This is a genomic window from Caulobacter sp. P4_E5, assembly GCF_056401555.1.
This window is the reverse complement of the sequence record NZ_JBFUJD010000025.1, coordinates 1-52,793: the sequence shown is the minus strand read 5'-3', so window position 1 is coordinate 52,793 and position 52,793 is coordinate 1. Positions and strand designations below refer to the sequence as shown.

Annotated in this window: 58 protein-coding genes, 1 tRNA gene and 3 pseudogenes (1 of these 62 running past the window's edge); 19 read left to right on the top strand and 43 right to left on the bottom strand. The window is 68.1% G+C overall.

Annotated elements, in window-relative coordinates; all coding sequences use genetic code 11:
* On the bottom strand, window positions 1-142 hold the start of the coding sequence (locus AC1DSO_RS10335) for an autorepressor SdpR family transcription factor (protein ID WP_477068740.1). The gene continues 164 nt to the left of window position 1, outside the view; 142 of the gene's 306 nt are visible here — the first part of the coding sequence; the start codon lies at window positions 140-142; its stop codon lies beyond the left edge, outside the window.
* Window positions 143-214: 72 nt separating this feature from the next.
* On the opposite strand from AC1DSO_RS10335, the gene AC1DSO_RS10330 reads away from it, so the two are divergent.
* On the top strand, window positions 215-835 hold the full coding sequence (locus tag AC1DSO_RS10330; protein WP_477068739.1) for a hypothetical protein: 621 nt from the start codon (window positions 215-217) through the stop codon (window positions 833-835).
* Here the strand turns inward: AC1DSO_RS10330 and AC1DSO_RS10325 are convergent.
* The 8 genes from AC1DSO_RS10325 to AC1DSO_RS10290 all read right to left on the bottom strand — a co-directional run bounded on the left by AC1DSO_RS10325 (window position 832) and on the right by AC1DSO_RS10290 (window position 9,152).
* Window positions 832-1,152, bottom strand: coding sequence for a PepSY domain-containing protein (locus tag AC1DSO_RS10325; protein ID WP_477068738.1), 321 nt, complete (start codon window positions 1,150-1,152; stop codon window positions 832-834). The two genes, AC1DSO_RS10330 and AC1DSO_RS10325, sit on opposite strands and share 4 nt — an antisense overlap.
* Before the next feature lie 78 nt (window positions 1,153-1,230).
* Window positions 1,231-1,788, bottom strand: a complete 558-nt coding sequence (locus AC1DSO_RS10320) for a hypothetical protein (RefSeq protein WP_477068737.1) — start codon at window positions 1,786-1,788, stop codon at window positions 1,231-1,233.
* Complete coding sequence (locus AC1DSO_RS10315; RefSeq protein WP_477068736.1) at window positions 1,785-2,303, bottom strand: RNA polymerase sigma factor; 519 nt, start codon at window positions 2,301-2,303, stop codon at window positions 1,785-1,787. The genes AC1DSO_RS10320 and AC1DSO_RS10315 overlap by 4 nt, the downstream gene beginning before the upstream one ends.
* A gap of 802 nt (window positions 2,304-3,105) precedes the next feature.
* Window positions 3,106-5,259 (bottom strand): peptidase domain-containing ABC transporter, encoded by a 2,154-nt coding sequence (locus AC1DSO_RS10310; protein ID WP_477068735.1) that lies wholly within the window; start codon window positions 5,257-5,259, stop codon window positions 3,106-3,108.
* Between the two features lie 13 nt (window positions 5,260-5,272).
* Window positions 5,273-5,515, bottom strand: coding sequence for a hypothetical protein (locus AC1DSO_RS10305; RefSeq protein WP_477068734.1), 243 nt, complete (start codon window positions 5,513-5,515; stop codon window positions 5,273-5,275).
* A gap of 10 nt (window positions 5,516-5,525) precedes the next feature.
* Window positions 5,526-5,777 (bottom strand): hypothetical protein, encoded by a 252-nt coding sequence (locus AC1DSO_RS10300; protein WP_477068733.1) that lies wholly within the window; start codon window positions 5,775-5,777, stop codon window positions 5,526-5,528.
* A complete protein-coding gene (locus AC1DSO_RS10295; RefSeq protein WP_477068732.1) occupies window positions 5,774-6,949 on the bottom strand; it encodes a radical SAM protein in 1,176 nt (391 codons plus the stop codon). The genes AC1DSO_RS10300 and AC1DSO_RS10295 overlap by 4 nt, the downstream gene beginning before the upstream one ends.
* A gap of 130 nt (window positions 6,950-7,079) precedes the next feature.
* Complete coding sequence (locus AC1DSO_RS10290) at window positions 7,080-9,152, bottom strand: TonB-dependent receptor (protein WP_477068731.1); 2,073 nt, start codon at window positions 9,150-9,152, stop codon at window positions 7,080-7,082.
* A 307-nt stretch (window positions 9,153-9,459) separates the two neighbouring features.
* Between AC1DSO_RS10290 and AC1DSO_RS10285 the strand changes: the two are divergent.
* Window positions 9,460-9,861: pseudogene (locus AC1DSO_RS10285) on the top strand (site-specific integrase); the annotation flags it as partial.
* Window positions 9,862-9,992: 131 nt separating this feature from the next.
* Here AC1DSO_RS10285 and AC1DSO_RS10280 read toward each other — a convergent pair.
* Window positions 9,993-10,069 (bottom strand) — tRNA-Arg (locus AC1DSO_RS10280).
* Window positions 10,070-10,345: 276 nt separating this feature from the next.
* On the opposite strand from AC1DSO_RS10280, the gene ggt reads away from it, so the two are divergent.
* Window positions 10,346-12,100, top strand: coding sequence for a gamma-glutamyltransferase (ggt, locus tag AC1DSO_RS10275; RefSeq protein WP_477068730.1), 1,755 nt, complete (start codon window positions 10,346-10,348; stop codon window positions 12,098-12,100).
* Between the two features lie 3 nt (window positions 12,101-12,103).
* On the opposite strand, the gene AC1DSO_RS10270 is transcribed toward ggt, so the two are convergent.
* The 6 genes from AC1DSO_RS10270 to AC1DSO_RS10245 are packed head-to-tail and all read right to left on the bottom strand — an operon-like array spanning window position 12,104 to window position 16,485.
* Window positions 12,104-12,331, bottom strand: coding sequence for a hypothetical protein (locus AC1DSO_RS10270; RefSeq protein ID WP_477068729.1), 228 nt, complete (start codon window positions 12,329-12,331; stop codon window positions 12,104-12,106).
* Window positions 12,332-12,342: 11 nt separating this feature from the next.
* Window positions 12,343-13,833: an ATP-binding protein gene (locus AC1DSO_RS10265; protein ID WP_477068728.1), complete on the bottom strand. Its 1,491-nt coding sequence runs from the start codon at window positions 13,831-13,833 to the stop codon at window positions 12,343-12,345.
* A 9-nt stretch (window positions 13,834-13,842) separates the two neighbouring features.
* A complete protein-coding gene (locus AC1DSO_RS10260; protein WP_477068727.1) occupies window positions 13,843-14,580 on the bottom strand; it encodes a TVP38/TMEM64 family protein in 738 nt (245 codons plus the stop codon).
* The gene (locus AC1DSO_RS10255) at window positions 14,577-15,635 is read right to left on the bottom strand and encodes a quinone-dependent dihydroorotate dehydrogenase (RefSeq protein WP_477068726.1); all 1,059 of its coding nucleotides are present in this window, start codon (window positions 15,633-15,635) and stop codon (window positions 14,577-14,579) included. The genes AC1DSO_RS10260 and AC1DSO_RS10255 overlap by 4 nt, the downstream gene beginning before the upstream one ends.
* Window positions 15,632-15,976, bottom strand: a complete 345-nt coding sequence (locus tag AC1DSO_RS10250) for a DUF952 domain-containing protein (RefSeq protein ID WP_477068725.1) — start codon at window positions 15,974-15,976, stop codon at window positions 15,632-15,634. The genes AC1DSO_RS10255 and AC1DSO_RS10250 overlap by 4 nt, the downstream gene beginning before the upstream one ends.
* Window positions 15,973-16,485, bottom strand: a complete 513-nt coding sequence (locus tag AC1DSO_RS10245; protein ID WP_477068724.1) for a SixA phosphatase family protein — start codon at window positions 16,483-16,485, stop codon at window positions 15,973-15,975. The genes AC1DSO_RS10250 and AC1DSO_RS10245 overlap by 4 nt, the downstream gene beginning before the upstream one ends.
* 78 nt (window positions 16,486-16,563) lie before the next feature.
* Between AC1DSO_RS10245 and metX the strand changes: the two genes are divergently transcribed.
* From metX to AC1DSO_RS10230, 3 genes are read left to right on the top strand one after another with little or no spacing between them, the layout of a single operon-like run.
* Complete coding sequence (metX, locus tag AC1DSO_RS10240; protein ID WP_477068723.1) at window positions 16,564-17,724, top strand: homoserine O-acetyltransferase MetX; 1,161 nt, start codon at window positions 16,564-16,566, stop codon at window positions 17,722-17,724.
* Complete coding sequence (metW, locus tag AC1DSO_RS10235; RefSeq protein ID WP_477068722.1) at window positions 17,721-18,404, top strand: methionine biosynthesis protein MetW; 684 nt, start codon at window positions 17,721-17,723, stop codon at window positions 18,402-18,404. The genes metX and metW overlap by 4 nt, the downstream gene beginning before the upstream one ends.
* Window positions 18,401-19,180 carry an endonuclease/exonuclease/phosphatase family protein gene (locus AC1DSO_RS10230; RefSeq protein ID WP_477068721.1) on the top strand — a complete coding sequence of 260 codons (780 nt, stop codon included), beginning with the start codon at window positions 18,401-18,403 and terminating at the stop codon, window positions 19,178-19,180. The genes metW and AC1DSO_RS10230 overlap by 4 nt, the downstream gene beginning before the upstream one ends.
* On the opposite strand, the gene AC1DSO_RS10225 is transcribed toward AC1DSO_RS10230, so the two are convergent.
* Window positions 19,137-20,648, bottom strand: coding sequence for a phospholipase D-like domain-containing protein (locus tag AC1DSO_RS10225; protein ID WP_477068720.1), 1,512 nt, complete (start codon window positions 20,646-20,648; stop codon window positions 19,137-19,139). The two genes, AC1DSO_RS10230 and AC1DSO_RS10225, sit on opposite strands and share 44 nt — an antisense overlap.
* Before the next feature lie 92 nt (window positions 20,649-20,740).
* Between AC1DSO_RS10225 and AC1DSO_RS10220 the strand changes: the two genes are divergently transcribed.
* Window positions 20,741-22,315: an MFS transporter gene (locus AC1DSO_RS10220; protein ID WP_477068719.1), complete on the top strand. Its 1,575-nt coding sequence runs from the start codon at window positions 20,741-20,743 to the stop codon at window positions 22,313-22,315.
* A gap of 116 nt (window positions 22,316-22,431) precedes the next feature.
* Here the strand turns inward: AC1DSO_RS10220 and AC1DSO_RS10215 are convergent, their stop codons facing one another.
* Complete coding sequence (locus AC1DSO_RS10215) at window positions 22,432-22,776, bottom strand: P-II family nitrogen regulator (RefSeq protein WP_047411696.1); 345 nt, start codon at window positions 22,774-22,776, stop codon at window positions 22,432-22,434.
* A gap of 72 nt (window positions 22,777-22,848) precedes the next feature.
* The gene (locus AC1DSO_RS10210) at window positions 22,849-23,655 is read right to left on the bottom strand and encodes a class I SAM-dependent methyltransferase (protein WP_477068718.1); all 807 of its coding nucleotides are present in this window, start codon (window positions 23,653-23,655) and stop codon (window positions 22,849-22,851) included.
* Between the two features lie 65 nt (window positions 23,656-23,720).
* Here AC1DSO_RS10210 and gloB point away from each other — a divergent pair, with 65 nt between their 5' ends.
* From gloB to AC1DSO_RS10195, 3 genes are all read left to right on the top strand, one after another.
* On the top strand, window positions 23,721-24,470 hold the full coding sequence (gene gloB / locus AC1DSO_RS10205) for a hydroxyacylglutathione hydrolase (RefSeq protein WP_477068717.1): 750 nt from the start codon (window positions 23,721-23,723) through the stop codon (window positions 24,468-24,470).
* Window positions 24,467-24,925: a cupin domain-containing protein gene (locus AC1DSO_RS10200; protein WP_477068716.1), complete on the top strand. Its 459-nt coding sequence runs from the start codon at window positions 24,467-24,469 to the stop codon at window positions 24,923-24,925. Before gloB ends, AC1DSO_RS10200 begins: the two co-directional genes overlap by 4 nt.
* A 139-nt stretch (window positions 24,926-25,064) precedes the next feature.
* On the top strand, window positions 25,065-25,508 hold the full coding sequence (locus tag AC1DSO_RS10195; RefSeq protein ID WP_477068715.1) for a hypothetical protein: 444 nt from the start codon (window positions 25,065-25,067) through the stop codon (window positions 25,506-25,508).
* Window positions 25,509-25,524: 16 nt separating this feature from the next.
* On the opposite strand, the gene AC1DSO_RS10190 is transcribed toward AC1DSO_RS10195, so the two are convergent.
* From AC1DSO_RS10190 to AC1DSO_RS10175, 4 genes are all read right to left on the bottom strand, one after another.
* Window positions 25,525-26,514, bottom strand: coding sequence for a LacI family DNA-binding transcriptional regulator (locus AC1DSO_RS10190; protein ID WP_477068714.1), 990 nt, complete (start codon window positions 26,512-26,514; stop codon window positions 25,525-25,527).
* 224 nt (window positions 26,515-26,738) lie between these two features.
* On the bottom strand, window positions 26,739-27,521 hold the full coding sequence (locus AC1DSO_RS10185; RefSeq protein WP_477068713.1) for a DUF4908 domain-containing protein: 783 nt from the start codon (window positions 27,519-27,521) through the stop codon (window positions 26,739-26,741).
* Between the two features lie 132 nt (window positions 27,522-27,653).
* Window positions 27,654-28,376: an acetoacetyl-CoA reductase gene (gene phbB, locus AC1DSO_RS10180; protein WP_477068712.1), complete on the bottom strand. Its 723-nt coding sequence runs from the start codon at window positions 28,374-28,376 to the stop codon at window positions 27,654-27,656.
* Between the two features lie 114 nt (window positions 28,377-28,490).
* A complete protein-coding gene (locus tag AC1DSO_RS10175) occupies window positions 28,491-29,666 on the bottom strand; it encodes an acetyl-CoA C-acetyltransferase (protein ID WP_477068711.1) in 1,176 nt (391 codons plus the stop codon).
* A gap of 218 nt (window positions 29,667-29,884) precedes the next feature.
* Here AC1DSO_RS10175 and phaR point away from each other — a divergent pair, with 218 nt between their 5' ends.
* A complete protein-coding gene (gene phaR, locus AC1DSO_RS10170) occupies window positions 29,885-30,538 on the top strand; it encodes a polyhydroxyalkanoate synthesis repressor PhaR (protein ID WP_056054798.1) in 654 nt (217 codons plus the stop codon).
* 50 nt (window positions 30,539-30,588) lie between these two features.
* On the top strand, window positions 30,589-30,912 hold the full coding sequence (locus AC1DSO_RS10165) for a hypothetical protein (protein ID WP_477068710.1): 324 nt from the start codon (window positions 30,589-30,591) through the stop codon (window positions 30,910-30,912).
* Between the two features lie 4 nt (window positions 30,913-30,916).
* Here the strand turns inward: AC1DSO_RS10165 and AC1DSO_RS10160 are convergent, their stop codons facing one another.
* Window positions 30,917-31,222: a helix-turn-helix domain-containing protein gene (locus tag AC1DSO_RS10160; protein ID WP_477068709.1), complete on the bottom strand. Its 306-nt coding sequence runs from the start codon at window positions 31,220-31,222 to the stop codon at window positions 30,917-30,919.
* 148 nt (window positions 31,223-31,370) lie between these two features.
* Window positions 31,371-32,663 (bottom strand): acetyl-CoA C-acyltransferase, encoded by a 1,293-nt coding sequence (locus tag AC1DSO_RS10155; protein ID WP_477068708.1) that lies wholly within the window; start codon window positions 32,661-32,663, stop codon window positions 31,371-31,373.
* A gap of 160 nt (window positions 32,664-32,823) precedes the next feature.
* Here AC1DSO_RS10155 and hemF point away from each other — a divergent pair, with 160 nt between their 5' ends.
* Entirely contained in the window at window positions 32,824-33,696 is an 873-nt protein-coding gene (gene hemF, locus AC1DSO_RS10150; RefSeq protein WP_477068707.1) for an oxygen-dependent coproporphyrinogen oxidase, read from the top strand.
* 4 nt (window positions 33,697-33,700) lie between these two features.
* Here the strand turns inward: hemF and AC1DSO_RS10145 are convergent, their stop codons facing one another.
* Window positions 33,701-34,345 (bottom strand): O-methyltransferase, encoded by a 645-nt coding sequence (locus AC1DSO_RS10145; RefSeq protein WP_477068706.1) that lies wholly within the window; start codon window positions 34,343-34,345, stop codon window positions 33,701-33,703.
* An 86-nt stretch (window positions 34,346-34,431) separates the two neighbouring features.
* On the opposite strand from AC1DSO_RS10145, the gene AC1DSO_RS10140 reads away from it, so the two are divergent.
* The gene (locus tag AC1DSO_RS10140; protein ID WP_477068705.1) at window positions 34,432-35,070 is read left to right on the top strand and encodes a TetR/AcrR family transcriptional regulator; all 639 of its coding nucleotides are present in this window, start codon (window positions 34,432-34,434) and stop codon (window positions 35,068-35,070) included.
* Here AC1DSO_RS10140 and AC1DSO_RS10135 read toward each other — a convergent pair.
* From AC1DSO_RS10135 to AC1DSO_RS10105, 7 genes are all read right to left on the bottom strand, one after another.
* The gene (locus AC1DSO_RS10135) at window positions 35,051-35,695 is read right to left on the bottom strand and encodes an Isoquinoline 1-oxidoreductase subunit (protein ID WP_477068704.1); all 645 of its coding nucleotides are present in this window, start codon (window positions 35,693-35,695) and stop codon (window positions 35,051-35,053) included. The two genes, AC1DSO_RS10140 and AC1DSO_RS10135, sit on opposite strands and share 20 nt — an antisense overlap.
* 38 nt (window positions 35,696-35,733) lie before the next feature.
* Complete coding sequence (locus tag AC1DSO_RS10130) at window positions 35,734-36,450, bottom strand: glutamine amidotransferase-related protein (RefSeq protein ID WP_477068703.1); 717 nt, start codon at window positions 36,448-36,450, stop codon at window positions 35,734-35,736.
* 79 nt (window positions 36,451-36,529) lie between these two features.
* Window positions 36,530-37,783 (bottom strand): CCA tRNA nucleotidyltransferase, encoded by a 1,254-nt coding sequence (locus AC1DSO_RS10125; protein ID WP_477068702.1) that lies wholly within the window; start codon window positions 37,781-37,783, stop codon window positions 36,530-36,532.
* 91 nt (window positions 37,784-37,874) lie between these two features.
* Complete coding sequence (locus AC1DSO_RS10120; protein ID WP_477068701.1) at window positions 37,875-38,525, bottom strand: CoA pyrophosphatase; 651 nt, start codon at window positions 38,523-38,525, stop codon at window positions 37,875-37,877.
* Window positions 38,522-39,094 carry a DUF1285 domain-containing protein gene (locus AC1DSO_RS10115; protein ID WP_477068700.1) on the bottom strand — a complete coding sequence of 191 codons (573 nt, stop codon included), beginning with the start codon at window positions 39,092-39,094 and terminating at the stop codon, window positions 38,522-38,524. The genes AC1DSO_RS10120 and AC1DSO_RS10115 overlap by 4 nt, the downstream gene beginning before the upstream one ends.
* Window positions 39,095-39,158: 64 nt before the next feature.
* Entirely contained in the window at window positions 39,159-39,692 is a 534-nt protein-coding gene (locus tag AC1DSO_RS10110; protein ID WP_477068699.1) for a GNAT family N-acetyltransferase, read from the bottom strand.
* A gap of 62 nt (window positions 39,693-39,754) precedes the next feature.
* Window positions 39,755-39,799: a hypothetical protein gene (locus tag AC1DSO_RS10105; RefSeq protein ID WP_197056745.1), complete on the bottom strand. Its 45-nt coding sequence runs from the start codon at window positions 39,797-39,799 to the stop codon at window positions 39,755-39,757.
* A 96-nt stretch (window positions 39,800-39,895) separates the two neighbouring features.
* Between AC1DSO_RS10105 and AC1DSO_RS10100 the strand changes: the two genes are divergently transcribed.
* Window positions 39,896-41,161, top strand: a complete 1,266-nt coding sequence (locus tag AC1DSO_RS10100; protein WP_477068698.1) for an MFS transporter — start codon at window positions 39,896-39,898, stop codon at window positions 41,159-41,161.
* A 147-nt stretch (window positions 41,162-41,308) separates the two neighbouring features.
* Here AC1DSO_RS10100 and AC1DSO_RS10095 read toward each other — a convergent pair whose 3' ends face one another.
* Entirely contained in the window at window positions 41,309-41,788 is a 480-nt protein-coding gene (locus tag AC1DSO_RS10095) for an N-acetyltransferase family protein (protein ID WP_477068697.1), read from the bottom strand.
* Between AC1DSO_RS10095 and AC1DSO_RS10090 the strand changes: the two genes are divergently transcribed.
* Window positions 41,775-42,122: a TfoX/Sxy family protein gene (locus AC1DSO_RS10090; RefSeq protein WP_477068696.1), complete on the top strand. Its 348-nt coding sequence runs from the start codon at window positions 41,775-41,777 to the stop codon at window positions 42,120-42,122. The two genes, AC1DSO_RS10095 and AC1DSO_RS10090, sit on opposite strands and share 14 nt — an antisense overlap.
* Here the strand turns inward: AC1DSO_RS10090 and AC1DSO_RS10085 are convergent.
* From AC1DSO_RS10085 to AC1DSO_RS10055, 7 genes are read right to left on the bottom strand one after another with little or no spacing between them, the layout of a single operon-like run.
* Complete coding sequence (locus AC1DSO_RS10085; RefSeq protein ID WP_477068695.1) at window positions 42,119-42,976, bottom strand: SDR family oxidoreductase; 858 nt, start codon at window positions 42,974-42,976, stop codon at window positions 42,119-42,121. The genes AC1DSO_RS10090 and AC1DSO_RS10085 overlap by 4 nt on opposite strands.
* The gene (locus AC1DSO_RS10080) at window positions 42,973-43,488 is read right to left on the bottom strand and encodes a hypothetical protein (RefSeq protein WP_477068694.1); all 516 of its coding nucleotides are present in this window, start codon (window positions 43,486-43,488) and stop codon (window positions 42,973-42,975) included. Before AC1DSO_RS10080 ends, AC1DSO_RS10085 begins: the two co-directional genes overlap by 4 nt.
* Window positions 43,488-44,459 carry an SDR family NAD(P)-dependent oxidoreductase gene (locus AC1DSO_RS10075; RefSeq protein WP_477068693.1) on the bottom strand — a complete coding sequence of 324 codons (972 nt, stop codon included), beginning with the start codon at window positions 44,457-44,459 and terminating at the stop codon, window positions 43,488-43,490. The genes AC1DSO_RS10080 and AC1DSO_RS10075 overlap by 1 nt, the downstream gene beginning before the upstream one ends.
* A gap of 36 nt (window positions 44,460-44,495) precedes the next feature.
* Complete coding sequence (locus tag AC1DSO_RS10070) at window positions 44,496-44,912, bottom strand: DUF3995 domain-containing protein (RefSeq protein WP_477068692.1); 417 nt, start codon at window positions 44,910-44,912, stop codon at window positions 44,496-44,498.
* A gap of 2 nt (window positions 44,913-44,914) precedes the next feature.
* Window positions 44,915-45,685, bottom strand: a complete 771-nt coding sequence (locus AC1DSO_RS10065) for an enoyl-CoA hydratase-related protein (RefSeq protein WP_477068691.1) — start codon at window positions 45,683-45,685, stop codon at window positions 44,915-44,917.
* Entirely contained in the window at window positions 45,685-46,125 is a 441-nt protein-coding gene (locus tag AC1DSO_RS10060) for a MarR family winged helix-turn-helix transcriptional regulator (protein WP_477068690.1), read from the bottom strand. Before AC1DSO_RS10060 ends, AC1DSO_RS10065 begins: the two co-directional genes overlap by 1 nt.
* Before the next feature lie 31 nt (window positions 46,126-46,156).
* On the bottom strand, window positions 46,157-47,272 hold the full coding sequence (locus AC1DSO_RS10055) for an MBL fold metallo-hydrolase (protein WP_477068689.1): 1,116 nt from the start codon (window positions 47,270-47,272) through the stop codon (window positions 46,157-46,159).
* Window positions 47,273-47,435: 163 nt separating this feature from the next.
* On the opposite strand from AC1DSO_RS10055, the gene AC1DSO_RS10050 reads away from it, so the two are divergent.
* Window positions 47,436-48,899: a hypothetical protein gene (locus AC1DSO_RS10050; RefSeq protein WP_477068688.1), complete on the top strand. Its 1,464-nt coding sequence runs from the start codon at window positions 47,436-47,438 to the stop codon at window positions 48,897-48,899.
* A gap of 65 nt (window positions 48,900-48,964) precedes the next feature.
* Here AC1DSO_RS10050 and AC1DSO_RS10045 read toward each other — a convergent pair whose 3' ends face one another.
* The gene (locus tag AC1DSO_RS10045; protein ID WP_477068687.1) at window positions 48,965-50,506 is read right to left on the bottom strand and encodes an acetolactate synthase large subunit; all 1,542 of its coding nucleotides are present in this window, start codon (window positions 50,504-50,506) and stop codon (window positions 48,965-48,967) included.
* A gap of 17 nt (window positions 50,507-50,523) precedes the next feature.
* On the opposite strand from AC1DSO_RS10045, the pseudogene AC1DSO_RS10040 reads away from it, so the two are divergent.
* Window positions 50,524-50,626: pseudogene (locus tag AC1DSO_RS10040) on the top strand (hypothetical protein); the annotation flags it as partial.
* 4 nt (window positions 50,627-50,630) lie between these two features.
* Here AC1DSO_RS10040 and AC1DSO_RS10035 read toward each other — a convergent pair.
* Window positions 50,631-52,439, bottom strand: a complete 1,809-nt coding sequence (locus AC1DSO_RS10035; RefSeq protein WP_477068686.1) for a feruloyl-CoA synthase — start codon at window positions 52,437-52,439, stop codon at window positions 50,631-50,633.
* 186 nt (window positions 52,440-52,625) lie between these two features.
* Here AC1DSO_RS10035 and AC1DSO_RS10030 point away from each other — a divergent pair.
* Window positions 52,626-52,793: pseudogene (locus AC1DSO_RS10030) on the top strand (hypothetical protein); the annotation flags it as partial.

Sequence of the window (52,793 nt, the reverse complement as noted above, 5' to 3'; positions counted from 1 at the left end):
GCACGGCGAAGTGCGCCGACAGCGTCGGCTTGGCGATCGAGAAGTGCCCCGCCAACTCGCCGGCCGTCATCGGCCGCTCACGCAGCAGCTGCAACACCCGGCGGCGGGTCGGGTCCGAAAGCGCCTTGAAGATCGAGTTCATGTTTGACGTTTAGCTAATTAGCAAATTATCGTCCATCTGAAATTTGCAGGGAGCGACGCCATGGACCGGCGCTTGACCATCATGATCGGAAGTTTGGCGGCGCTGATGGCGGCGGGGGCCGCGATCGTCATCGCGGATCGGCCGGTGGAGCATTTGCCGACCCTGCTCGGTCACCTCGGGGCCGGGCGACGGCCCCTGCCGATCGAGGCCCTGCTGGCCGCGCCCGCTGGCCTGTTGCTGAACCTCTTCTTCGTGGCGCTGCGCCAGCCGACGGGCGACTCTGAAAGCGCCGTCCAGCGCCGGCGTTGGAGCGCTACGCTGCTGGCAGGGGTAGCAGGGCTGTTCGCGGCGCTCGAGGCCATGGAGATCGGCGTGATCTACGGCTGGTTCGCGCCGGGCGAGGCCCTGCCGCGCCTGCTCCTGGCCGCCGCCGCGATCTGGATGGTGATGGCCGCCAACGGCGCCGCCAAGCTGATCGTGTTGGGCCGCGGTGACGCGCCCGCCTCGCCGAGGCGGCTCGCCTTGAACCGCCTCGGGGCCTTGATTGGCCTGGTGATCGGCGTCGCGCTCGTGCCGACCAGTCTGTGGGCGCCGCTTCCGCAGGCCCTCACGGCGTGGCTGCTTACCCCCTTGGCGCTGGGCGTCGTCTTTGCCGGCAGAGCCATGATCGTCGCGCTCGATTCCGACGGCTAGCCGCCGCTCAGGATCTGACCCGTGCGGGAGTCGACGATGAAGTCGATGCGGCGGCCATCCTCCGCGGCCCAGCGGATACGATAGTTGGCCCCCTCCCTGCCCGCGTTGAGCAGGCGGCCGGGAACCCGGCGACCGACGATCTCGATCGCGCGCGATAGGGGTATCGCTTGTCCTGACTGGACGTCGGCGCGCGTCTCGTCTTGCCGAGCGCGCCAGTTCGCCCCAAGCGAGTCCGAGTCGACACGCTGCGCCGACGCCGCGCCGCCGAGGGCGGCGGTCAGAGCGGCCGCGACAACCATGATCCTGACCGGGCTCATGCTCGCCAACTTGAAGAAGCGCGGCTGAATGAAGGCTGAATGGGCTGGCCCGCCTTCCGCGCCAGCCCTTTGCCGACATCACCCCCCGATCTGTTGATCGAGCCGAGCGATCTCGGCGGCCACTTTGGACGCTTCCCTGGCCTGGATCACCAGCATGATCGCGAGCCACAGAGCCAGGAGCGCCACGATGGGCGCGAGCTGAAGCCACCTATGCCCGCTAGCGACCGCCAGCCCAAGAAAAGTGACGCCCAGGCCCGGCAGCAGCGGGGCGACTAGAACGATCCATCCGCCCCGCGCCGCGTCGCGTCGCCGAGCGAGACTCATTCGCAGAAAGCCCACGCACGCTTCCGCCGTGTCCGGCGACGTCAGCGCCAGACGACGCCAGCCCAGGACTAGGAGCAGAACGAAGCCGGCCGCCGAGAGGCCTTCGCCCACCCGCAAGAGTCCCGTCGGGGCCGACGCGGCTTCGTAGGCGAATAGGCCCATGCCGACCAATGTCATCAGGACCAGCAGGACCCGAGCGCGGCGCGCGTGAGCGAGTTGGGCGCGAACGCTCGCGCGGAGACTTTCGAGATCCACTTCACGGCCCTCCAGGGGTTGTTGTCGCCAAAGAGTCTTGAGGTCATCGATCATCATGGTTGGCCTCCCGTGAAGGCGGCGGTCAGCAGCGCCTTCACGCGATAGATGCGGGTCGCCACCGCGCCGGGCGAAAGGCCGGTGACCTCCGCGATCGCGCTGGCTTCGAAATCTTCCAGGTAGAGCAGCATCACCTGTCGGTCGGGTGGCTTCAGCCGCTGCACAATGTCCATCAGGCGACGATGGGCTTGCCGTTCCCCGACGGCGTCCTCCGGCGTGGGGTCCGTCGCGGGCAGATCGAGGTTGTCCAAGGTCGTCAGGCCCGACAGGTGCGCGCGTTGCTTGACGATGTGCGACGCGCCGACGTTGTGGGCCACCCGATAGACCCAGGTCCGAACGCTGCAGCGCTCGTCGAAGCCGGCGAAGCTCCGCCAGAGGGCGACATGCATGTCCTGCAGGAGGTCGCGGCGGAGGTCGGGATCGGCTTCGTAGGCTTTGGACAGGCGCTCCAGTCCTGGTCCGAACGCCTCCGCGGCAAGGACATATCGATCGTGCTGCTTCAAACGTTCGGCCATGTGATCCGACATCCCCCAGGTGCAGAGGTAGTCGGTTCGGCATGGGACTTCTCACACAATTGGCGCGGCGATCATTGCTGATATCCGTTCTGGGGTGATCCTTTACCGGCGCCGGACCGCCATAGCGTCGGAACCGGCTCCAAGTTTGCTCTCCGCCCATGCCCTGCCCGATGGCCGGTTCGGGTTCGGGTTTGGGTTTGGGTTCGGGTTCGGGCCGGGTCGCGCCAATAGCGGCCGTTGCCTTAGCTCCAGGAACTAGACGTTCGCGCTATCGGTCTGCCGGGGCGAGATCGACCCGTTGCGGACTTGTTTCCCTCTCCCCTTGCGGGAGAGGGTGGCCGCCGTAGGCGGTCGGGTGAGGGGTCGAAGACCGGATCCGCCGCGACAGCGGATAGGCTGAGCGCCACGCCGACAGGACTATCGACCCCTCATCCGTCAGCTTCGCTGACACCTTCTCCCGCAAGGGGAGAAGGAAACGGATGGCCGCTTCCCACCCTTCTCCGCCGATCTGAAGGTCTGCATCGCCGGCCGGTTAGCGCCATGAGCCGACTCTGACACGCTTCCAAGAAGGTGACGTTCATGGGCCAGCTTACAATAGTTCCTTAGGGCCTCTGGCGGACATCAGTTGCTCCCGCGCGTTGCCGTTCGATCTGTCCCTGCAGCCTCGCGCGCTCGCCGCTATAGATAGAACCTCACCTGCGATTGAGAGCAGACCTTTCCCGACGATCAACGCCAGGAAATCGCCGCGTTGATTGAGCGTATCGCCAGCTAGCGCGAGGCGTTTGAGCCGGGGCCCCGCTCGTTAAACCGCAGCCCTTAGCGCCGGTTCGCTGGATGCCCCTTGCTGCGGCTCATGATGGTCCACGGACTGGAAACGTCCCGCTACGAAATCGATGACGCGGTCACCCAACTTCCAGATCTCGGGCCGGTGAGACACGATGATCAGCGTCGCTCCGCTCGCCTTGATGGCCTGGATGATCTTCCGCTCCGAACCGACGTCCAGGTTCGCGGTCGCTTCGTCCAGGATGATCAGTCGGGGCTCACCCAGTAGCGCCCGCGCCAGCAATATCCTTTGCCGCTGGCCGCCCGAAAGGCCGCTTAGACCCTCCCCGATCTGGGTGTTCAGCCGCATCGGCAGACTACGGACGAAGTCATCGAAATCCGCGAGCCGCAGCGCTTCGTAGATTCTCTCATCGGCAATACCGCGCCGGAACACGGCGACATTGTCTCGGAGGCTCCCGGGTAACAATCGGTCGCTCTGCAAAACCGTGGAAAATCCAGCCATCGGGTGTTCTGGCTGACGTCCATCGACCAGCACCTGCCCCGATGTCGGCTCGAGCAATCCGCAGACGAGCTTGACCAGCGTAGACTTCCCGCAGCCGGAACCGCCCTTGATGACTAAGCACTCTCCCGCCGCAACATGGAGCGTGACGCTGGACAGGACTTCATTGTCCAGCGCGCCATAGCGGAACGATACGTCTTGAACATCGACGATCCCGCGCTCGATCGTCCGCGGCGGCGGCGGTACGAACTTCAACTGGGGCTGAAAGTCCTCCGTCACGAGCCGCTCAATCTCCATGGCCCGATAGCGTTGCCTGAGCTGGAAAAGGGCGGCGATGGCTTGGGACAATAGATCCTTGTAGGCGGCAAGAGCGACAAACGAACCCAGCGCGCGTCCGTCCGAGGCTACAAACAGGGCCGCGACCGAGACGAAGGCCAGGGTCTCCGCGGATTTGATGAACGTCTCGGCGAGATCACGGATGTTGCGGATTTTCTCAAGCTTGAACTCGACTTCCGCAATGCGCGACACCGCAATGGCATAGCGGGTCCGCCCTCGCGCCAGGGAGCCGAACCGCGCCAGCATCGGCATTTGCGCGAGGACTTCGAGGTTGAAGGTCTGTCGCGCCTGCGACGCCTCGAACGAGGCAGCTAAGTGCGATGATTGGGTGCGATTGAACGCGAGCTCGATCATGATCGACAGCGACAACCCGATGAAGCCGGGCGCCGCGAGCCATGGGGATATGTTGAAGAGGACGATGACGCCCACGACAATGCTGATCGCGGTCGTGCCGGCGGCCTTGAAAACCTCGCCGGCGAAAGAGAGCTGACTCTCCACCGCAGAAATCTGGGCCTGGACTGTGGCCGGCCTGACAGCATTGAACCATTCGAATGGCTTGGCCGCGAAGTTGTCGAACATCGACCGGCTGAAGGAATTGAGCGCCTTTCGCTTCACGATGCCGTTGAGCGTCGATCCGGCGAAGTTGGTGATCGCTCCGACCACCGCGATCATCGAGAACGCAGCGATGATGAATGTCGATGGCGAGTGCCCCGGGAGGCGCACAAGGTTATCGATCGCGAGCTTGCTGACCAGCGGCAGGCCCAAGGTCAGCAGTTGCGCGAGACAAGCAAAGAAGATTGCCCACGCACCGAGCACACCCAGATAGTGCTTGAAATAGGCAAGGAGCTGTCGTGCCTTTGGCGCAGCATCTGCGTTCCTCGGCGCGGGCGGGGCCACGGGTTTCTGCGTGAGAACGCCGAGACCGTTGGCCTCCCGGGCCAGCCGCTTCAGCGGTATCCAGGTCCAGCCGAAGCGCGGATCGAAAACCTCAACAACTTTGCCCCGGGCACGCCTGGTGACGACGTAGTGGCCACGCTGGAGCAGCACGATGCCCGGTGCGGGGTAGGCGCTCGGTGATTTCGGATCGAATGCGATGGCCTGGGCAAGGATGCCAAGCGCGGTCAGCGCATCGCGCACCTGGCGCAGGGTCAGCCCGCGGCTGGTCCAGCCCACCTGCGATTTGATTTGCGCGACCCGGATGCGCCGCCCGTAGAGAGCGGAAACCGCGGCTATGCAGACATAGCCGCAGTCCGCGGGCTCAGTCTGCGGCTCGACCGCAGGCCGTCGAAACTGGCGGAGCGTTTCTGCCGCCCGGGCGAACAAGATGCTAAGCCCCATTCACGTCGTCAGGTCAGGGCCGCGTAACGTGGCCGCCATTGTTACACTTGTAGTTGCTGCTGCCGTCACAGCCGCCGGTGTTGGTGCACTGGCTGTTGTTGGTTGAACCCGCGCACCCGCTATTCGAGCAGTTGGCGGGATTGAGGTCTCCGCCAGCCATGGTGAGATCGGCATCCATGGCGAGCGTCGACAGCTCGGCATCGTCGAGGACGAGGCGTCCGTCGTCGCCGAGTTCGAGGCGATCAAGAGAGATCATGCGCGTTCTCCTAGTGCGTGACTCTGCACTGCATGAAGCCGTTCGTGGATCCCCCGCACTGGCCAGAGGAGTTCGTGCAGCCGCCGCTGTTGGAGGAGTTGTTGCAGGACGAGAAGTTCGAGCACTGCGTGTTGCGCTCGCCGTCACCGCCGGCAGTCGTGAACATAACGTCGTCGGCAAGCCCCTTCAGGAACTCGTCATCGAGTACCATCCGCCCGTCGGCGTCGAGCGTCACCCCGGTCAATTTGATACCTGAACTCATCCTTTCATCTCCTGCTTTTCCCTTGGGAGGCCTTCATCAGGGACGGGCGGGATCGCGCGCCCGAGATTGAAGAGCGGACAGCCAAGTTCGGACTCCTCGAGGCTCTCGAGCCCTCGCAGCCATGGGCGCAACTTGGCGTTGTCGATCTGAACCGTGCCGTCGGGGCGCAGGCTGCCGATCGTGTTGCGATCGTCGTTCAGGGCGACGGTGCATTTCCCGACGCGCCCATCGGCGCGGACGAGCAGCGAATTGGCCTTCGCCGCGTAGCAGATATAGGGCCCATCCAGATCGACATCGCTCGACCGCTGGCCTGCAGCGGATTCGCCGAACTGCTTGCCCTGGGCAACCGCGACATCGAGATTGTCGATCTGCGCCAGGCGGAGCTCGTCGTGACCCGAGCGCAGGATCGCCCTGAGCTCTTCACCGATCTGTTTGGTCTCGGCGATCGACAGAGGCGCGATAACCGTCTTTCCGCCATCGCCGCCCAGGTCACGCAGATGTTCGAAGTCCACGCGGAAACGCTTGTCGTCGCCGAACTGCGCCCTGATTTCCTTCATGAGGTGACGGGCGCTGTCGATATTGGTCCGGCGCAGATGGACCCGGATCAGAACCTCAAAATCGCCTGCGTGCTTCGCTATCGCGATCATGTTGTTCCAGATGCGGTCGAAGGAGCCGCGTCCGTTGGCCTGCTTTCGGACCTGATCGTGGGTCTCGCCCCACCCGTCCAACGTGATCTGGTAGAAATTCTGCCGATAGGACAGCAGCTCGTCGAACAGCTCGGACGTCAGCAGATAGGCGTTCGTCGTCAGACCACCCTGGAAGTCGACGCCGTGCGCCTTGGCGGTCTCGAAAGCGTGCCGCGACAATCTGGTGACCACGTCACGGGCGAGCAACGGTTCACCGCCGAACCAGCTGAAGCGCAGTTTCGCCAGTTCCGCGATCCGGCGCTCGACAAAGAGCTCGACGCCACGCTGAACTGTCGCCGACATACGGCCGATCGCGAAGTCTTCATAACAATAGGTGCAGCGGAAGTTGCACTTCTCGGTCGGAAGCAAGATCAGTTCCTGCATTCGCGGCGTGATCGTCGAGCCGATCCGTTGCCGCGAAAACTGGCTGCTCCAGGCGGCCGGATCKGCCGAACCCGCTACAGCCGCAGCCTCGCGAACATCCATGTGATCCCCCCTGGGCATCCGAGCGGCTCGTGAAGCGGCTCAAGGACGACGTTGAAGGTTAGATCTACTTTAGGATGTATGACAACACGAAACTATCAGAAATTGTCATTTTTATTGAGCGGCGCAAATACTAGCCATCGCGCCCAAATTGTCGGCTGACAGCGATCCGCAGGAGCGGCGCCGGATTCCAGCTTTCAACCTTCTCGCGGGCGACGCCCGACGCGATGACCTTGCGGTAGCGAACACTGTCGAACAGGTCGCTGACAGTCACGACCAGAGTCGCCTTGGCCGAGAGCGGATGGCGCCACGTCGCGTCGACCTTGAAGAACCCGTCCGAGCGGGTCTGCGGGGTCTCGATGGGGCCGACGTAGCGGGCCGTGAGGAGGTAGGTGTCGCCTTCCCGCTGTTTGCGCGGTGGCGCCTTGTATTCGAGCTGAAGGCTTCCGGCGTAGCCCCACCAATTACCCCCGAGAGGGCCAAAGCCTGCCTGGTCGAGGGTTCGATTGTAGACGTTGCCCGCCACTGTCGCCTTTACGCGCGATGACAGCCGGCGCTGGACGTTCAGGTCGATGCCCCAACTGTCTTGCTTGCCCGCATTGACCGGCATCGAGACCGTCACGTCACCGTCGAGGACGCGGTAGTCTTGGGCCAGCACATTTCGCGAGAGGCGGCGATAGGCCGTCATATTGAGGACCGATCCGTTCCTCTTGTACTCGACCCTGGCTTCGAAGGAATCGATCTGCTCAGGCTTGAGGTCCGGATTGCCGGTGCTCGCCTGTGTCGCCGATGAATAGACGATCTGCGGGTCGAACGCCGTGATGTCCGGTCGCGAGATGCGGGCCGAATAGCTGATGTTGAGGTTCACGGCCTTGCCGAGCGCTCGGCGGAGGAACAGGCTGGGAAAGAGATCCGAACTCCCGCCCGAGGCTTTCGGCCCTCCGGTGGAGACTGCATAGGTCTCACGCTCGAACCGAATACCAGGAAGGACCGTCCAGGCTCCGAATTTCGCCTGCGCACTCCCATAGGCGGACGCGACGTTGCGCCAGCCCGACATGTCCTCAAAGTCGGGCATTCCGATCGGCTCACCCGCGAGTGCGGTAAGGGATTGCCGCACCGATCGTCCGGCGTGTTCGAACCCCATCCCCGTAGACAGGCTCGCCTCGGATCCGATCGGCCGCTCATATTTGGCGCTAAGCGCCGCGTCTTCGTTGGTGGTCCGGTTGGTGATCGATGTTGCAGCTTCACGGGACGTGAAATGCTGGGTGATCAGCAAGTCCGTGTCCGAGGCAAGTCGAGACCAGGTCAGATCCGCCGTGAACCGCTCGCTCTCTTTCGGACCTGACCGCTCGTAGCCGAGATTGGCGCTGTCGATGTCGAACCGGGTCTTCTGCTTCGTCTGTTCCTGCCGGGAGAAGGCTGCGTCCGTTGCATCGACCTCGGTATTGGTCGTCTGATGCCCTCGCGATCGGCTGCTTTCGCCGCCGAAAGCCACTTTGACCTGATCACTGGCGCTGAACACAAGCTGGGGCTGAACCGCGCCTCCCCTGAAGTTCGACGTCATTTTCGAGCGCTGGATGGAAGCGCCCGAACCCTGGCCGCCCCCCGAAAGCTCCCGCGTTCGAATGGAGCGGCTCTCAGGGCGATCGGCCGTCAAACGGGCCGAACCGGACACCGCCCAACGACCCGCGCTCCAGTTTGGCGACAGGCTGATCTCCGAGGAACCGAGTGTATTGGCGTTGGCGTCGATGGTCCCGGACAGGCCGTCGATGAACGAGTGGTGGGTGATGATGTTGATGACCCCGCCGACACCCTCCGCAGCGAACTCCGCGGGCGGGTTGGTGAGGATCTCGACGCGGTCGATCCGCGACCCGCCCGGACTGCGCAGAAGGCTACGGACGTCGGGAACCGGCTTTCCATCCACCAGCACGGTCACGCCGGGTACACCGAGCAATGTCAGTTCGCCATTTGCGGTCAGCGTGACGGAGGGTAGTTTTGCGAGCACGTCGATCAGTGGCGACGCTTGCAGCTGCGGGTCGTCACGCAGGGAATAGATCTGGCGGTCGATGCGGGTGCTGATGTTGGTGGTCAGGCCGTTGACGATGACGGCGTCGACGGGAGCCGGCGTCTTGTCCGCCTGAGGCAAAGGGGGGGGCGGATCAGTTGCTGCAGCCTGCCCGGGAGTGCCTCCGACGAAGGCGATCATCAAGAACGACGGCACAACGAGCCCCGACATTTGAAACGACCGGGACCACCTGTCTTCGCGCACGAAAATTGGACCGGAGCGAGTGTCCAACCTGCCGTGCGTCTAACCGATCAGTCAGCTGGGAAAGCCAATGCCCGACCCTGGAATCCATAAACACGAAAATTTGGCTTCAGCAACTTCAAGTTGGATCTATCTGCACAACTGCCGCAATCCACATCATCCAGCATCGTGTCGCCCCAAGCCGTCCCGCCTATGCGAATAGGACGCGTGTCCTGGCCTCTTCCGGACCTGTGACTTCCTCAAACCAATGCTGGCGTTGGCGGTCGAAACCGGAATGCGGCGCGAAGCGCTTTTGGGCCTTACCGTCAGGTCGACTGACCTCGAACGGCGAGAGATTCATCTCGACAAGACCAAGACGAACGCGCCGCGTCGTGCGCCGTTAGCGGACACAGCAATGGTCACAGTCGAAAGCCTCCTGAACGCCCCCAATCGACCGTCGTCCCCATACCTCTTCTGCAAGGCCGATGGGAGCCGCTACGTCGATCCGAAGAAGGCGTTCGCGTCAGCCTTGAAAGCGAGCGGAATCAAAGATTTCCACTGGCACGACCTTCGCCACACCTTCGCGTCATGGTGGGTTCAAGGAGGCGGCGATCTCTACCGTTTGAGCAGGGTTCTGGGCCATTCCACGCTTCAGATGAGCGCACGATACGGCCATCTTCGGACCGACGATCTGCACGATGAACTGCGGACCTTGGCACAAAAGCGGTCACGGGAGCGTCAGAGAGAGGCTGGAGAGCCAACTGACGCGCACAGTAGTGCATGGATATCATTGAAGAAAATTGGCGCGCCCGGAACGATTCGAACGTCCGACCCTCAGATTCGTAGTCTGATGCTCTATCCAGCTGAGCTACGGGCGCGCACTGCCTTGCGGCGAGGCGGGGGAGATAGCCGGTTCATTCCGGGGACGCAAGCCCGGTTCGCCGGATAATCTCGAAAAGTTTCGCGCAACGGCGTTCGGTCTCCGGGCGCGCCGGCGCCTGGTGAAGGTTCAACGGGATCGATCGCGCTTTTCGCGGCCTCTCCAGGCGTGACAGCGGCGCTCTATTGGTGTCCATGAAGGCTTCCGGGACGCGGCGGGCAGGCCGCGCTTGGAGCCTGTCCGTCACGCGCCAGCGTTCGTCATGAGGATCCGTATGCGTCGTTTCGTTTCCCTGCTCGCCCTGTCCGCCGCGCTTCATCTGACGCTGTCTCCGGTCGCCGCCCAAGCCGAGTCGATCCGGGCCGAGTCGATCCCGCTGGGCATGCCCACGCCCAAGGCGCCCGTCACCTCCACCCCGTCGAAGGGCATGGTCGCCGCCGCCAATCCGCTGGCGGTGGAGGCGGGCCTGCGCGTGTTGCGCGACGGCGGCGGCGCGGTCGACGCGGCCGTGGCCATCCAGGCGGTGCTGGGTTTGGTGGAGCCGCAGAGCTCGGGGCTGGGCGGCGGCGCGTTCCTGGTGTTCTACGACGCCAAGACCGGCAAGGTGACGGCCTATGACGGCCGCGAGAAGGCCCCCGCCGGCGCGGGGGCGGACATGTTCCTGGCCCCCGACGGCAAGCCCTTGCCCTTCGTGAAGGCGGTGCTGTCCGGCCGCGCCACCGGCGTGCCGGGCGCGGTGGCCATGCTGGCCCAGGCCCAGAAGGAACACGGCAGGATCGCCTGGAGCGCCCTGTTCAGCGACGCCGAAAAGCTGGCCGCCGACGGCTTCGTGGTCAGCCCGCGCCTGGCCGGCATGGTCGCCAGCCGCGCGCCGCAGGCGTCCGCGCCCGACGCGGTCAAGTACTTCACCAAGCCGGAGGGCGGGCGCTACCAGGCCGGCGACGTGCTGAAGAACCCTGCCTATGCGCAGACCGTGCGCCGGATCGCCGCCGAGGGCCCCTCGGCCCTGTACGAAGGCCCGCTGGCCCAGGCGATCGTCGACCGCGTGCACGAGGGCGAGCTGCCTGGCGCCATGTCCCTGCAGGATCTCAAGACCTACAGGCCGCGCTCGGCCGACGCCCTGTGCCGTACGTGGAAGGTCTACAGCGTCTGCGTCCCCAACCCGCAGTCCAGCGGCCTGGCGGTGATCCAGGCGCTGCAAATGCTCGAGCACACCGACATCGGCAAGCGCGGCCCCACCGATCCGGTGGCCTGGACCCAACTGGCCCAGGCCGAGCGGGTCATGTACGCCGACCGCGACCGCTATGTGGGCGATCCGTCTTACGTCACGGTGCCGGTGAAGGGTCTGCTGGACCCGAAATACGTCGCTCAGCGCGCCAAGCTGATCACGGAGACCGCCGGCGCGGCGCCGCCGTTCGGCCATCCCAAGGGCGCGCCCAAGGTCGGCGTCGACATGACCAAGGAGCCCGGCGGCACCACCCATCTGGTCGTCGTCGACCCGCAGGGCAACGTCGTCTCGATGACCACCACGGTCGAGAGCATCTTCGGCTCGGGCCGGATGGTCGGCGGCTTCTTCCTGAACAATCAGATGACCGACTTCTCGTTCTCGCCGAAGGAGAAGGACGGCGCGCCGGCGGCCAACGCCGTGGCCGGGGGCAAGCGCCCGCGCTCGTCGATGGCCCCGACCATCGTGCTGGACAAGAAGGGCAAGTTCCTCGCCGCGGTCGGTTCGCCGGGCGGCAACGCCATCCTGTCCTACAATCTGAAGGCCATGGTCGGGCTGTTCTACTGGGGGCTGAACATGCAGCAGGCCGTGTCGCTGCCCAACATCGTGGCGCGGGGCGACATGTTCTCGGGCGACGCCGACCTGTTCGGCCCGCCGATGCTGGCGGCGCTGAACGCGCGCGGCGTGCCGCTCAAGGTGGGCCAGCTGGAAACCTCCGGCCTGCACGGCGTGATCGTGCGCCCGGGCGGCGTGCTGGAAGGCGGCGCCGATCCGCGTCGCGAGGGCGTGGCCAAGGGGCTCTAGGGCCTAGGTTTGGGCTTGGTGCTCTTCCAGGCCCGCCTCGACCTCGGCGCGGGAGAACACCTCCTCCTGGCCGTCGATCAGCAGTTCGGCGTCGGCCGCCTCCTGCACCGCGACCATGGCGGCCACGCGGCGCAGGGCGCTTGGCGCGTCGGGCGCGTCGACCGTGATCTCGTGGATGGAGGCGCTGTCCGGGGAAGCGCCGATCTTCACCGCGATGGTCCAGGTCGTCATCGGACTGCCTCCTAGGCTGTGGACGCGCCGGCCCGGTCGTCCGGTTCCGGCAGCGGCTCTGGAGCGCCAGCCAGAGTCAGATCGAACACCGAGCCCCCCGGACCGGTTTCCACCAGGGCCAGATCGCCGCCATGACCCTGGGCCAACTCGCGGGCGATAGCCAGGCCCAGGCCCGTGCCGCCGCGCCGCACCGAGCCCACGAACGGCTGGAACAGATTGGCGCGAGCCCGCTCGGGCACGCCGGGGCCGTCGTCGGACAGGCGCAGGATGCTCGTGCCGTCAGCGCGACGCAGCTCGACGAACACCTTGCCCTTGCCGCCCCGGTCCGGGGCGCCCTCGATGGCCTCGCGGGCGTTGCGCAGCAGGTTGGTGAGGATGCGGTGCAGCTGGTCGGGATCGGCCAGCACCTGCTCGCGCGGGTCGATGACGGTCTCCAGGCCCACGCCCTGCGGCGTCAGGCCGGCGTCCTCGGCGGCCATGTCCAGGGCGGGGCGCAGCGACATCGGCCGCACGACTGGCTCCGGCTCCTTGGACTTGCCGTAGGCCATGACGTCCGAGGCCAGGGTGATGGCGCGGTCCAGGGCCCTTTCGAGACGGGGAAGCGCCTGGGCCACCTTGGGGTCGCCTAGGGCGGCCAAGCGGTCCGAGGCCATCTGGGCGCTGGTCAGCATGTTGCGCAGGTCGTGATTGATCTTGGCCACCGCCTCGCCCAGGGCGGCCAGGCGGGCCTTGGAGGCCAGGGCGGTCAGCAGGTCGGTCTGCATCCGGTCCAGCTCCAGCTCGGCGCGGCCGATCTCGTCGCGACGCTTGGATACCGTGATGCGGGCGGCCGGGTCGTCGGGATCGCCCCGGAAGGCCTCCATGGCCCGGGTGATCCGCTGCATCGGCCGGACCAGGAAGATGTTCAGGAAGGCGTAGACGAACAGGCCAGCCAGGGCCGCCACGAAGATGGTGATTCCGGTGAGGCGCCAGAAATAGGTGACCAGCAACGCCTTCAGAGGGGCGTCGGGCAGCACGACCTCGACGAACTCGGCCTTGCGGAAGCGCGGCTCGGCCATCACCCGGACCATGCTGCCCTTGGGGCTGGTCAGGGTGAAGTAGGGCGCGGCCAGCCACGAGCCTGGGTTCTGGCGGCGCAGGTCGACCAGATAGGGCGTCTCGAACGGCTGCTTGGGCGGTAGAACCAGACGCCGTGCGCCCTCGGCCTGGACCGCGACCGTAACGGCCCCAGCCTGGTCGAACATCTGGTTGGCGACGGCGTCGCTGACTCGCAGGTTCGGATCGGACTCGGCGATGGTCGAGGCCAGCTCGCCCGCCCGCACCCGGTCCAGCAGCCACTGCCGCTCGTAGTCGGCCAAGGTCGGCGGCAAGACCAGCAGGCCGCCCAGGGTGACGACGATGGCGGTGAACAGCAGCAGGCGCGCCGACAGGCCGCCGGGCCACGGAAATCGCTTCCGGGGCGGGGCGGGCTCAGTCTCCGACGGCGAAACCGTTTCGACCATCCGGGGCGGCTACTTCTCGTCCAGCGGCGCGGCTCCGCGCCCTTTGCGCCAATGGCGCCACAAAGGCGGCAGAAAGGCCAGAACGCCCATGCCGATGATTGGAAGATAGATACGTGGCGAGAAGAGGGTTTCCAGCGTCACCGGCCCACCTTGCGCGAAGATATGGCCAAGTCCCGCGCCGATTCCGGCATAGACGAAAGAGCTCGGGATCATGCCCAGCACCGAGGCGATCACGAACGTGCGGATGGGAATGTTCATCAGCCCGGCCGCGACATTGACGATCAGCAGCGGAAAGGCGGGGATCAGGCGCAGGGTCAGCAGGTAGTTGAAGGCGTCGCCCTTGAAGCCCTCCTCGACCCGGGCCAGGAACGCGCCCGGCTTGCGGCGCAGGATGTCCCCGAAGGCGGTGCGGAACACCGAATAGATCACGGTCGAGCCGCCCGTGGCGCCGGTCACGGCCGCGAACCCGCCGCCGATCGGGCCGAACAGGAACCCGCCGGTCAGCGACAGGATCAGCGCCCCCGGCAGCGAGACGGCGACCGAGCCGACATAGATCGCCAGGTAGATCGCCACGCACAGCAGGGGCCGCTCGTGGGCGAACCTCTGCAGCTGGCTGCCCCGCGCGCGCAGTTCCTCCAGCGAGATGTGGTCGGCCACCCCGCTGGCCAAGGCGGCCACGAACAGGATGACGATGACCGCCAGCGGTCCGAAACGGCGCAGCAGCTTGAGAGCCCCTTCGCGCGTCATGGCGCTCCGACCGCGTCCTCGACCGCCGTGAAGCCGTCGGCCCGCAGGCGGGCGGCCAGGTCGCGCTTGATCCGGGTGACGAGGCCCGGGCCGCCATAGACCAGGGCCGAATAGAGCTGCACCGCCCGCGCGCCGGCGCGGATCTTGGCGTAGGCGTCCGCGCCGCTGGCGATCCCGCCGGCCCCGATCAGGGCCACGCGGCCGGCGGCGGCGGCGTGGAAGCGGCCCAGCACCGCCGTCGACGGCGCCAGCAGCGGCGCGCCCGACAGGCCGCCGCTCTCGCGCGCCTGGGCCGACTTCAAGCTCTCGGGGCGGGCGATGGTGGTGTTGCTGACGATAATGGCGTCCAGGCCCGCGCCGACCACGGTCTCGACGATCGCCTCGACCTCGCCATCCTCGAGATCCGGCGCCACCTTCAGGAAGATCGGATAGTCGCGGCCGGTGGAGACCTTCATCGCCGCGCGGGTCTCGGACAGCCGGCCCAGCAGCTCCTCCAGCGCGGCCTTGGTCTGCAGGGCGCGCAGGCCGGGCGTATTGGGCGAGGAGATGTTGGCGGTGAAATAGTCCGACAGGCCCCACAGCCGGGTCAGGCCGATGACGTAGTCCTCGATGCGGTCGCTGGCGTCCTTGTTGGCCCCGATATTGGCCCCGACGACGCCGCCCTTGCCCTGGCGCGCCGCCAGGCGTCGAGCGAAGGGGTCCAGGCCGCCGTTGTTGAAGCCCATGCGGTTGATCACCGCCTGGTCCTTGGTCAGGCGGAACAGCCGTGGACGCGGATTGCCGGCCTGGGCCAGGGGCGTGACCGTTCCCGCTTCGACGAAGCCGAAGCCGGCGTCCAGCATGGCGTCGGGAACCTCGGCGTTCTTGTCGAAGCCGGCGGCCAAGCCCACGCAGTTGGGCAGATCCAGGCCCGCGAGCCTTATCGCCAGGATCGGATCGTCCGGACCGCCGTCGCGGGGGCCCAGGCCCAGCTTCAAGCCCCGGATGGCCAGGCCGTGCGCGTCCTCGGGATCGAAGGCGTGCAGCGCGCGGGCGGCGAGATCATGAAGGCTCATGCGGAAAGAACGCCCAGCTGCGGTACGCCACCGGCGTCCAGTTCGAGATCGGCCTGGCTCAACACTTCGCCGACCAGCAGCGGCCGATAGAGGTGCGGGAACAGCGCCCCGCCGCGCGAGGCTTCCCACTTCAGGTCCTCGCCCAGGCTCTCGGCCTCGACGCCCAGCAGGACCAGGTCGGCCTGGCCCTTGAACCACTTGGCGGCGGTCTCCTGGGCCTGGTCGGCGGCCGACAGGTGGATGAAGCCGTCCTGAAGATCGACGGCCGAGCCGTCGAACTGGCCGGCGGCCTTGGCGGCCTCCCACTCGGCGCGGGACAGGATCTTGTAGATCAGGGTCATTCGCCGCCGGCTCCGCCGTTCTCGTTGGCGTAGCACAGATGTTCCAGCACCGGGGGGCCGCCGCCGCCCCAACTGAACACCACCACCGTCGCCGTCGGAAAGCGGGCCCGCAGCTTGTTGGTCTGGATGGGCGAGGCGCCGCCTTGAACGGCCAACTGCAGGGCCAGTTCGTGCATGCCGGGATTGTGACCCACCACCATGACCGTCGCGGCCGCGTCGCCCTCGTCCTCCAGCGTCTGGACGATCTCTTCCGGATCGGCGTGATAGAGATCGCGCGAGAGCTCGACCCGCGTCTTGGGGAAGCTGGCGGCGACCTGCTCGGCCGTTTCGCGGGTGCGCCGGGCCGAAGAGACCAGTAGCAGGTCGGGGACAAGGCCCAGGCCGGCCAGCATCTTGCCCATGACGGCGGCGTCCGCCCGGCCGCTGTCGGCCAGGGCGCGCTCGAAGTCGCCGCCGCTGGCGGCGTGCCGCTCGGCCTTGCCGTGGCGCATCAAGATCAGTCGCTCCATGGCGTCCTCCATAGCGGTCCGTCGCCTTGTCAGGAAGCGGGCGGTTGACACCTTCTTCGCCAAGCGCTCCAAGGCGGCATGGCTGCGCTCGATTTGCTCACGCTCGCCGACACGCCCATCGGTGGGGGAACCTGGCTCTTTCCCGCCAACGAACCCCTGCGGCTCGATTCCGGTGGCGTGATCGAGGGCCTGGAGATCGGCTATCAGACCTACGGGACCCTGAATGCCGACAAGTCCAACGCCGTCCTGATCTGCCACGCCCTGACCGGCGACCAATATGTCGCCTCACCGCACCCGACGACGGGCAAGCCCGGCTGGTGGCTGCGGATGATCGGGCCCGGCAAGCCGCTGGATCCCGAGCGGCACTTCATCATCTGTTCGAACGTGATCGGCGGCTGCATGGGCTCGACCGGCCCGGCCTCGACCAATCCGGCCACCGGCAAGCCCTATGGCCTGTCGTTCCCGGTGATCACCATTCCCGACATGGTCCGCGCCCAGGCCATGCTGGTGAAGGCGCTGGGCATCGACACCCTGTTCGCGGTGATCGGCGGCTCGATGGGCGGCATGCAGGCTCAGCAGTGGGCGGTCGACTATCCCGAACGCCTGTTCAGCGCGGTGATCCTGGCCTCGGCCTCACGCCACTCGGCCCAGAACATCGCGTTCCACGAGGTGGGCCGCCAGGCGATCATGGCCGACCCGGACTGGCGCGGCGGCGCCTATGCCGACCACGGCGTGCGGCCCGAGAAGGGCCTGGCCGTGGCGCGGATGGCCGCCCACATCACCTATCTGTCGGAACCGGCCCTGCAGCGGAAGTTCGGCCGCGAGCTGAAGCGCGACGGCCTGTCGTGGGGCTTTGACGCCGACTTCCAGGTCGAGAGCTACCTGCGCCACCAGGGCGCCAGCTTCGTCGACCGGTTCGACGCCAACAGCTATCTCTACATCACCCGGGCCACCGACTATTTCGACATCGCCGCCGGCCATGGCGGCGTGCTGGCCAAGGCCTTCACCCGGGCCCGCGACGTGCGTTTCTGCGTGCTCAGCTTCACCAGCGACTGGCTGTATCCCACGGCCGAGGGCCGCCACCTGGTCCGCGCCCTGACCGCCGCCGGGGCCCGCGCGGCCTTCGCCGAGATCGAGAGCGACAAGGGCCATGACGCCTTCCTGCTGGACGAGCCGGTGATGGACGCGGCCCTGGCCGGCTTCCTGAGTTCGGCCGAGCGCGACCGAGGGCTGACGTGACGAACACGATCATCCGCGAGGACTTCCGCGAGATCCTGCGCCTGGTCCGCCCCGGCGCGCGGGTGCTGGATGTCGGGTGCGGCGAAGGCGTGCTGCTGGACCTGCTGGCCCACGAAAAGCAGGTCGATGGCCGGGGGCTGGAGATCAGCGCCAGCGGCGTCGCCGCCTGCATGGCGCGCGGCCTATCGGTGGTGCAGGGCGACGCGGACCAGGACCTCGACCACTTCCCCGATCGCTCGTTCGACTACGCGGTGCTGTCCCAGACCCTGCAGGCGACCCGCAACCCGCGCCACGTGCTGGACGAGCTGCTGCGCATCGCCGACCGGGCTATCGTCTCGTTCCCGAACTTCGGCCATTGGCGGGTGCGCTGGTCGCTGCTCAGCCGCGGCCGGATGCCCGAGACCAAGGCCCTGCCGATGCCGTGGTGGTCGACCCCGAACATCCACCTCTGCACCCTGGCCGACTTCCTGGCCCTGACGGCGGATCTGAACCTGCGTGTCGACGCGTGCGCCGCCTTCGCCGGCCAGGGTCCGGCGCGGTCGATGAACCCGGCCAGCACGCTGGAGAACTGGCGCGCCGAAAGCTGCCTGTTCATGCTCAGCCGCAACGGCCTGGCGCCGACCCAAAAACTTGGCGGGGGGGAACTTCCGCCCGGTTCGGGCGATCTCTTCGACGGATGAAGACGCTTCGTCTAATGACCTACAACGTCCACCGCTGCGTGGGCACGGACCGCACCCTCGATGTCGAGCGTGTGGCGGAGGTCATCGCGGCCGAACGGCCGGACGTCGTGGCCCTGCAGGAGCTGGACGTCCGCCGGGCCCGCACCAAGGGCGTCGACCAGGCCCACCGCCTCGCCGAGCTGCTGAAGATGAGCTTCCACTTTCACCCGGCCATGACGGTGGAAGAGGAACTCTATGGCGACGCCATCCTGACGGCGCTGCCCGAACGGCGCATCAAGGCCAAGGGCCTGCCCCTCTATCGCCGCGTCCCTGGCCTGGAGCCGCGCGGCGCGCTGTGGATCGAGGTCGAGGTCGGCGGGACCAAGGTCCAGATCATCAACACCCACCTGGGCCTGGTGCCCCAGGAGCAGAAGCGCCAAGCCGCGGCCCTGCTGGGTCCCGACTGGATGGGCGCCGACGGCTGGCTGGCGCCGGGCGTGGTGCTGGGCGACTTCAACGCCACGCCCTATTCGGCGACCTACAGGATGCTGCGCACCGCCCTGCGTGACGCCCAGGCGCCCACCCCGACCTGGCCGCGCCCGGCGACGGCGACCTTCCCGTCCAGTTTCCCGTTCATGCGGATCGACCACGTCTTCCTGACCAAGGGCCTGGAGACGCGTGGCGTCAGCTCGCCCTATGACGGGCGGGCGCGGGTCGCCTCGGACCACTTGCCGCTGGTCGTGGACCTGGAGATCACGGCTGAAAACGCTCCGGAGGCTGCGGCGGCGGCGCGGTGAGCCGGGCGATGTCGCGCCGCAGGCGAGCCCGGCGGCCCCAGGGGCGCCAGGCGTCGTCCGGCGCGATGGCGTCGCCGAGGCTCCAGTCGGCGATGAACTGCTGAACCCCGGTCAGCTTGCGCGTCGGCACGGGCTGCAGCCGGCGCGGCGGACCGCCCCGGACGTCCAGGGCGTTGATCGCCGCGGCGAGGCCGCCTTCTCTTTCCATCGCCTCGAGCACGTCGGCGGTCGAGCGATCCAGGAAATGGCCGACTAGCCGCCCCAGGAACCCGCGGATCGTCTCGCGCTCGAGGTCCGAATGGCCCTCGAAGGCCAGGTCACACTCGCTGTCGAGGCCGATCGAGCGGTTGTTCAGATTGGCCGAGCCGATCCGCAGCAGCCAGTCGTCCATGATCGCCACCTTGGAGTGGACGATGATCGGCGCGCCCTTGGGCGTGTGGGCCGAGAAGGCGGAAAAGCGCTTGTAGGGGTCAAACTCGCGCAGGCGGTTGATCGCCGCCGTGCGGGCGCTATCCATGGTCATCTGGTCGAAATAGCTGGGACTGCGCGCCGGGCCGATCGTCACCACCTCGGGACCGTCGGGCTCGGCCAGGCGCTCGGCCAGGGCTTCGACGATGATCGGCGAGGTCAGGTACTGGTTCTCCAGATAGATCAGCCGTCGGGCCCGCTGGATGGACGACAGGTGCAGCAGCATGCACTCGGTGATCTCGGGCCGCCCCTGCCACTCGGCCGAGGTGCGGGCGATGGCGATCGAGGTGCGACGCAGGTCCGGCAGCAGATCCTCCGGCCAGGGCGTTTCCTCGGGTCGTCCGGGACGCTCGATCGGATCGCCGCCCGAGGCCCGCCAGCGATCGACGAAGAGGTCGGCCATGGCCTCGCCCGCCCGGCCGTCGACCAGCATCGAGACCTCGTGCCGGGCCGGATAGTGGCGGCCGGTGGGCAGGCGGCGCAGCGGATTGTTGTCGAGGTGGCGGGTGTCGTCCCAGCGATCGACGCCGATGTCGCCGCCGCTGACGAAGGCGCTGACGCCGTCGATGATCACCGCCTTCTGATGGTGGCAGGCGCTGGCGGGCAGGGTGGCGTCCAGCCGGTACTTGACCCGCGAGCCGGCGAAGAAGGCCGCGCCGCGATGCGGGCCGAACAGCTGCGAGGCCGCGATCGGGAAGGGCATGTCCCAGGTCAGCACCCGCACGTCCAGCGCCGGGTTCAGCGCCGCCTGGCGTCTCAGGATCAAGCCAATGCGGTCGGCGTGGGTCGGATCGCGGCTCCGTCTCACCCGGTCGGGGTCGAGGCGGGTCAGGGGATCGAACACCCAGGCCAGGATCCAGATCGACTTCTTGGCGGCCAGGATCAGGGGCTTCAGGGCGTCGAACGCCTCGTCGTTGTCGATGAACAGGGCCACGCGGTCGGCGGGCTCGACCCGCCAGCAGTTGTATCCCGGTTGAAAGACGGAAGAATTCGGACTCATGTCACCCCAAAGCCGTGAGATGCGACAACGCGCGGACCCGTGTTATGGCTCCGCTTCGGAGTCACGTCCCAAGAAACAAGAGCCTAGCAGCCATGACCACGATTGATCCCTCGAAAGCGCCCCACGTCCTGTCAGACCGACAGAGGCTGTGGGCGTTCTGGCTCGGCTGTCTGGTAGTCACGGCCGGCGTGCTGCTGCACCTGCCGATGTACCTGATGGGCGCGGACATCGGCTACCGGCTGGCGGGCATGCCCATGGATATGGGCATGACCATCGGCATGCTGATCATCCCGCCCGGCTGCGCCCTGGCCGGCTGGGGCCTGCTGCCCCGTCGTGGGCATGACCATAGCCATGACCACCATACCGTCGACGTCACCCCGCCCGAGGACGCGCCGCTGTCGCCCGCCCACTGGGGCCTGATGGTCACCCTGGTGGTGGCCCTGATCATCGACATCATGAAGCCCGCCAGCCTGGGCTTCGTCGTGCCGGGCATGATCAAGGAGTACGAGGTCTCCAAGGCCATGGTCGCCTGGCTGCCGTTTGCGGCCCTGACCGGCACGGTGACCGGCTCGATCATCTGGGGGATCCTGGCCGACATCTTCGGCCGCCGGGCCTCGATCCTGCTGTCGGCGGTGATGTTCGTCGGCACCTCGATCTGCGGGGCCATGCCCGATTTCTGGTGGAACGTCGGCATGTGCTTCATGATGGGCGCGGCCGCCGGCGGCCTGCTGCCCGTGGTCTACGCCCTGCTGGCCGAGACCATGCCGTCCAAGCATCGCGGCTGGAGCCTGGTGCTGGTCGGCGGCCTGGGCGCGGTCGGCGGCTATCTGGCCTCCTCGGGCCTTTCGGCGCTGCTGCAGCCCGAGTTCGGCTGGCGGATCATGTGGTTCCTCAACCTGCCGACCGGCCTGATCCTGATCGCCTTGTCCGGCGCGATCCCCGAGTCGGCCAAGTTCCTGATGACCATCGGCCGGATCGACGCCGCCCACGCGATCATGAAGCGGTTCGGCTCGGTGGTGCGCGAGCGTGACGAAACGCCGGTGGAGGCCGCTGACCACCACCACGTCCTGACCGCTCCGCCAATCGAGCGGCGTTTCGCCGGCATGACCGCGGCCTTGAGCATCGCGGCGGTCGCGTGGGGGCTGGTGAACTTCGGCCTGCTGCTGTGGCTGCCGGCCGAGCTGGTGTCCAAGGGCTACAGCATGGGCGTCTCCAGTCAGCTGCTGGCCAAGTCGGCCCTGATCGCCTTCCCGACGGTGTTCGTCTGCGCCTTCCTCTACAGCCGCTGGAGCACCAAATGGTCGCTGGTCGGCACGATGGTGGTCAGCGCCATCGGCGTGGCGGGCGTGCTGACGATCGAGGACGGCGCCAGCCCGATCCTGCCGGTGGCCCTGATGATCATCGGCACGAACGGCCTGCTGGCCATCCTGCTGCCCTACGCCGCCGAGAGCTATCCGCTGCGGGTCCGGGGCCGGGCCACCGGCTGGATCGCCGCCTGCAGCAAGTCCGGCGGACTGATCGCCCAGCTCCTCGGCATCCTCGGCGCGGTGCCGGCCCTGAAGGTCGCCGCGCTGGTGATCATCATTCCGCTGGCCATCGCCGCGCTGCTGACGGCGCGCTTCGGCGCGGAGACGCGCGGGCGGGATCTGCGGGATTTGGAGAAGTAGCTCCAACCCTGTCATCCCGGACAAGCGCGCAGCGCGCCGAGCCGGGACCGCCGAAAACTCAGAGCCTGTGGCGGTCCCGGGTCTGCGCTACGCTACGCCCGGGATGACAGGTCTGGTCAGCCCGCGATCGCCGCGGCGTCGCGTTCGCCGGTGCGGATCCGCAGGGCCTGTTCCAGGTCCAGGACGAAGACCTTGCCGTCGCCGATCTTGCCGGTGTTGGCGGTGCGCTGCAGGGCCTCGATGACGGGCTCGAGCACGTCGGTCGGCACGGCGATCTCCAGCTTGACCTTCGGCAGCAGCTTCACCTCGTATTCGGCGCCGCGATAGACCTCGGTCTTGCCCTTCTGGCGACCGTAGCCGCGGACCTCGGTGACCGTCAGCCCTGACGCCCCCGCCTCGGTGACCGCTTCGAGCACCGCGTCCAGGCGGCTCGGCTTAATCACGGCGACGATCATCTTCATGGCGCGGCTCCCAGGAGCGAACGGTTGTTGCGACTCCAAGCTAGGCGTCGAAACGCTTCGCTCCAAGTCAGATCAGCGGTCTCGACCGCTCGGCGCCTTTTGAACGGGCGCCTTTTGAACGGGAATAGGCCGCCCGCCGGTGTGGCGCGCAGGGGTCGGGCCCGCGGGACTGGGCAGCAGAACGCCCGGCGCGAACACCCGGGCGCGGGCCCGATGGCCGCGCGGCTTGACCGCGAAGGTCTGCTTGATCGCCTCCATCAGGATGATTCCGGCGAAGCGCGGCCACAGGCGCGCGCCCACCTGCTCGAACCCTTCGGCCCAGCTGGCCATGGCCCCGACGGGCGGAACATAGAGGGCGCGGGTCCAGCCGGCCGGCTCCAGGCCCGCCTCACGGATCAGGCTCTCCAGCTGGCTGCGGCTGTAGGGGCGGCCGTGGCCGAACGGTGTGCGCTCGGCGCCGGTCCAGACCCCGTCGCGCGACGAGGCCGCCACGATCAGCCGGCCGGTGGGCGCCATCACCCGGCCGATCTCGGCCAGCAGGGCGGCCGGGTCGTCGGCCTCTTCCAGGGCATGGACGGCCAGGACGCGGTCGAACATGGCGTTCGGCAGGGGCAGGGCGGTCTCTTCGACCAGGCACGCCTGGTTGCGGCCGCCGTGCGGCCAGACCTCCACCCCCTGCTGGGCGGGCATGGCGGCCACGACGCGCCGGGCGTTGGTCCGGGCCGCATCGAGGAAGGGCGTGGCGTAGCCGACGCCCAGCACGTCGAGTCCCCGGGTGTCGCCCCAGGCTTCCTCGACCTTGCGGGTCAGCATGGTCCTCGCCGCGCGGCCCAAGGGGGCGGCGTAGAAGGCTCGGAGGTCCAGCACGTCGCGGCGCATTGAGTCTCCCAGGCATCGAGGCCATCCTTGTATTCGCGCCCGCGTCGCGGCGATAGAGCAAGCCGATGTCCCTGACCGTTCACCAGTTCCCGTGCCTGTCCGACAACTACGGCTTCCTCATCCGCGACGAAGCCACGGGCAAGGTCGCGACCATCGACACGCCCGACGCCGACGCCATCCTCGCGCAGCTGGCCAAGCTGGGCTGGAGCCTGGACCTGATCCTCAACACCCACTGGCATCCGGACCATGCCGGCGGCAACGAGGCGCTGAAGAAGGTCACCGGCGCGACGATCACCGGCCCAGCCGAGGTGACCCGCATCGCGCCTCTCGACCGGGTCGTGCGCGGCGGCGACGTGGTGATGCTGGGCGAGACGCGGTTCGCGGTGATCGACGCCGGCGGCCACACCCTGGGCCACATCGCCTATCACGACGCGGCCGACCACATCGCCTTCGTCGGCGACACCCTGTTCGCCCTGGGCTGCGGGCGACTGTTCGAGGGCACGCCCGAGCAGATGTGGGACTCGCTGGCGCGGGTCACCGACCTGCCGGACGACACCACCGTCTATTGCGCTCACGAATACACGGCCTCGAACGCCCGCTTCGCCCTGTCGGTCGACGACGACCCGGCCCTGAAGGCCCGTGCCGAGGCGGTGTTCGCGGCCCGCGAACGCGGCGAAGCCACCGTGCCGACCACCATCGCGGCCGAGAAGGCCACCAATCCGTTCCTGCGCGCGCCGCTGCTAAGGCCGGAGGCTGGCTCGCCCGCCCAGGCCTTCGCCGAGATCCGGGCCGCCAAGGACAGCTTCAAGGGATGAGCAGCGTGAATGGTATCGCCGGCGACCTGGGCGCCAAGGAAATCGTCCGGATGCTGGACCTTCAGTCGCATCCCGAGGGCGGCTGGTATCGCCAGACCTTTCAGGATGCGCCCGGGCCCGACGGCCGCCCGGCCTCGACCTGCATCTATTATCTGCTGGAGGCCGAACAGATGTCGGCCTGGCATCGGGTCGACGCGGTCGAGACCTGGCACTGGTACGCCGGCGCGCCGCTCTCGCTGACCCTGTCGCCGCCCGATGGCGCGGGCGCGACCGGCTATGTCCTCAGCCCCGACCTCCGCGCCGGCTGCCGGCCCCAGGTGATCGTCCCGACCCTGTGGTGGCAGACCGCCGTCAGCCTGGGCGCCTGGACCCTGGTCGGCTGCACCGTGGCGCCGGGCTTCCGGTTCGAGGGCTTCGAGATGGCGCCGCGCGATTGGAGTCCGTCGCGCGGTTGACCCCAGCCGCGTCAACCTGACGCGATCCCCGATTGGGGTACCCAAAGTGGGCAACTTGGTCGCATGGCGTCGTTCGACGAGCCATGCAATCCTTTTCAGGTCACGCTTGTTCGCGCCGACCAGGGGAACCGAGTCACCTATGTCCGATGAGTACGTCAACGCTCGCGCGGCCACCCGCTACGCGACGGATTACATTTTACGCTGGGTCGAAATCGCCGCTGAGGTCCACGGTTCGGACCTACTTTACGCCCTCGTTTTCACCACCCTGTGGGCCGGCAATTGCTCACACATCCGGGGCGGAGGCGTCTATGCCGACGTCAACGACATTCCGCCGGACCAAGAGCGCCGGCCGCTGACCGTCCGCCAAGTCGCCGATTCCCTGGGCCTGCCGTACGAAACCGTCCGCCGGCGCTTCGTCGAGATGCTGGAAAAGGGCATGGCCCAGCGCATCGGCCGCGAGGGCTTCATCGTCCCGCAATCGGCCCTGTCCAAGCCTGAGGTCCTCCACGGCCTGAAGCGGTCGCATGTCAGCCTGACCCGCTTCCTCAAGGAATTGAAGACGATCGGCGTCGAGGCGGCCTAGGTTCGCGAGGGAGCGGCTAAAGGCTGCTGCCGCGCACCACCAGCTCGACGGGCGCGAGGGTCGAGGTCGCGTCCTCGCCGGCCATGCGGCGGAACAGCAGGTCGACCATCGCCCGCGCCCCGAACGCCAGGTCCTGCCGCACCGTGGTCAGGGGCGGGGCGCTGTGGCGGGCCAGGACGATGTCGTCGAAACCGACCACCGCCACATCCCCGGGAACGGTCCTGCCGACCTCGGTCAGGGCGCCGATCGCGGCCAGGGCGACGATGTCCGAAAAGGCGAACACGGCGTCGAAGGCGACGCCGGTGGACACAAAAGCCGCCACCGCCCGCTGCGCCTCCTCCAGCGTATAGGGCGTCGGGACCGCCAGGGCGGGATCGAAGGCGATCCCCGCCTCGGCCAGGCCCTGTTTGTAGCCCTCGAAGCGCTGGGCCGCCTCGGGGGCGTCGATCGGGCCGAGGAAGGCGATGCGCTCGCGACCGGCGCCGACCAGGTGCGCCACGGCCAGCCGGCCGCCTTCGATGTTGTCGCTGCCGACCGCGCAATAGCGCTGACCCGGCAGTCGGGCGCCCCAGACCACCATCGGCTTGTAGACGTCGGCGACGGCGTTCAGCGCCGCGTGCTGGGTGCTCTGACCGATCAGCAGCAGGCCGTCGGCGCGATGCGATTGGATGATCCGCTCCAGCCAGCCCGCCTCGGTGACGACCACCTTGTTCAGCAGGACCGAATAGTCGCGGCGGGTGATCTCGTCGGCCAGGCGACCGATCATCTCCAGGAAGAACGGGTCTGAGATCAGCTGCCCGGCCTCGTGGGCGACGGGGATGACGACTCCGATGGTGTCGGTCTTGCGCAGGCGCAGATTGCGCGCCGACTGATTGACGACATAGCCGTGGATCTGGGCGATCTCGACGATCTGGTCGCGCAGGGTCTTGGGGATCAGCGGGTTGCCCGCCAGGGCGCGCGACACCGTCGAGATCGACACGCCCGCCATCCGGGCGATATCGGCCATCTTCAGGCGCCCGCGTTCGGGCGCCTCCACGATGTCGGAGTTATCCATGACGAGACAATAGAACCTTGCGGACGCGCGAAAAGCCTCGACGGCGTCGCAATATGCGCGGTTGTGCGCGGGGGACGACGCCACGAGGCCGTGTTGGCGAACACCGATATTTCAGCGGGGTAAACGGCGGCTGAGGGCTTATGGTTACGCTTGCAAAATTTGCAGAGGCAAGCGCGTCAGCGGTTCAGCACCTTGATGATGCGCTTTGACGACGGGCGTCCGGCCAGGCCCTGGTCCGGCGAATAGAAGATGGTTAGGGCCCCGTCCTTCAAGATGGCGGCCGGCTTGCGACCCTCGGCCAGCAGCACGCGGAAGATCCGCGAGATCAGCGAACGGTCGCCCTTGCGCGCCATGCGTTCGAAGGCTTCCGCCACGACGGTGGCCGAATCCGCCGCCAGGACCGAGGTCTCGGGGCGCACGTCCTGCACCGTCGCGAACTCGATGTCGTGCTGGGCGGCGCGACTGGCGCGCGCCGTGGCGATCGTGACGCGCTGCACGAAGACCTTGAACGAGATGATCGCCGGCGGCTGAATGGACGACGCTCGGCCCGACACGGCGGCGGCCGCGCCCATCGGGGCATCGTCGGTGAACAGGATCATCCCGCCCAGCTTGGTCACCCGCAGCACGGGCTCGCCCAGGTCGTTGCGGTAGATGACGTCGCCGCGCGAGGCCGGCTGGGGGGACAGCACCCAGATCTCGGTGCTGTTGTCGAATTTCATCAGCGGCTGGGGCGCGGCCTGATCGAAGATGAAGCCGCCGCCGGTTTCGGAGACGTAGCGCGCCACGGGCGGGGCTGCGACCCGGCGAGCCTCGGCCGGACCCTTGTGGCCGAGCAGGGCGTCCCGCAGCGAATGCGGCAGTTGCTGGGCGTTCGCCGACGCCGTCATGACCATCAGAGCCGCGATCGTCAGGGTCGCCCTGGCGCCAGAGACGCCCAACTCCGCCTTACAGAATTTCATGCGATCCGTACTGCCCGTCGACTGGGGCGAATCTTGGACGCGTTAGCGTCCGCTCCCCGAAGTCACGCACATGAGGCCAAACAGCAACACTCGCCGTCAAGTCTCGACTTCGGGGAGGCCGTGAGGTTCAGGTCAAGCCATGTACTGGCCGCCGTTCAGGCTGAGCGTGGCGCCGGTCACGAAGCCCGCGCGTTCGCCGGCCAGGAACGAGACCATGTCGGCGATCTCCTCGCCCTTGCCCAGGCGGCCGACCGGGATGCCGGCGATGATGCTGGCCAGCACGGCCTCCGGCACCGCGGCCACCATCTCGGTGTCGATATAGCCGGGGCAGATCACGTTGACGGTCACGCCCTTCTTGGCGTTCTCCAGGGCCAGGGCCTTGGTGAAGCCGATCAGGCCGGCCTTGGCGGCCGAATAGTTGGTCTGGCCCATCTGGCCCTTCTGGCCGTTGATCGAGCTGATGTTGACGATCCGGCCCCAGTTGCGCTCGCGCATGCCCTCGATCACCGGGCGGGTCATGTTGAAGGCCGAGTCCATGTTGACCCGGATCACTTCCGACCACTGCTCGTAGGTCATCTTGTGCAGCATGCCGTCGCGSGTGATGCCGGCGTTGTTGACCAGCACGTCGATCGGACCCAGTTCGGCCTCGACCTTCTTCACGGCGGCGGCGCAATCGTCGAACGAGCCGACATTGCCCTTCACCACCATCACGCCCAGTTGCTTGGCGCAGGCGGCGGCCGCTTCCTCATTGCCGGAATAGCCGGCCGCGACCTTCATGCCGTCGGCCACCAGTCGTTCGCAGATCGCTCGGCCAATCCCGCGCGTGCCGCCGGTCACGAACGCAACTCTCGTCATCTTGTCTCTCCCGATCGCAGATTCTTATGGTTGCACGTGATCCGCGCGCTCCCGCAAGGAGAGGAAGCGCGCGGCCACGGTTAAGGTTGCGCTGTCTTAGCAGGCTCCAGGCGCTCAGACGGCCTCGACGCACATGGCCACGCCCATGCCGCCGCCGACGCACAAGGTGGCCAGGCCCTTCTTGGCGCCAGACCGCTTCATCTCGTGCAGCAGGGTGGTCAGGATCCGCGCGCCCGAGGCGCCGATCGGGTGGCCGATGGCGATGGCGCCGCCGTTGACATTGACCTTGGCCGGGTCGAGGCCCAGCTCGCGGACCACGCACAGCGACTGAGCGGCGAAGGCCTCGTTGCTTTCGATCAGGTCGAGGTCGGATACGCTCCAGCCCGCCTTCTCCAGCGCCTTCTTCGAGGCCGGGATCGGGCCGGTGCCCATGATCTCGGGATCGACGCCGGCATTGGCCCACGAGGCGATGCGGGCCAGGGGTTTCAGGCCGCGCTTGGCGGCTTCGTCGGCGCTCATCAGCACCAGGGCCGCGGCGCCGTCATTGAGGCCCGAGGCGTTGGCCGCGGTGACCGTGCCTTCCTTGTTGAACACGGGCTTCAGGCCGGCGATGCCTTCCAGCGTCGCGCCGTGACGGATGAACTCGTCCTTGTCGACGACCGTGTCGCCCTTGCGGCCCTTGATGGTGACCGGGACGATCTCCTCGTCGAACTTGCCGCCCTTCTGGGCCGCCTCGGCCTTGTTCTGGCTGGCGACGGCGAACTTGTCCTGGTCCTCGCGGGTGATCTGCCAGCGGTTGGCGATGTTCTCGGCCGTCTGGCCCATGTGGTAGCCGTGGAAGGCGTCCCACAGCCCGTCCTTGATCATGGTGTCGACGAAGCTGAGGTCGCCCATCTTCTGGCCGCCGCGCAGGTTCTGGGCGTGAGGCGCCTGGCTCATGCTCTCCTGGCCGCCGGCCACCACGATCTTGGCGTCGCCCGCGGCGATCTGCTGGGCCGCCAGGGCCACGGCGCGTAGGCCCGAGCCGCACAGCTGGTTGAGGCTCCAGGCCGGGCTCTCCAGTGGGATGCCGGCCTTGACGGAGGCTTGACGGGCAGGGCCCTGGCCGGCGGCGGCTTGCAGCACCTGGCCCAGGATCACCTCGTCGATGTCGGCCGGCGTCAGGCCGGCGCGGGAGACGGCGGCCTCGATCGCGAGCTTGCCGAGGTCGGAGGCGGGCAAGCTGGCGAGCGCCCCGTTGAACGAGCCGACCGGCGTGCGGGCGGCGGAAACGATGACGATGTCGCTCATGCGATAGCTCCCGTGACGTTCTGACGTGACGCTTGCGCGGTTGCGGCGTCCGTTCTTTTGCAGTGCAGCATCAGCATGCACATCCGAACCGCGTTCGTCACGAGCACATTTTCATGCCTTGGCGGCGCGTCCAAGTCATCAGACCACTGGCGCCATGCCTTTGCATCCGCGATACTGCGGTGCGAGAAGCGGACGTAACCGCTGTCCTAGGGAACGAAATGTCCGAGAACCCTGAAAAAGGCGAAACGGCCGCCGGAGCCGAGAAATCGGCCGGTCAACGCGTGATCATCAAGAAATACGCCAACCGTCGCCTCTACAACACAGCGTCTTCCTCGTACGTCACCCTCGAACACCTGTCGGACATGGTGAAGGAGGGCGTCGACTTCGTGGTCTACGACGCCAAGACCAACGACGACATCACGCGCTCGGTCCTGACCCAGATCATCTTCGAGGAAGAGAACCGCGGCGGCGGTCAGAACCTGTTGCCGATCCAATTCCTCCGCCAGCTGATCGGCTTCTATGGCAATTCGATGCAGGCCTTCCTGCCCTCGTACCTCGAGATGTCGCTGGAGAGCTTCTCCAAGCAGCAAGAGCGCATGCGCGGCCAGTTCGCGGGCATGGCGCCGGGCAAGATCCCCGGCATGGGCGTCTACGAAGAACAGATCCGCCAGAACATGGCCCTGTTCGACCGGGCCATGAAGATGTTCTCGCCGTTCGCCTATGTCCGCCCGGAAGACGCCGCGGCCGCCGCCCAGGCCGAGCCTGCGCCGGCCCCCGCGGCCGCCCCGTCCAGCGACGATTCCCTGGCCGATCTGAAGCGCCAGATGGAGGCGATGCAGGAGCAGCTCGCCAAGTTGGCGAACAAGCCTTAACCACGCCGGTCCAGGCGTTCTTAACCGTCTCGGTCCTACGGTCCTTGACCATGAACGACCCGATCGATCCCATTCGACGCTCTGGTCCCGCGCGCCGCGCCCTGCCGGCGCCGCGCGACAGCGATCGTCATGAGACCGACGAGGAGACGGTGTTCGTCGTCGAGGACGAGACGCCGCCGCCGCCCCGGCCGCCGCGCCGCGAAGGCTTCGCCGCCTTCGCCGCCCACGTCATGGGTCAATCCGGCCAGAAGCGCGGCCTGCGCGGTGGGCAGGAAGTGCTCGACACGGCCAGATCGACCTATCTCGGGACGGAATATTCCGGCGAGGCCGACCGCCGTCCCAAGGCGGGCCTGCTGAAGAAGACCAACATCTAGCGGTTCATCGACGCTTCAAGGCGGCCAGCTCGGCCTCCAGAGCCGCGACGCGCGCCTCGAGGTCCGCGATCCGCTGGCTGTCGCTCGGCGGCGGCGGCCTGACGCCAGCCCGCGAGGCGGCTTCGGCGGTCGTCACGCCCAGAAGCTCGGCGAAAGCAGACACTTCCCGCATCGACAGCTCGCGCTGATCCTTGAAGGCCAGGCTGAGTTCCGCCTCGGCCAGACCCGCCGCGGCGGCCAGGACGGCGCGGGTCAGGCCGCGCTCGGCCAGGCGCGCGTCGTACCAAGGGGCGTCGAAGAACAGGGCCATCAGCGGCGATCGCCCGCTTGGCGCCAGTCTTGCTTGATCGTCGTTGAACTCAACGCCGCGAGCCCTCCATGCTGTCCGTCGCCATCCGCATCTTCGACGTCGCCATCGTGGCCCTGATCTTCACGGCGCTGACCTAACTCCAAAGCGCTTATGCGCTCTCCAGCATCATCATCGTGCCCTGGCCGCCGTCGGCGCAGATGCTGACGATGGCGCGTTCGCCCTTCGGACGGGCGGCCAACTCCTTCACCGCCTGACTGAGGATGCGCGCCCCGGTGGCCCCAAACGGGTGACCGAGGGCCAGGCTGCCGCCATGCGGGTTCATGCGCTCGCGCGGGAATTGGCCCAGCGGCGCCGCCACGCCCGCCTTCTCCGACAGGAACTTGGCGCTTTCCCAGGCGGCGATGTGCGACAGCACCTGGGCCGCGAAGGCCTCGTGGATCTCCCACAGCGAGACGTCGGCATAGGTCATGCCGTTGCGGGCCAGCAGGCGCGGCACGCCATAGGCCGGGGCCATCAGCAGGCCCTCGTGACGCAGGTCGATCGAGGTGACCTCGTGGTCGACGATCCGCACCTTCGGCGTCTCGCCAGGCAGGCGGCCGATACCCGCCTCCGAGCCGACCCAGATCGCCGCCGCCCCGTCGGTCAGGGGCGAGGAATTGCCCGCCGTCAGCGTGCCCTTGCCGCCGGTCTTGTCGAAGGCGGGCCCCAGCTTGGCCAGCTTCTCCAGAGAGGTGTCCTTGCGCGGGATGGTGTCGCGCTTAGCGCCGCCGATTGGGATGACCAGGTCGTCGAAGAAGCCGCTCTCCCAGCCCTTCACCGCGTCGAGGTGGCTGGACAGCGCGATGGCGTCCTGGTCGGCGCGCGACAGGTTCCAGTCCTTGGCGGTGATCTCGGTGTGCTCGCCCATGGAGAGGCCGGTGACCCGGTTGGCGACCTTGGGAATGAACAGCCGCACGTCCTTGAGGTTCAGAGCGCCGAGGGCTTGGAGCCGTTGCTGGCCGGTCCGGGCGCCTTGGAACCTGCGGATCCAGTCGGAGAGGGCGACCGACAGGCCGATCTGCACCCGGCTCATGCTCTCGACGCCGCCGACCAGGGCGAGATCGCGGCCGCGCCCGTCGATCATGCCCGCCGCCTGGATCGCGCCGATCATGCTGGTCGAGCAGGCCATCACCGTCGAGAAGGCCGGGATGGTCGGGTCGGCGCCGGCGTCCAGCAGCACCTCGCGGGCGATATTGCTCCAGGTCAGGTTGGGGATGACCGTGCCCCAGACCGCGAAGTCAGGTCGCGCGCCCTTGGCGAGCATCGCCTTCACGACGGGCACGGACAGCTCGATCGCATCGTAAGAGGCCAGCGGCCCGTCCACCTTGGCGAACGGGGTGCGGACGCCGGCGGCCAACCAGACGTTGGAGGCCTTCGAAGCGGACGACTTGGCGGCGGGCATGGGCGTGAACTCCGGGAGCGCGGAAACCTTGGCCTATATGGGGTCGCCCATTCCTTCTTGTCGAACATCGCCATGACCTGCCGCAACTTCGGCGTCCGGTCGGCCCCTTAGGCGCATGCCCCTATTTGCACACGGGCGCGCGGGGGCTTAATCGGCTGGCATGAGCACCGATCAAGACCTCGACACCAAGAAGGCGCGCGCCAAGGCGTGGTTCGAAAGCCTGCGCGACCAGATCTGCGCCGCGTTCGAACAGCTGGAGGACGAGGCGCCGGCGGACCTCTATCCAGGCGAACCGGGCCGGTTCGAGAAGAAGCCCTGGGACCGCGCGGCCGGCGGCGGCGGCGTCATGGGCATGATGCACGGCCGTCTGTTCGAGAAGGTCGGCGTCCACGTCTCGACGGTGCACGGCACCTTCACGCCCGAGATGGCGGCCAACGTGCCCGGCGCGGCCGAGGATCCCCGCTTCTACGCCACCGGCGTCAGCCTGATCGCCCACATGACCAGTCCGCGCGTGCCGGCCGTGCACATGAACACCCGCTTCATCGCCACGACGAAGAGCTGGTTCGGCGGCGGCGGCGACCTGACGCCTCTGCTCGGCTACCAGCGCCAGCAGGACTTCCCGGACGCCATCGACTTCCACGCCGCCTATCAGCGCGCCTGCGACAAGTACGATCCGGCCTGGCACGCCAAGTACAAGGCCTGGTGCGACGAGTACTTCTTCCTGCCCCATCGCAACGAGCCGCGCGGGATCGGCGGCATCTTCTACGACCATCACGACAGCGGCGACTGGGAGCGGGACTTCGCCTTCACCCAGGATGTCGGCCGGGCGTTCCTGGAGATCTATCCGGACCTGGTCCGCCGCCGGATGGCCGAGGCCTGGACGGCCGACGAGCGCGAGCAGCAGCTGGTGCAGCGCGGTCGCTACGTCGAGTTCAACCTGCTCTACGACCGCGGCACGATGTTCGGCCTCAAGACCGGCGGCAACGTCGAGTCGATCCTCAGCTCGATGCCGCCGGTCGTGAAGTGGCCCTAGGGGCCTACAGGCGCATCGACAGCTCGACGTCCTCGCCGAACGGCACCGACAGGTAGCCGGCGTCCGGCGAACGCACGCGCGCCAGGTAGTCGGGCGCGTAGTCGGCGTTGTCGGCGACGATCAGCGCCCCCGGCCGCAGGCGGCTCTCCAGCAGGGCCAGGATCTCGGGATAGAGCGCCTTGGCGCCGTCCAGCAGCACGAGATCGATCGTTTCGGGCAGGTCGACGGCCAGGGTCTGCAGGGCGTCGCCCAGGCGGATCTCGACCAGGTCCGACACGCCGCCGGCCATCAGGTGCTCCTGGGCCCGCTCGGCCTTGGACGGTTCGAACTCCGTCGTGATCAGATGGCCGCCGCCGTTGTCGCGCAGGGCCGCGGCCAGGTGCAGGGTCGAGATGCCGAACGAGGTCCCAAACTCGACGATCGTCCGCGCGCCACAGCTCCGCGCCAGCATGTAGAGCAGCGCGCCGGCCTCGCGCGACACCGCCAGGGGAAACTCCTTCAGGTGGCCATAGAGTTCGAGGTATTCGGTCTTGCTGCGCATCAGGCGATCGCGCTCGGCGGCCGGAACGCCGGAGAAGACGGGGCGGGCCGTGTCGCTGAGCGTGAACAGGCGCTCCAGCAGCGGCGCCATCTTGGTCAGGGTCGTCATCAGGATCTCCAAGGCGCGTCCTTGCGCCGCCCGCAAAAATACGAACAATCCGTCGCGTTCCGATATTCGCATTAAGCCAGGCGTCCATGACCGACTACGCAAGCCCCCGGATTTCCTCGCGAAAGCAGCCGAAACAGGCCCGTTCCAGCGAGCTGGTGGCGACCATCCTGGAAGCGGCTGTTCAGGTTTTGGCCAAGGAGGGCGCGCAACGCTTCACCACCGCGCGGGTCGCCGAGAAGGCCGGGGTCAGCGTCGGCTCGCTGTACCAGTACTTCCCGAACAAGGCGGCGATCCTGTTCCGGCTGCAGAGCGACGAGTGGCGCCAGACCACCGGCATGCTGCGCGGCATTCTGGAGGATCTCGACAAGCCGCCGCTGGAGCGGCTGCGCGCCCTGGTCCACGCCTTCGTCCAGTCGGAGTGCGAGGAAGCCCAGATGCGCACGGCGCTGAACGACGCCGCCCCGCTCTATCGCGATGCGCCCGAGGCTCAGGAAGCGCGAGCGTCCGGGACCGACATCGTCCTGAACTTCATGCGCGAGGCCTTGCCTGAAGCCTCGGAAACGACACGCGTCCAGGCCGGCGACCTGATCAAGACCACGCTCAGCGAGGTCGGCAAGGCGTTTTCCGAGAAGCCTCGGACCGCCGAAGAGATCGCCGCCTATGCCGACGCCATGGCCGACATGTTCAGCGCCTATCTGGAGAGCCTCAGGCCTTCGGGCACTTAGCGCCGGTGTCGATCCACGCCTTGATCAGTTCGCCGAACTGCGCCTGGGTTCCGGGGGCGGGGACGCGACCCGCGCCAGGGTTCCAGCCCCAGCCGACCAGGTGATCCTCGGCCACGTGGTGGTGGATCTCGGCCAGCGATCGGCCGCCGTTAGTGGCGGAATTCTTGATCTGGCCGCAGATCGCGCCCAGCGACTTGCCCTGCCAAGCCATCTCGGCCGGGGCCAGGGCCCATTTCGGATCGCCCGGGATGCTCTTGATATCCTGGCCCCAGGTCGGGACGTTGGCCTGGGTGTGGCACGAGAAGCAGGGCATGCCGGCGGGCCCATGGCCACTGTCGCCCGCGACCATCGGCGGGTTGTGCGGGTGCAGGTCGTCGCCCTGGGTAGGCGCGCGCTGGACGGGATGGCAGTTCAGGCAGCGCGGGCTCTGGATCACCTTGCCGGCCTCGGTGAACAACGCGATCGACCTGGCGGTCGGGTCCTTGATCGACTGGAAGCTGGCGGCGGTCTTCAGCGCCACTGGATTGGACGCCGGCGCGGCGGGCGGGTTCGCAGCCCCGCTGGCCATCACGGCGCCAGCGGCGGCCAGCGCCCCGGCCAGGATCACGACAGTGGCGGCGCGCATGGCGTTTCTCCGGGAGGTCCCGACAGGAACGCTCCAGTTTAGGCGTCGGTTTCCTTGCCGGTTTCTTGGGCCAGGAAACGGCTGATCCAGTCGGCCATCCGGTCGCGGTCGTTTTCGGCGCTCAGGCTGACGATCGCCGCGTCGGCCTGCTCGTCGGTGAAGCGGGTCCCGCGCCGCGCCTCGATCAGGGCCTTGGCGTAGGCCGGCGAGAACTCGGGATGGAACTGCATCGAGATCGCCTTGGCGTCGTCATAGGCCAGCACCCCGTACGGCGTGAAGGCGCTGCCCGCCAACACCCGCGCGCCGGGCGGCGGCTCGATCACCTGGTCCTGGTGCGAGCCGGGCACGGCGACGTGGCGGGCGTCGTCCATCCACGGCTCATGCTCGGCCACCTCGTAGGCCTGCAAGCCCACGCCCCAGCCCTTGTCGGACTTGACGACCTTGCCGCCGAACGCCTCGGCCATGATCTGGTGGCCAAAGCACACACCGACCATCGCCGCCTCGCCCTTGGCCTCGCGCAGGAACGCCTTCAGCGGCTCGATCCAGGGCAGGGGGTCATAGACCCCGGCCGACGAGCCGGTGATGACATAGGCGTCGTTCTCGGCCGGATCGGCCGGCAGCTCGCCCTTCTGGACGTCGTAGACGCGGTAGCTGTGCTCGGGGCCCAGCAGCGCCTCGAACATCGACGCGTAGCTACCGTATTTTTCCATCAGGTCGCCCGGCGGTTCGCCGGTCTCGAGCAGGCCGATCTTCAAGACACGCCTCCGACTTTTTGCTGGGCGCGCAATTTATTCGCCGAACCGGTTCCCACTTCGGCGATTGCGCTTGGCGAACTCAGTAGACCATCCCTTGCGCGACGGCCTTGAGACGTTCGATAGCGCTGAACTTGTCCTCGATGAAGTCCTGGTCGATCCACCAGAGCTCGATCTCGCGCATCACCTCGCCGACAAGAGGCCCCTTGGGCACCCCGGCCTTCATCACCTCTTCGCCCGACAGCGGGAAGGCCGGCGGCGTCCAGGTCTCTGCCAGGGCCAGCAGCGCGCGCCATTGCGGGGCGGTGGAGTCGCGGCCCGAGCCGGCCCAGGCCAGCTTGACCCGGTCGCAAAAGGCGCGCTGGCCCAGGCCATAGACGGCGCGGCGCGCCTCGCGCGGGCTCATCCACGAGACGATGCGGGGACTTCTGCCGACCGCGTCGACGATGCGGTCGCGGACATTGTTGGGCAGGCGCAGGCGCTCGGCCAGCTCTCCGGCGACCTTGGGATCGTCAGGGATCAAGGCCGCCAGGCGCAGGTCGGGATCGTTCTCGAACAGCTGCTCGGTCTCGATGGCGACCAGGGCCTCGAAGCGGGCCAGGGACTTCACCGTGGGCAGGATCGAGGACAGCACGCTGGTGGCGGCCATCAGCCGGAAGGCCGGACGCGGATCCTCCGCGGCCAGCATCTTCATCAGCTCCTTCTGGGTGCGCTCGGCGGCGCGGCCCGAGACCATGCCCTTCAGCGCCTTGCAGGCGGCCAGGGCCTTCTGGTCGGCCTCGCCCTTGCCGTACCAGGCCTGGAACCGGAAGAAGCGCAGGATGCGCAGATAGTCCTCGCGGATGCGGGTCATCGGATCGCCGACGAACACCACCTTGCCGTCGCGGGCGTCGTTCAGCCCCTCGCCGGTCGGGTCGTAGACGCGGCCTTCGGGGTCGCCATAAAGGGCGTTGAAGCGGAAATCGCGACGCTCGGCGTCCTGGCCCCAGTCCTGGGTGAAGGCCACCACAGCCCGCCGGCCATCGGTCGAGACGTCCTTGCGCAGGGTGGTGATCTCGTAGGGCTGTCCGCCGGACAGCGCCGTGATCGTGCCGTGGTCGACGCCGGTCGGGATGGCGCGCAGGCCGGCCTGCTCCAGGGCGTCGATGACCAGGTCTGGGGTCAGGGTGGTGGCGATGTCGATGTCGTCGACCGGCTTGCCCATCACGGTGTTGCGAACGCAGCCGCCGACGAACCGCGCGCAGCCGGGATAGCCGCGCGCCTCCAGAGCGGCGATCACCGCCTTGGTCTCCGGCAGCGCCAGCCACGACGCCGCGCCGATCGATACACTACTCAAAAAACGAACTCCCCACGCTCGCGCCTCGTCCCCCCGGGCGAGGCGACATAGTTAGGCCAGGAGACCCCGTCTCCGCCAGCCGCCAACGGCTCTATTCGGAGAATTGACGACCGTTTTCGTCGTAAAGCGCCTCGTACAACGATCGAAGCATGCCCGCCGTAGCGCCCCAGATGAACCGGTCGTTCCACGGCATGGCGTAGAAGTGGCGGCGCTCGCCGGTCGGGGTCTCGCGATGCTGGCGCTGGTGGTTGGCCGGATCCATCAGGAACTCGAACGGCGTCTCGAAGACGTCGGCCACTTCCTCGGGGCTGGCCACGAACGTAGCCTTGGGATCGATGAAGCCGACCACTGGCGTGACATGGAAACCCGTCACCGTCTGATAGCCATGCAGCAAGCCCGCCAAGGTGACGAAGGCGGGGTCCAGGGCGACCTCCTCCTGGGCCTCGCGCAGGGCCGTGACCCAGGGCGTCTCGCCGGGATCGCAGCGGCCGCCGGGAAAGGCGATCTGGCCGGTGTGGCTGCGCAGGGTGTCGGACCGGCGGGTCAGCAGCACGGTCATGCCGTCCTCGTGCTCGACCAGCCCCACCAGCACCGCGGCGGGGCGCAGGGCGTGCGGATTGTCGACCTTCAGGCCCGGATTGAGGTCGAAGTCCGACTTCTGGGGATTGGCCAGGCTCGGATCATAGTCCGTGATCGGATGCAGCCGACCGGTGATCCACGCCCGGCGCTCTTCGCGCGTCATGCGAGGGCCGATCCGGGCGGCGCGATCGGGAAGAAGGCGCCGTTGGAGGTCACGCCCCACAGGTCGTCCTTGGGCGAGGCCATCTCGGCCAGTTCGTAGAAGACCGGACGGGCGATCAGGGCCTCCAGCCCACGGCGCACGTGCACATAGGGCCGCGGCTCACCGGTCTGCGGGTCGATCTCGACGCGGATCGCGTTCTCGGGCCCGGCCTCGACCGTGTCGCCGACATTGGTCTGGAAGACGAGGGCCTCGCCCACCCGGTCGACGCGGGTGGCGATGAACGGCGCGTCCTCGACGGTGATCTTCATCTTCTCGACCGGCGTGACCAGGTGATAGCCGTCGAGGTCGAGGCGCAGCACGGTCGAGAACAGCCGCACCAGGGCCTCGCGGCCGATCGGCGTGCCCTCGTGGAACCAGACTCCGTCCTTGCGGATGCGGATGTCGATCTCGCCGCAGTGGGCCGGATTCCACAGATGCACCGGCGGCAGGCCGCGTTCGCCAGCGGCCTGCGCGTTTTGGGCGGCCTTGGCGACGCCTTCTAGCCCGGCCTTGGCGGGTGCGTCGGTCATCGCTGATCAGTTAGGCCGTCCGGCCCGTCGGCTCAAGCGCCGATGGACCGGATACACCGGCGGTTCAGGCGCGCGGATCGATCGCGACCGGACCCGAGAGCCCTTCGTCGCCGCCTGACCGCAGCGGCAGGAGCAGCACGCGGCGCTGGTCCACCGGACCCGGCATGACGACGCCGGCCGTATGGGCGTTGGTGAAGCCGACTCGGCCGAAATAGGGGCCGTCGCCGACCAGCAGCACGGCGCGCCAGCCGGCGGCGCGGGCCGCCTCGACGGCCGCCTCGACCAGGGCCTGGCCCAGGCCGGCGCTGCGCTCGTCGGGATCGACGGCCAGGGGGCCGAGGAAGGCCACGGGCTCGCCGCCGATCGTCACCGGCCACAGGCGCACGCAGCCCACGGGCGCGCCGTCGCGGACGGCGACGAACGAGCAGTCCAGCAGCGGGGTGTTGCCCTCGCGCAGGCGCTCGGACGACTTGGCGAAGCGGCCGGGGCCGAACACCCGGTCGATCAGATGGATGACGGCCGCCGCCATCGCCGGGGTCTCGTGGACCAGCGGCGGATAGGACGGGGCAGGGGAAACGGTCTTTTGAACGGAGGTCATCGGCCTTCGGGAAATGCGAAAGGGCGTCGGGGGCTCCCGACGCGAAGGCGCGCGGGAGGGCTTCAGATCGTGGCGCGTTCGCGCGGCATTCGTCGAAGGCGTCGCATCGCCCAGAACCTCCAAAGGAGCGCGCGCTGTAGGGCCAAGCCTTTCTCAGGTCAATAACGTTGCGGCGCGGCGGCGGAGCCCTATGTTGCGAGCCAATGTCCGACCCAGCTAACGCAGACGCGCCCACGCCCGACACCTCTACCCGCGCCCTGTTGCGGGAACGTGACTTCCTCTTTTTTTGGGCGGCGCGGTTCGTCTCCACCCTGGGGGTGCAGATCCAGTCGGTGGCCCTGGGCTGGCAGGTCTACGCCATCGCCCGCCTGACCAAGTCGGTCGGGGAGTCGGCCTTCCTGGTCAGCATGATCGGTCTGGCCCAGTTCCTGCCGCTGTTTCTGTTGACCCTGATCGCCGGCGAGACCGCCGACCGCCGGACGCGCAAGCTGATCGTCGCCACGACCCTGGCCCTGGACGCGGTCAGCGCCGCCGTCCTGCTGACCCTGGCGTTGATGGGGTCGCACCAGCTGTGGCCGATCTTCGCCATCTCGGTGCTGTTCGGCGCCAGCCGCGCCTTCCTGTCGCCGGCCAGCAGCGCCATGGGCCCGATGCTGGTGCCCAGATCGCTGCTGCCCCGCGCCATCGCCTGGAATTCCCTGGCCTGGCAAAGCGCGTCGATCGCCGGTCCGGCCCTGGGCGGCCTGCTGTTGATCCATTCCCCGGCCGCGGCGTTCGGGACCTCGTTCGGTCTCTACCTGTCTGCCGCCCTGCTGGCCCTGGCGATCCGCAAGTCGACCAAGCCCGAGACCCAGCCCGGCTCGCGCGTTGAGCTGATCAAGGAAGGCCTGGCCTATGTCTGGAACAACAAGATCGTGTTCGGCTCGATCTCGCTCGATCTGTTCGCGGTGATCCTGGGCGGGGCCACGGCCCTGCTGCCGGTGTTCGCCAAGGACGTGCTGCACATCGGCCCCGGCGGCTTTGGCCTGCTGCGCGCGGCGCCGGCGATCGGGGCGACCGTGGTCGGCATCTATCTGGCCAGCACCCCGATCCGTCGTCACGCCGGCCGCATCATGTTCGCCGGCGTCGCCGTCTTCGGCCTGGCCACGGCGGTGTTCGGCCTGTCGAAGCTGGTCTGGCTGTCGGTGGTGGCCCTGGCCGTCCTGGGCGGCGCCGACATGCTGTCGGTCTATGTCCGCCAGACCCTGGTCCAGATCGTCACGCCCGACGCCATGCGCGGCCGCGTCGCCGCCGTCTCGGGCGTGTTCATCAGCGCTTCCAATGAACTGGGCGAGGTCGAGAGCGGCGCGGCGGCCTGGCTGCTCGGGCCCGTCGGCGCGGCGGTGTTCGGCGGCGTCGGGGCCATGGCCGTCACCGCCCTGTGGGCCTTCCTGTTCCCCGACCTGCGCAAGGCCGACCGGCTGGAGTGATCCACCTCACCCGTGAAACGGGGGAGGTGGCGCGACGCCATCGGCGTCGTGACGGAGGGGGCGTCCCCACCGTCGAAGYGCCCCCTCCGTCACGACGCGTATCCGCGCCGCGACACCWCCCCCGCTGCGCGAGGGAGGAGGAGAAACCTACAGCCCCGCCAGCCTGCGCAGCGGCTCGCCGGTCAGGCGGCGGATGATCCATTCGTCCATCGCGGCCGCGCCCAGGCTGTCATAGAAGGCGATCGACGGCGCGTTCCAGTCCAGCACCGACCACTCGAAGCGACCGAGGTTCTCGTCGACACAGCGCCGGGCGAGGTTGACCAGCAGCGCCTTACCCGCGCCAGAGCCCCGCGCCGAGGGCCGCACGAACAGATCCTCCAGCCAGATCCCATGCCGGCCGACGAAGGTCGAATAGTTGTAGAACCACAGGGCGAAGCCGACCGGCTCGCCGTCCAGCTCGGCGATGTCGGCGAAGGCGCGTGGGTTGTCGCCGAACAGGGCGCCGGCCACGTCGGCCTGCGTCGCCTCCACGGTGTCGAGCAGGTTTTCGTACTCGGCCAGATCGCGGATGAACTGATAGACCAGAGCCGCGTCGGCAGGCGTGGCGGGACGGATGGAAACGGGCATGGCGGTCTCTGCGGACTATCGGGACTTCGTTCTGGAGCAACTGGCGCCGCTGGGCCAGATCACCGCCCGCCGAATGTTCGGCGGAGTCGGCATCTATGCGAACGGCCTGTTCTTCGCCGTGATCGACGACGACGTCCTGTATCTGAAAACCGATGACGCCCTGAAGCCCGAGTTCGAGGCGGCGGGCTCGCAAGCCTTCGATCCGTTCGGCGACGGCAAGCCGATGTCCTACTGGTCCGCCCCCGTCGAGGCGCTGGACGACCAGGACCTTCTGATCGAGTGGTCGCGAAAGTCGCTCGAGGTGGCGGCCCGCAAGAAGGCCAAGGCGCGCTAGCCGATCTTCACCCCCGGCGGTGGTTCGCTGCTCTCCGGCACGAAGAAGTCCGGCATCAGGGCCGCGGCGGGATCCACCTTGTACTGATCGAAGTCGCGCACGCCCTCGCCGTACAGGAAGGTGTCGTCGATCAGGAAATTGCCGCTGAATTCGCGCGCGGGCTTGTTGAAGATCGCGTGGGCCGCGTCGGCCATGATCTCGACCGTCCGGCAGTGGCGCAGGCCTTCCTCGCCGGCCAGGGCGAACTGGATGGCGGCGGTGGCGATGCCGGTGCGGGGCCACAGGGCGTTGAAGGCGATCCCGTCGCTCTTGAACTCCTCGGCCATGCCCAGCACGCACATCGACATGCCGAACTTGGCCATGGTGTAGGCCACGTGCGGCCCGAACCAGCGTGGCGACATGTCCAGCGGCGGCGACAGCATCAGCACGTGCGGGTTCTGCGCCTTCTTCAGGTGCGGGATGCAGGCCTTGGAGGTCAGGAACGTGCCGCGCGTGTTGATCTGGTGCATCAGGTCGTAGCGCTTCATGTCGGTCGACAGCGTCCCGGTCAGCGAGATGGCCGAGGCGTTGTTCACGCAGATGTCGATGCCGCCGAACTGGGCGACGGCCTTCTCGACCGCGTCCTGGACGCTGGCCTCCTCGCGGACGTCGACCACCAGCGGCAGGGCCTGGCCGCCGGCCGCCTCGATCTCCTTGGCGGCGGTGTAGATGGTGCCGGGCAGCTTGGGATGGGCCTCGGCGGTCTTGGCGGCGATGACGATGTTGGCCCCGTCGCGGGCCGCCCGCAGGGCGATGGCCAGGCCGATGCCGCGCGAGGCGCCGGTGACGAATAGCGTTTTACCCTTGAGGCTCATACGGGTTCTCCACGCGCTTTGATCAGGCCGACGCCGGCCGCGACGAAGCCGAGGATGAAGCTCATCTTCGCCACGTGCGCGACGGGACCGTGATCCTTCAGAAGCAGGCCGGCAAGGCCGATGACCAGGGCCGCGATCCAGAGACCGGCGGCGAGGCGGAACACCTTGGCCCGCAGTAGCGCCACCGCCCAGACGACCATGCCGATCGACCAGAGGCTGGAGGCGATCATGTACGAGGCCTCGCCGAAGATCTTGGCCGAAGACGTGCGCACCAGCATCACGCCCAGCAGGGCCAGGACGAAGCCGACCAAGGCCAGTGGGCCGGTCGCGCGGGCGGTGACCGACCGCACGCCCAACATGCCGAAGAGCAGCAGCAGGTCGATGGTCGCGTAGACGAGGTGCGGCTGCGGCTCGACCAGCCGCGGATAGATGAGGAACGGCGCGGCGATGTCGATGGCCGCGCCGGCCAGGGTCGCGGCGCCGGCGAGGCGTAGAACCGAGTCCCGCTCCATCAGGCGCCGGCGCCGGTGGTCTTCACCGACAGGTCCCACAGGCGGTCGGCCGCCTCGGGATCCAGCGCGTGGGGCATGACGCCGTTCCAGGGGCGTTCTTGGCTCCAGGCGACCGCCTGTTTGCAGTCTTCCAGATAGAGGCCGCCCACGCCCTCCAGCGCATCGCCGACAGCGGCCCAGACGCTGGTGGCCGCGCCCTGCTCGGTGGTCTTGAAGCCCTCGCGCGGCTTGTCGTTCTCGTCCAGCCAGCCCATGGCCCGCTGCTCGTCCAGGGTCATGTGCCGCTGCAGCGGGGTCATGATCCCGCCGGGCATGACGGCGTTGGCGTTGACGCCCTGGTCCCTGAACCGCTTGTCGAAGCCGACCGCGAACAGGCTGTTGGCGGTCTTGGCCTGGCCGTAAGACTCCCACTTGTCGTAGGGCCGGGTCTCGTAGTTCGGGTCATCGAAGTTCACGCCCGAGCGCCGGTGGCCGATCGAAGACAGCGACACCAGCCGCGAGGCCTTGCCGCTGGCCTTGGTCCCCGCGACCAGGTTCGGGGCCAGCAGCACCGACAGCAGGAAGTGGCCGAAATGGTTGGTCCCGATCTGCATCTCCAGCCCGTCGGCGGTGCGCGATAGAGGGCAGGCCATGACGCCGGCGTTGTTGATCAGGATGTTGATCGGCCGGTCGCCCCACAGATGGGCGAAGTGGCGGATCGCCTCGAAGCTCGACAGGTCGAGCATGGCGAAGCTGGTTCGCTTCAGCCCGACGCCGAGATTGATTTCGTTGGCGACCTCTTCGCCCAGCTCCGGCTTGCGGGCGGCGATGATCACCTCGGCGCCCGCCTCGGCCAGGGCCCTGGCGGTCTCGACGCCGATGCCGGTGGCCGCGCCGGTGACGATGGCGACCTTGCCCGACAGGTCATGACCCGCGACGACCTCGCGCGCCGTCGATTTCGGTCCGAAGGGCGAGGTGATGCGATCGCTCATGATGTTCCTCCCGTAGTTTTTGTTGTGCTTGGAACGCTACAGCTGGATGGCGCAAATCCCCAGGGCGATGGCCAGGCATAACGGCCCGTAGGCGCGACGGTTCAGCCGCCAGAACGGCGTACCTTCGGCATAGCGGAAGACCGGCGGGATATAGGTCACCAGTCCCCGGCCGGCGAACACGGCGAACAGGACCCAGCGCGCGGCCTGCAGCAGCGGCTCCAAGGGCGGCGGCGGAAAGATCGTCGCCAGCACCAGGCTGCCGCCGGTCGCCAAGGCCAGGGCGACCGCCGTGCTGGCTGGCAAGCTCGGCGCCTTCATGCCGCGCGTGCGGCCAACCACGTGCTCGACCATCGAGGCCTCGTCGTGGCCCGGCCAGCGTCCGCCAAATCCCCAGTAGAGGTGGACGGCCGCCAGCAGGAACAGGACCCCCGCGACCAGCAGGGTCAGCAACACGCCTAGCCGACCTGGCTGAAGTCGGGCGCCCGGCGCTCGGCGAAGGCCATGAAGGCCTCGCGCGCCTCGGCGGTCTGCAGGCGGGCGGCGAATTCGGCGCCTTCGGTGTCCATTAGGGCGGCGATCTTCTCGGCGTCGCGCATCAGGCGCTTGGTGACGGTCAAGGCGCCCAGTGGCCGCTTGGCCAGTTGGTCGGCGGCGGCGCGGGCGCGGGCCCGCAGGTCCGAGAGCTCGGCCGCGCCGTTGGCGATGCCCCAGGCCACGGCGGTGCCGCCGTCGATCGCCTCGCCCAGGGCGAACATGGCGTAGGCGCGGGCGTGGCCGATGCGGGCCGGCAGCAGCCAGCTGGAGGCCGCTTCCGGCACCAGGGCCAGGTTGACGAACGGGGTGGTCAGGCGCGCGTCCGGGGTCACGAACACCAGATCGCAATGCAGCAGCATGGTCGTGCCGACGCCCACGGCCTGGCCCTGGACGGCGGCGACCAGCGGCCGGGTGGCGTTGGCCAGGGCCTTCAGGAAACGGATCACATGGCGTTCGCCCGTGAAGGCGCCCGTGGCCTGGGCCGCGAAGTCCTGCAGGTCGTTGCCGGCCGTGAAGCTGTCGCCGTCGGCCTGGAGGACCACGACGCGCACCGCCGGATCCCGCTCGGCGGCCTCCAGGCTGTCGGCCAGCACGCCGTACATGGCGTTGGACAGGGCGTTCTTCTTTTCCGGACGCGCCAGGGTGAGGGTCATCACGCCGGCGTCGATCTCGACCTTGACCTGATCGGTCATCACGAATCTCCCTTGGGGAACTTGGTCTGCAGGCTGGAGAGCCAGCGCGCGACCACGCCGATCTCTTCGTCGGTGAAGCCCTCGGTCAGGTGGGCGTTGATCCCATCGAGACCGGCCTTGGCGTCCTCGCGGGCGGCGCGGCCCTTGTCGGTCAGGTACAGGCGCATGGCCCGGCCGTCCTTGGGATCGGCGCGGCGCTCGACCAGCTCGGCGCGGGTCATGCGGTCGATCAGGCCGGTCATGGCCGAAGGGGCCAGGTCGAGGGCGTCGGCCGCCTCACCGATCAGGGCGCCGTTCTGGTCGCCCAGGAAGAACAGCACCCCCGACTGGGCGGCGGTCAGCCCGCCCTTGGCGGCCATCTTGCCCTCGATCCAGCGCTGGACGCGCCGTTGGCCGGCATTGAGCAGGAAGATGAGGCGGCGGTCGGGAGGCACGGACATGGCGGCCAGACTATGTTTCGCGTGCGAAATGTCAAACGTCTGTTTCTTGCCTTGCCTTGAGATCAGCCGGGCTCGACTCCGCGACGTACCAGGCGACGCCTTCGCCATCGACCTCACGCCGGATGCGACCTCGGCCGATCAGGCAGTTGAGGTGCGCCAGCGCCTCTCCCGTGGCCATGCCCAGCAGATCCGGGCCGATCGGCCGCGCGAACAGGGCCCCGAACGTGTCGACCGCCCGCTTGGGCTCGGCCAGCTTCTTTTCCAGGCGCGAGAGGCCGCGCTCGTGGCCGGCGATCAGGGCGTCGATCCGGGTGTGCAGGCCCTCGAACGGATCATTGTGGGCCGGCAGGACGATGACGTCGTCGGGCACGGTGGCCTTCACCTTGGCCAGGGACCGCAGCCAGTCGCTCAGCGGATCGGCGTCGGGCTCGGTCGGGAAGACCGAGACGTTCGACGAGATGCGCGGCAGCACCTGGTCGCCCGAGATCAGCAGGTTCAGCTCGGGCGACCAGAGACAGGCGTGGTCGGGCGAGTGCCCTTGTCCGGTCACCACCCGCCAGGTCTTACCGCCGATCTCGAAATCCTCGCCGTCGCTGAGCCGGCGATAGCTGTCGGGCAGGGCGTAGATCGCCTTGCCGAAGCCGCCGAAGCGGGCCTTGTAGTTCTCGATCGCGTCCTCGTCCCAGCCGGCGGCGCGGAAGAACTTCACCCCATCCTCGGGGGCCTCGCGCCCGGTGTCGGCGACCAGCATCCGGCATTGGAAGTATTCCAGCCGGGTCATCCAGAGCCGGCAGTCGAACTTGCGGGTCATCCAGCCGGCCAGCCCGACATGGTCGGGATGCAGGTGCGTGCAGATCACCCGGGTGATCGGCTTGCCGCCCAGGGCGCCGGCGAAGGCGTCTCGCCAGGCCTGGCTGGTCTCGCGGGTCTGGACGCCGGTGTCGACGACGGCCCAGCCCTCGCCGTCGGCGATCGCCCAGACGTTGATGAACTGCAGCGAACCGCCCAGCGGCATCCGCAGCCACAGGACGCCGGGCCCGACCTCGACCGCTTGGCCCGAACCGGGCTCCGGCGCGGTCTCGAACGGATAGACCAGCCGCGCTTTGCGCGGCTGTTCGGTCGCTTCATCCTCGAATCCGTCGCGCATTTCGTCCCCTCCAGAGGCCGTTCAACCGGCGCTTGTCGTTGATCCAACCCATTTTTTGCCCTCGAGGGCAGTCATCATCGCGCCCAGGTCGGACGGTATCTTGACCCCTGATACAAGCGCGCGTTTATGTCCGCGCGAGGAACTTACCCAGGAGACATTTCCCATGAGGCCTTTTGCGATCGGACTGACGGCCGCGCTCGCGCTCGCCATTCTGACCCCTGCCGTCGTCATCTCGGCGCAGAAGGAAGAGAAGGGCAAGCCCCCCGCTGTCGACGCCAAGGCGCGCGAAACGGGTATGAAGGAAGCCCCGACGCTCATCCAGGCCAGCGGCGCCGGCTGCACGGTCTCGGATGCCCGCTTCATCGGCGAAGGCCAAGTGGACATTCCCGACGCCGCCGCCTCAGCGGCCATTTCCAAGGCTGCGAAGGACCAGTTGAACGGCGACAAAGACGGCCTAGCCAAGCTCAAAGGGAAGCTCAAGGAGAAGGTTCGCTACTACGAAGTCGCCTGTAACGAGGGCATGGGCTTCGCGATGATCGCCAAGAAGGACGTGGCTAACGTGGCTCCGCAGGTCTTCACCTGCCTCGAGTCGAGCCAGCCCGGGCCCGACGGCAAGGTCGGCGGCCTGGCCTGCGTGCTGCCCGGCAACGCCAACCCCGGCGCGGGCCTGGCCCCGTTCGTCAAGAAGGGCGGCGTGACCTGCGATATCGAGAACACCCGCGCCATCGGCTCGGGCGCCAAGAACTCGTACTTCGAAGTCGCCTGCAAGGGCGGCGCCGGCTACGTGGTCCAGACCGTCGCGCCGCTGAACATCAGCGGCGAAGTCACCGTCAACAGCTGCCTGCTCTACGAGGAAGGCGGCAATGTGAGCTGTAAGCTGACCAACCGTCAGACCCAGCTCGCGGTGGTCGACACCCTGAACGGCGCCGCCAAGGCCGCCGGCACGGCCTGCGACATCAAGGACAAGCGCTACATCCTGAGCACCAAGGTCGACAACTATTACGAAGTCGCCTGCCAGGACGGTAAGGGCTACGTGTTCCAGCAGACAGCGACCACCGGCGCCTTCGCCCGCGCCATCCCCTGCGCCCAGGCCGGCTTCGTTGGCGGCGGCTGCACGCTGACCGACGCCGTCGCTGCTCTGACCGAGCAGGCCGGCTTCTACGGCAAGCTGGCGGCCAAGGCCGGTTTCCCCTGCGACGTCGAGAAGTACGGCATGTTGCCGACCAACGACCCGAAGAAGGAAATCGTCGAGCTGAAGTGCAAGGGCAACGACGCCGGCGCCATCGCCGTGTTCACCGCCACCACCGGCACGGTCTATGACTGCGTCACGGCCGAGCTGAACGGCTTCCGCTGCAGCTTCACCAAGAAGGACCCGCAGTACGCTCGCCTGACCAAGGATCTGGTCGGCTTCAACAAGGCGTCCTGCCAAGTCTCGGAGGCTCGCATCATCGGCGCCACCGACACCGAGGGCTTCGTCGAAGTGGCCTGCTCGGACGGCCTGCCCGGCTGGGTGCTGGGCTATCCGATCGGCGTCGCCAAGCCGGCGGCCAAGGAGTTCCTCTCCTGCGCCCAGGCCAAGGGCATCGGCGGCGGCTGCAAGCTGCCGACCAACAAGGTCAAGGGCTGATCCAGCTCTAGCCGTAAGGTCCTGAAGAACGAGGCCCGCCGGAGCGATCCGGCGGGCCTTTTTCTTTACCCCATCGCCGCCTCGATCAGCCGAGGGCCGGGCGTCGCCATGGCCCGGGCGAAGGCGTCGTCGAAGGCCTCGGCGGTCTCGACCCGCTCGGCGGCCACGCCCATGCCCTGGGCGATCGCCACCCAGTCCAGGCGCGGATCCCCCAGGTCCAGCAGCCGGGAGGCCGCCGGGCCCGGATTGCCGGCCCCGGTGCGACCCAGCTCGATGCTCAGGATACGGTAGGCGTGGTTGGCGAACACCACGACCGTCACGTCCAGCCTCTCCCGCGCCATCGTCCAGAGGCCTTGCGCCGTGTACATGCCCGCCCCGTCGCCGGTCAGGGCCAGCACCTTGCGGTCCGGGCAGGCCACCGCCGCGCCGATCGCCAGCGGAATCCCTTGGCCGATCGCGCCGCCGGTCAGGGACAGCCAGTCGTGGGCGCGGGCGGCGCGGGTCTGGGTGAAGATCGGCAGGCCGGCGGTCACCGCATCGTCCGAGATCACCGTCTCCGCCGGCATGTGCCGCGCCAGCGCGGCGCCGATCGCCCAGGCGTCCAGACGGCCGGCGGGCGCTTCGGGCGCGGCATAGGCCTCGATCGTTCCGTGCGCCGGCGCGCCGACCGCATCGGCCAGGGCGTTCAGGGCCGCGGCGGCGTCGACCTCGCGGCCGCACAGGGTCTCGACCGAGCAGCCCTCGGGCACCAGCACGCTGGGCCGGTCCGGATAGGCGAAGAAGGCGACCGGGCGCTGGGTCGAGACCAGCACCATCAGGTCCACGCCCTCCAGCGCCTTCAGGGCCTGCTCGGCGAAATAGGGCAGCTTGTCGGGGCGGAACCGGCCCTCGCCGCGCGCCTGGCGGGCGGTGAAGGTGTCGGTCAGCACGCGAACGCCATGGGCGGCCAGGCGTCCGGCCGCCGCCAGCGCGGCTTCGTCACAGGCGCCAGAGCCCAGCAACAGCACCGGCGTCTTGGCGAAGGCCAGAGCCCGGGCGACGCCCTCGACGGCGGCCTTGTCGGGCTGGGCGAAGGCCGGCGGCGTGACGACGGGCCCCTTTACCGTCGCCTCGTTCCAGGCGCTGTCGGCCGGCAGGACCAGACAGGCGTTGCCGCCGGGTGTCCCATAGCTGGCGACGATGGCTTCGGCGGTCAGCGGCCCGACGCTGTCGGCGCACTCAGCCGACTTGACCCAGAGCGAGTTGGGCCCGGCCAGGGCGGCGATGTCGCTGTTCAGCGGGGCGTCGAAGCCGCGGTGATAGGTGGCGTGGTCGCCGATGACGTTGACGATCGGGGTGTACGCCCTCCGGGCGTTATGCAGGTTGGCCGCGCCGTTGGCGTAGCCTGGCCCCAGGTGCAGCAGGGTGCAGGCCGGCCTGCCAGTCATGCGGCCATAGCCGTCGGCCGCCCCGGTCGCCACGCCCTCGAACAGGCACAGCACGCTGCGCATGCGCGGCTCGCGGTCCAGGGCGGCGACGAACTGCATCTCGCTGGTGCCCGGATTGGCGAAGCACGCGGTGACGCCGTTGTCGGCCAGGGTGGTGATCAGGGCGTCGGCGCCGTTCATGTTTCGCTCCTAAATTCCTTCGTCATCCCGGCCGCAGCGTAGCGGAGAGCCGGGACCCAGGGGCCGCCGCCCCGTCGCTGGCCCCTGGGTCCCGGATCGGCCTCCGGCCGTCCGGGATGACGAGCTAGATGAAGACCAGGATTTCCCCGTCCGGCGTTTCCGCGAACAGCCGCGCCAGCTCGGTCGGCCGTCGTTCCCGCGCCAGGGCCTGGTTGATATAGCCCTTGTCGGTCAGCTCGCCGCTGGCCGCGTCGGGGGCGCCGTCCAGGATCAGGGCCCGGACCACCTTGCCGCCGCCGCCCTTGGCCGAGCCGTTCAGCCGCGCCAGCCCCGCGACGATCGCCGCCTTCACGGTCGACCGGTCGCCCAGATGGTCGCAAGCCTTTGTGTCGAGGAACAGCATCAGGCCGACGCCCTGCTGGCCCTCGCCGCAGACCACCGCGTCTGAGACCAGGCCGCCGATCGCCGACACCGCTGCCACCCGCAGGGCCCCGGCCGCCACGAAGGTCCCACTCGCCAGCTTGAAGTTCTCGACCAGCCGCCCGTCGAACACCAGGCCCGCCGCCGGGTCTTCCGGATCGGCGAGCCGCGCGGCGTCGCCCAGGCGGTAGAAGCCGTCCTCGTCAAAGGCCTGGGCCGTCGCTTCCGGCTGGTCCAGATAGCCGGGCGAGACCTGCGGCCCCTTCACCCGGATCTCGAACTTGCCGCCATCGCCGCCCCTCACTCCATTTGGGGGAACGAGCTTCACCGACGTGCCCGGCGTCGGCAGGCCGACCATCCCCGAGCGGGCGTTCAGCCAGTGGATGTTGCAGGCGGTCGGACCGGTCTCGGTGGCGCCATAGCCGGCCGCGAAGGTGATCCGTTCACCGATCGTCCGCACCGCCACGGCCTGAACGCGGTCGAGGATCGACTGGGCCATCGATGCGCCGCCGTACTGCAGCACCCGGACCTTCTCGAAGAACCTGGCCGCCAGGGCGTGGTCGCGCTCCAGCTCGCCGACCAGCATGCCCCAGCCGGCCGGCACCATGTTGTGATAGGTCGTGGCGACCTCGCGCAGGTTGCGCAGGGTCTCGGCAAAGCGGCCGGGCGTGGGCTGGCCGGCGTCGATGTACAGGGTTCCGCCCCGGTGCAGCACCATGTGCAGGATGGCGTTGGCCCCCAGGCTGTGGCTCCAGGGCGCGGAATTGACCAGCACCGGCGGCTCTGGATCGGCGTAGCAGGCCTCGATCTGGGCGGCGTTGAGCGCGATGTTGGCATGAGTGCAGACCACGGCCTTCGGGCGGCCCGTGGAGCCGGAGGTCAGCAGCAGCTTGGCGACGTCGTCAGGCTGAGCGATCGGCGACAGCGGCGCGCTGTCCAGCAGGGCTTCGAAGGGGATGTCGCCGGCTCGCGCTTGGCGGCTGGCCACCACCGGCAAGCCGGCCAGGAAGGGCGCGGCCAGGGCGTCGCCGAACGCCTCGGCGTCGTCGGCATAGACAGCGGCGGGCTTCAGCCGTTCGACCGCGTGCGCGAGGCGGGTCAGGTCGGCGCCCTTCAGGCCATACTGCGGCGAGACCGGCGCGGCGGGCGCGCCCAGGCTCATGGCGGCATAGGCGATCAGGGCGTGGTCGATACCGTTGCGAGCCAGGATCAGTAGCGGTTGGCCGCGCGACAGGCCCAGGCTCGCGAGCCCGCCGGTCAGGGCCTCCACGCGGGTCCTGGCTTCGGCATAGGTCACCGTCCGCCAGCCTTCCCCGTCTCGTTCGGCCAACCAGATCCGGTCCGGCGCCTCGGCCGCCCAGCGCGCCAGCGGCGCGGTGGTCGTTCGCACCGCGTCCGAATAGGGCATGGGATTGCGCAGGATCAGCGTGTCGCCACGACGCTTTACCTCCAGCGCGCGAGGCGCGTAACGGGCGTCGCGGAAAGGCGCGGTGTTGGAGGTCGATCCGTCCATGACGTCACTTATGTCGCGCCTCATACGACTGTTCAATCACTTGCCCCCTCCGCGCTGCGCGCTCCTCCCCCGGAGGGGGAAGAAGGCCGTCGTGCGAACCTTCCGCCCCCTCCCGGGGGCGGACGGCCGCGAAGCGGCCAGGTGGGGGCAAGGAACATCGGCCTCACGCGGCTCGCCGCTGAAGGGATGGAAAGGGACGCGGAGCGCCGGACGCCGTCCGGAGTGYGAGTAGTTTGATACCGTTTCGACGAAGCCCGACGCTCCGCGCGACCGTTATTCGCCAGCGTCCCGCCGGGTGGCCCTGTTCAGGCCTTACCGGGACCCGGGTTCCTCCGTTTCCGGAAGATCCCAGAG

Excerpts from the sequence above, each read along its gene's own strand:
- AC1DSO_RS10260 (WP_477068727.1), bottom strand. The coding sequence starts at position 14,580 with ATGACGCGCGAAGGGGCTCTCAAGCTGCTGCGCCGTTTCGGACCGCTG.
- AC1DSO_RS10100 (WP_477068698.1), top strand. The coding sequence starts at position 39,896 with ATGTCCGACCCAGCTAACGCAGACGCGCCCACGCCCGACACCTCTACC.
- AC1DSO_RS10050 (WP_477068688.1), top strand. The coding sequence starts at position 47,436 with ATGAGGCCTTTTGCGATCGGACTGACGGCCGCGCTCGCGCTCGCCATT.
- AC1DSO_RS10080 (WP_477068694.1), bottom strand. The coding sequence starts at position 43,488 with ATGGAGCGGGACTCGGTTCTACGCCTCGCCGGCGCCGCGACCCTGGCC.
- AC1DSO_RS10095 (WP_477068697.1), bottom strand. The coding sequence starts at position 41,788 with ATGCCCGTTTCCATCCGTCCCGCCACGCCTGCCGACGCGGCTCTGGTC.
- AC1DSO_RS10190 (WP_477068714.1), bottom strand. The coding sequence starts at position 26,514 with ATGGCCGATATCGCCCGGATGGCGGGCGTGTCGATCTCGACGGTGTCG.
- gloB (WP_477068717.1), top strand. The coding sequence starts at position 23,721 with ATGTCCCTGACCGTTCACCAGTTCCCGTGCCTGTCCGACAACTACGGC.
- AC1DSO_RS10250 (WP_477068725.1), bottom strand. The coding sequence starts at position 15,976 with ATGACCCTGATCTACAAGATCCTGTCCCGCGCCGAGTGGGAGGCCGCC.
- AC1DSO_RS10325 (WP_477068738.1), bottom strand. The coding sequence starts at position 1,152 with ATGAGCCCGGTCAGGATCATGGTTGTCGCGGCCGCTCTGACCGCCGCC.
- AC1DSO_RS10210 (WP_477068718.1), bottom strand. The coding sequence starts at position 23,655 with ATGCGCCGCGACGTGCTGGACCTCCGAGCCTTCTACGCCGCCCCCTTG.
- AC1DSO_RS10075 (WP_477068693.1), bottom strand. The coding sequence starts at position 44,459 with ATGAGCGATCGCATCACCTCGCCCTTCGGACCGAAATCGACGGCGCGC.
- AC1DSO_RS10220 (WP_477068719.1), top strand. The coding sequence starts at position 20,741 with ATGACCACGATTGATCCCTCGAAAGCGCCCCACGTCCTGTCAGACCGA.
- AC1DSO_RS10055 (WP_477068689.1), bottom strand. The coding sequence starts at position 47,272 with ATGCGCGACGGATTCGAGGATGAAGCGACCGAACAGCCGCGCAAAGCG.
- AC1DSO_RS10035 (WP_477068686.1), bottom strand. The coding sequence starts at position 52,439 with ATGGACGGATCGACCTCCAACACCGCGCCTTTCCGCGACGCCCGTTAC.
- AC1DSO_RS10135 (WP_477068704.1), bottom strand. The coding sequence starts at position 35,695 with ATGCGCGCCGCCACTGTCGTGATCCTGGCCGGGGCGCTGGCCGCCGCT.
- AC1DSO_RS10245 (WP_477068724.1), bottom strand. The coding sequence starts at position 16,485 with ATGGAGCGACTGATCTTGATGCGCCACGGCAAGGCCGAGCGGCACGCC.
- AC1DSO_RS10230 (WP_477068721.1), top strand. The coding sequence starts at position 18,401 with ATGAAGACGCTTCGTCTAATGACCTACAACGTCCACCGCTGCGTGGGC.
- AC1DSO_RS10265 (WP_477068728.1), bottom strand. The coding sequence starts at position 13,833 with ATGGTCGAAACGGTTTCGCCGTCGGAGACTGAGCCCGCCCCGCCCCGG.
- AC1DSO_RS10060 (WP_477068690.1), bottom strand. The coding sequence starts at position 46,125 with ATGTCCGTGCCTCCCGACCGCCGCCTCATCTTCCTGCTCAATGCCGGC.
- AC1DSO_RS10115 (WP_477068700.1), bottom strand. The coding sequence starts at position 39,094 with ATGACCGACGCACCCGCCAAGGCCGGGCTAGAAGGCGTCGCCAAGGCC.
- AC1DSO_RS10320 (WP_477068737.1), bottom strand. The coding sequence starts at position 1,788 with ATGATGATCGATGACCTCAAGACTCTTTGGCGACAACAACCCCTGGAG.
- AC1DSO_RS10045 (WP_477068687.1), bottom strand. The coding sequence starts at position 50,506 with ATGAACGGCGCCGACGCCCTGATCACCACCCTGGCCGACAACGGCGTC.
- AC1DSO_RS10085 (WP_477068695.1), bottom strand. The coding sequence starts at position 42,976 with ATGAGCCTCAAGGGTAAAACGCTATTCGTCACCGGCGCCTCGCGCGGC.
- AC1DSO_RS10165 (WP_477068710.1), top strand. The coding sequence starts at position 30,589 with ATGAACGACCCGATCGATCCCATTCGACGCTCTGGTCCCGCGCGCCGC.
- AC1DSO_RS10215 (WP_047411696.1), bottom strand. The coding sequence starts at position 22,776 with ATGAAGATGATCGTCGCCGTGATTAAGCCGAGCCGCCTGGACGCGGTG.
- AC1DSO_RS10200 (WP_477068716.1), top strand. The coding sequence starts at position 24,467 with ATGAGCAGCGTGAATGGTATCGCCGGCGACCTGGGCGCCAAGGAAATC.
- AC1DSO_RS10310 (WP_477068735.1), bottom strand. The coding sequence starts at position 5,259 with ATGGGGCTTAGCATCTTGTTCGCCCGGGCGGCAGAAACGCTCCGCCAG.
- AC1DSO_RS10300 (WP_477068733.1), bottom strand. The coding sequence starts at position 5,777 with ATGAGTTCAGGTATCAAATTGACCGGGGTGACGCTCGACGCCGACGGG.
- ggt (WP_477068730.1), top strand. The coding sequence starts at position 10,346 with ATGCGTCGTTTCGTTTCCCTGCTCGCCCTGTCCGCCGCGCTTCATCTG.
- AC1DSO_RS10270 (WP_477068729.1), bottom strand. The coding sequence starts at position 12,331 with ATGACGACCTGGACCATCGCGGTGAAGATCGGCGCTTCCCCGGACAGC.
- hemF (WP_477068707.1), top strand. The coding sequence starts at position 32,824 with ATGAGCACCGATCAAGACCTCGACACCAAGAAGGCGCGCGCCAAGGCG.
- AC1DSO_RS10305 (WP_477068734.1), bottom strand. The coding sequence starts at position 5,515 with ATGATCTCTCTTGATCGCCTCGAACTCGGCGACGACGGACGCCTCGTC.
- AC1DSO_RS10160 (WP_477068709.1), bottom strand. The coding sequence starts at position 31,222 with ATGGCCCTGTTCTTCGACGCCCCTTGGTACGACGCGCGCCTGGCCGAG.
- AC1DSO_RS10255 (WP_477068726.1), bottom strand. The coding sequence starts at position 15,635 with ATGAGCCTTCATGATCTCGCCGCCCGCGCGCTGCACGCCTTCGATCCC.
- AC1DSO_RS10195 (WP_477068715.1), top strand. The coding sequence starts at position 25,065 with ATGTCCGATGAGTACGTCAACGCTCGCGCGGCCACCCGCTACGCGACG.
- AC1DSO_RS10290 (WP_477068731.1), bottom strand. The coding sequence starts at position 9,152 with ATGATCGCCTTCGTCGGAGGCACTCCCGGGCAGGCTGCAGCAACTGAT.
- metX (WP_477068723.1), top strand. The coding sequence starts at position 16,564 with ATGGCTGCGCTCGATTTGCTCACGCTCGCCGACACGCCCATCGGTGGG.
- AC1DSO_RS10155 (WP_477068708.1), bottom strand. The coding sequence starts at position 32,663 with ATGCCCGCCGCCAAGTCGTCCGCTTCGAAGGCCTCCAACGTCTGGTTG.
- AC1DSO_RS10145 (WP_477068706.1), bottom strand. The coding sequence starts at position 34,345 with ATGACGACCCTGACCAAGATGGCGCCGCTGCTGGAGCGCCTGTTCACG.
- AC1DSO_RS10225 (WP_477068720.1), bottom strand. The coding sequence starts at position 20,648 with ATGAGTCCGAATTCTTCCGTCTTTCAACCGGGATACAACTGCTGGCGG.
- AC1DSO_RS10175 (WP_477068711.1), bottom strand. The coding sequence starts at position 29,666 with ATGAGCGACATCGTCATCGTTTCCGCCGCCCGCACGCCGGTCGGCTCG.
- AC1DSO_RS10120 (WP_477068701.1), bottom strand. The coding sequence starts at position 38,525 with ATGACGCGCGAAGAGCGCCGGGCGTGGATCACCGGTCGGCTGCATCCG.
- AC1DSO_RS10185 (WP_477068713.1), bottom strand. The coding sequence starts at position 27,521 with ATGAAATTCTGTAAGGCGGAGTTGGGCGTCTCTGGCGCCAGGGCGACC.
- AC1DSO_RS10090 (WP_477068696.1), top strand. The coding sequence starts at position 41,775 with ATGGAAACGGGCATGGCGGTCTCTGCGGACTATCGGGACTTCGTTCTG.
- AC1DSO_RS10140 (WP_477068705.1), top strand. The coding sequence starts at position 34,432 with ATGACCGACTACGCAAGCCCCCGGATTTCCTCGCGAAAGCAGCCGAAA.
- AC1DSO_RS10315 (WP_477068736.1), bottom strand. The coding sequence starts at position 2,303 with ATGGCCGAACGTTTGAAGCAGCACGATCGATATGTCCTTGCCGCGGAG.
- AC1DSO_RS10110 (WP_477068699.1), bottom strand. The coding sequence starts at position 39,692 with ATGACCTCCGTTCAAAAGACCGTTTCCCCTGCCCCGTCCTATCCGCCG.
- phaR (WP_056054798.1), top strand. The coding sequence starts at position 29,885 with ATGTCCGAGAACCCTGAAAAAGGCGAAACGGCCGCCGGAGCCGAGAAA.
- AC1DSO_RS10065 (WP_477068691.1), bottom strand. The coding sequence starts at position 45,685 with ATGACCGATCAGGTCAAGGTCGAGATCGACGCCGGCGTGATGACCCTC.